Annotated in this window: 54 protein-coding genes (1 of these 54 cut by a window edge); 19 read left to right on the top strand and 35 right to left on the bottom strand. The window is 66.0% G+C overall.

Annotated features, from left to right (window positions below):
• The 12 genes from flgA to motA form a co-directional block, all read right to left on the bottom strand.
• A protein-coding gene (gene flgA / locus GTK09_RS21820) for a flagellar basal body P-ring formation chaperone FlgA (RefSeq protein WP_163465517.1) crosses the window boundary here: on the bottom strand, positions 1-209 show its 5' end (the start). It extends 280 nt beyond the left edge of the window; only the first 209 of its 489 coding nucleotides appear in the window; it begins with the start codon at positions 207-209; the stop codon falls past the left edge of the window.
• A gap of 4 nt (positions 210-213) precedes the next feature.
• Positions 214-1,002 (bottom strand): flagellar basal-body rod protein FlgG, encoded by a 789-nt coding sequence (gene flgG / locus GTK09_RS21815; RefSeq protein WP_163465516.1) that lies wholly within the window; start codon positions 1,000-1,002, stop codon positions 214-216.
• 150 nt (positions 1,003-1,152) lie between these two features.
• Positions 1,153-1,467 (bottom strand): flagellar hook-basal body complex protein FliE, encoded by a 315-nt coding sequence (fliE, locus tag GTK09_RS21810; protein WP_163465515.1) that lies wholly within the window; start codon positions 1,465-1,467, stop codon positions 1,153-1,155.
• Between the two features lie 2 nt (positions 1,468-1,469).
• Positions 1,470-1,886, bottom strand: a complete 417-nt coding sequence (flgC, locus tag GTK09_RS21805) for a flagellar basal body rod protein FlgC (protein ID WP_163465514.1) — start codon at positions 1,884-1,886, stop codon at positions 1,470-1,472.
• Positions 1,887-1,891: 5 nt separating this feature from the next.
• Positions 1,892-2,272, bottom strand: coding sequence for a flagellar basal body protein (locus GTK09_RS21800; RefSeq protein ID WP_163465513.1), 381 nt, complete (start codon positions 2,270-2,272; stop codon positions 1,892-1,894).
• Between the two features lie 564 nt (positions 2,273-2,836).
• Positions 2,837-3,238 carry a BspJ family T4SS effector nucleomodulin gene (locus tag GTK09_RS21795; protein WP_163465512.1) on the bottom strand — a complete coding sequence of 134 codons (402 nt, stop codon included), beginning with the start codon at positions 3,236-3,238 and terminating at the stop codon, positions 2,837-2,839.
• 29 nt (positions 3,239-3,267) lie between these two features.
• Positions 3,268-4,353 (bottom strand): EscU/YscU/HrcU family type III secretion system export apparatus switch protein, encoded by a 1,086-nt coding sequence (locus tag GTK09_RS21790; protein WP_163465511.1) that lies wholly within the window; start codon positions 4,351-4,353, stop codon positions 3,268-3,270.
• A gap of 90 nt (positions 4,354-4,443) precedes the next feature.
• Positions 4,444-5,490 (bottom strand): FliG C-terminal domain-containing protein, encoded by a 1,047-nt coding sequence (locus GTK09_RS21785; RefSeq protein ID WP_163465510.1) that lies wholly within the window; start codon positions 5,488-5,490, stop codon positions 4,444-4,446.
• 6 nt (positions 5,491-5,496) lie between these two features.
• Positions 5,497-5,949 (bottom strand): flagellar motor switch protein FliN, encoded by a 453-nt coding sequence (fliN, locus tag GTK09_RS21780; protein ID WP_246218057.1) that lies wholly within the window; start codon positions 5,947-5,949, stop codon positions 5,497-5,499.
• Between the two features lie 68 nt (positions 5,950-6,017).
• On the bottom strand, positions 6,018-6,377 hold the full coding sequence (locus GTK09_RS21775) for a hypothetical protein (protein ID WP_163465509.1): 360 nt from the start codon (positions 6,375-6,377) through the stop codon (positions 6,018-6,020).
• Entirely contained in the window at positions 6,358-7,296 is a 939-nt protein-coding gene (locus tag GTK09_RS21770) for a FliM/FliN family flagellar motor switch protein (RefSeq protein ID WP_163465508.1), read from the bottom strand. The genes GTK09_RS21775 and GTK09_RS21770 overlap by 20 nt, the downstream gene beginning before the upstream one ends.
• 4 nt (positions 7,297-7,300) lie before the next feature.
• Positions 7,301-8,164 (bottom strand): flagellar motor stator protein MotA, encoded by an 864-nt coding sequence (gene motA / locus GTK09_RS21765; protein WP_163465507.1) that lies wholly within the window; start codon positions 8,162-8,164, stop codon positions 7,301-7,303.
• A 218-nt stretch (positions 8,165-8,382) separates the two neighbouring features.
• Between motA and flgF the strand changes: the two genes are divergently transcribed.
• Positions 8,383-9,117, top strand: coding sequence for a flagellar basal-body rod protein FlgF (gene flgF / locus GTK09_RS21760; RefSeq protein WP_163465506.1), 735 nt, complete (start codon positions 8,383-8,385; stop codon positions 9,115-9,117).
• Entirely contained in the window at positions 9,114-10,454 is a 1,341-nt protein-coding gene (gene fliI / locus GTK09_RS21755; RefSeq protein ID WP_163465505.1) for a flagellar protein export ATPase FliI, read from the top strand. The genes flgF and fliI overlap by 4 nt, the downstream gene beginning before the upstream one ends.
• A 46-nt stretch (positions 10,455-10,500) precedes the next feature.
• Here fliI and GTK09_RS21750 read toward each other — a convergent pair whose 3' ends face one another.
• Positions 10,501-11,568: an SDR family oxidoreductase gene (locus tag GTK09_RS21750; protein WP_163465504.1), complete on the bottom strand. Its 1,068-nt coding sequence runs from the start codon at positions 11,566-11,568 to the stop codon at positions 10,501-10,503.
• Between the two features lie 98 nt (positions 11,569-11,666).
• On the opposite strand from GTK09_RS21750, the gene GTK09_RS21745 reads away from it, so the two are divergent.
• Positions 11,667-12,059, top strand: coding sequence for a winged helix-turn-helix transcriptional regulator (locus GTK09_RS21745; protein ID WP_163465503.1), 393 nt, complete (start codon positions 11,667-11,669; stop codon positions 12,057-12,059).
• Positions 12,060-12,064: 5 nt separating this feature from the next.
• Here the strand turns inward: GTK09_RS21745 and GTK09_RS21740 are convergent, their stop codons facing one another.
• The 3 genes from GTK09_RS21740 to GTK09_RS21730 form a co-directional block, all read right to left on the bottom strand.
• A complete protein-coding gene (locus GTK09_RS21740) occupies positions 12,065-13,387 on the bottom strand; it encodes a TRAP transporter large permease (RefSeq protein ID WP_163465502.1) in 1,323 nt (440 codons plus the stop codon).
• Between the two features lie 20 nt (positions 13,388-13,407).
• A complete protein-coding gene (locus GTK09_RS21735) occupies positions 13,408-13,968 on the bottom strand; it encodes a TRAP transporter small permease (protein ID WP_163465501.1) in 561 nt (186 codons plus the stop codon).
• 159 nt (positions 13,969-14,127) lie between these two features.
• Positions 14,128-15,240: a TRAP transporter substrate-binding protein gene (locus GTK09_RS21730; RefSeq protein WP_163465500.1), complete on the bottom strand. Its 1,113-nt coding sequence runs from the start codon at positions 15,238-15,240 to the stop codon at positions 14,128-14,130.
• A 325-nt stretch (positions 15,241-15,565) separates the two neighbouring features.
• Here GTK09_RS21730 and GTK09_RS21725 point away from each other — a divergent pair, with 325 nt between their 5' ends.
• Positions 15,566-16,675, top strand: a complete 1,110-nt coding sequence (locus GTK09_RS21725; protein ID WP_163465499.1) for a 5-methyltetrahydropteroyltriglutamate--homocysteine S-methyltransferase — start codon at positions 15,566-15,568, stop codon at positions 16,673-16,675.
• A gap of 131 nt (positions 16,676-16,806) precedes the next feature.
• On the opposite strand, the gene GTK09_RS21720 is transcribed toward GTK09_RS21725, so the two are convergent.
• From GTK09_RS21720 to GTK09_RS21700, 5 genes are all read right to left on the bottom strand, one after another.
• Complete coding sequence (locus GTK09_RS21720) at positions 16,807-17,637, bottom strand: CDP-alcohol phosphatidyltransferase family protein (RefSeq protein WP_163465498.1); 831 nt, start codon at positions 17,635-17,637, stop codon at positions 16,807-16,809.
• The gene (locus GTK09_RS21715) at positions 17,637-18,383 is read right to left on the bottom strand and encodes a phosphatidylserine decarboxylase (RefSeq protein WP_312869940.1); all 747 of its coding nucleotides are present in this window, start codon (positions 18,381-18,383) and stop codon (positions 17,637-17,639) included. Before GTK09_RS21715 ends, GTK09_RS21720 begins: the two co-directional genes overlap by 1 nt.
• Positions 18,384-18,562: 179 nt before the next feature.
• Positions 18,563-20,410 (bottom strand): ABCB family ABC transporter ATP-binding protein/permease, encoded by a 1,848-nt coding sequence (locus GTK09_RS21710; protein WP_163465555.1) that lies wholly within the window; start codon positions 20,408-20,410, stop codon positions 18,563-18,565.
• A 258-nt stretch (positions 20,411-20,668) separates the two neighbouring features.
• Positions 20,669-20,893: a hypothetical protein gene (locus GTK09_RS21705; protein WP_163465496.1), complete on the bottom strand. Its 225-nt coding sequence runs from the start codon at positions 20,891-20,893 to the stop codon at positions 20,669-20,671.
• 45 nt (positions 20,894-20,938) lie between these two features.
• The gene (locus GTK09_RS21700; protein WP_163465495.1) at positions 20,939-24,154 is read right to left on the bottom strand and encodes a LysM peptidoglycan-binding domain-containing protein; all 3,216 of its coding nucleotides are present in this window, start codon (positions 24,152-24,154) and stop codon (positions 20,939-20,941) included.
• A gap of 369 nt (positions 24,155-24,523) precedes the next feature.
• On the opposite strand from GTK09_RS21700, the gene rpmH reads away from it, so the two are divergent.
• The 5 genes from rpmH to yihA all read left to right on the top strand — a co-directional run bounded on the left by rpmH (position 24,524) and on the right by yihA (position 28,442).
• The gene (rpmH, locus tag GTK09_RS21695) at positions 24,524-24,658 is read left to right on the top strand and encodes a 50S ribosomal protein L34 (protein ID WP_163465494.1); all 135 of its coding nucleotides are present in this window, start codon (positions 24,524-24,526) and stop codon (positions 24,656-24,658) included.
• A 203-nt stretch (positions 24,659-24,861) separates the two neighbouring features.
• Entirely contained in the window at positions 24,862-25,248 is a 387-nt protein-coding gene (gene rnpA, locus GTK09_RS21690) for a ribonuclease P protein component (RefSeq protein WP_376768040.1), read from the top strand.
• A gap of 3 nt (positions 25,249-25,251) precedes the next feature.
• On the top strand, positions 25,252-27,060 hold the full coding sequence (yidC, locus tag GTK09_RS21685) for a membrane protein insertase YidC (RefSeq protein ID WP_163465492.1): 1,809 nt from the start codon (positions 25,252-25,254) through the stop codon (positions 27,058-27,060).
• A gap of 78 nt (positions 27,061-27,138) precedes the next feature.
• The gene (locus GTK09_RS21680) at positions 27,139-27,777 is read left to right on the top strand and encodes a CatB-related O-acetyltransferase (protein WP_163465491.1); all 639 of its coding nucleotides are present in this window, start codon (positions 27,139-27,141) and stop codon (positions 27,775-27,777) included.
• The gene (yihA, locus tag GTK09_RS21675) at positions 27,774-28,442 is read left to right on the top strand and encodes a ribosome biogenesis GTP-binding protein YihA/YsxC (RefSeq protein ID WP_376768039.1); all 669 of its coding nucleotides are present in this window, start codon (positions 27,774-27,776) and stop codon (positions 28,440-28,442) included. Before GTK09_RS21680 ends, yihA begins: the two co-directional genes overlap by 4 nt.
• Before the next feature lie 76 nt (positions 28,443-28,518).
• Here yihA and GTK09_RS21670 read toward each other — a convergent pair whose 3' ends face one another.
• From GTK09_RS21670 to GTK09_RS21640, 7 genes are all read right to left on the bottom strand, one after another.
• Entirely contained in the window at positions 28,519-29,484 is a 966-nt protein-coding gene (locus GTK09_RS21670) for a Hint domain-containing protein (RefSeq protein ID WP_163465490.1), read from the bottom strand.
• A 508-nt stretch (positions 29,485-29,992) separates the two neighbouring features.
• The gene (locus GTK09_RS21665; protein WP_163465489.1) at positions 29,993-30,952 is read right to left on the bottom strand and encodes a Hint domain-containing protein; all 960 of its coding nucleotides are present in this window, start codon (positions 30,950-30,952) and stop codon (positions 29,993-29,995) included.
• A 589-nt stretch (positions 30,953-31,541) separates the two neighbouring features.
• Positions 31,542-32,483, bottom strand: a complete 942-nt coding sequence (locus tag GTK09_RS21660) for a Hint domain-containing protein (protein ID WP_163465488.1) — start codon at positions 32,481-32,483, stop codon at positions 31,542-31,544.
• Positions 32,484-32,738: 255 nt separating this feature from the next.
• Positions 32,739-33,218 (bottom strand): arsenate-mycothiol transferase ArsC, encoded by a 480-nt coding sequence (locus GTK09_RS21655; RefSeq protein WP_163465487.1) that lies wholly within the window; start codon positions 33,216-33,218, stop codon positions 32,739-32,741.
• 153 nt (positions 33,219-33,371) lie between these two features.
• Positions 33,372-33,857: a UPF0262 family protein gene (locus tag GTK09_RS21650; protein WP_163465486.1), complete on the bottom strand. Its 486-nt coding sequence runs from the start codon at positions 33,855-33,857 to the stop codon at positions 33,372-33,374.
• Between the two features lie 10 nt (positions 33,858-33,867).
• Positions 33,868-35,160, bottom strand: a complete 1,293-nt coding sequence (gene hisD / locus GTK09_RS21645) for a histidinol dehydrogenase (RefSeq protein ID WP_163465485.1) — start codon at positions 35,158-35,160, stop codon at positions 33,868-33,870.
• Positions 35,161-35,285: 125 nt separating this feature from the next.
• Positions 35,286-35,738: a DUF2948 family protein gene (locus tag GTK09_RS21640; protein WP_163465484.1), complete on the bottom strand. Its 453-nt coding sequence runs from the start codon at positions 35,736-35,738 to the stop codon at positions 35,286-35,288.
• A 262-nt stretch (positions 35,739-36,000) separates the two neighbouring features.
• Here GTK09_RS21640 and GTK09_RS21635 point away from each other — a divergent pair, with 262 nt between their 5' ends.
• On the top strand, positions 36,001-37,182 hold the full coding sequence (locus GTK09_RS21635) for an acyltransferase family protein (protein ID WP_163465483.1): 1,182 nt from the start codon (positions 36,001-36,003) through the stop codon (positions 37,180-37,182).
• A 390-nt stretch (positions 37,183-37,572) separates the two neighbouring features.
• Here the strand turns inward: GTK09_RS21635 and GTK09_RS21630 are convergent, their stop codons facing one another.
• On the bottom strand, positions 37,573-38,889 hold the full coding sequence (locus GTK09_RS21630) for an O-antigen ligase family protein (RefSeq protein WP_163465482.1): 1,317 nt from the start codon (positions 38,887-38,889) through the stop codon (positions 37,573-37,575).
• Complete coding sequence (locus tag GTK09_RS21625; RefSeq protein WP_163465481.1) at positions 38,858-39,835, bottom strand: glycosyltransferase family 2 protein; 978 nt, start codon at positions 39,833-39,835, stop codon at positions 38,858-38,860. The genes GTK09_RS21630 and GTK09_RS21625 overlap by 32 nt, the downstream gene beginning before the upstream one ends.
• 217 nt (positions 39,836-40,052) lie before the next feature.
• Here GTK09_RS21625 and GTK09_RS21620 point away from each other — a divergent pair, with 217 nt between their 5' ends.
• The 3 genes from GTK09_RS21620 to GTK09_RS21610 all read left to right on the top strand — a co-directional run bounded on the left by GTK09_RS21620 (position 40,053) and on the right by GTK09_RS21610 (position 43,056).
• On the top strand, positions 40,053-41,300 hold the full coding sequence (locus GTK09_RS21620) for a glycosyltransferase (protein WP_163465480.1): 1,248 nt from the start codon (positions 40,053-40,055) through the stop codon (positions 41,298-41,300).
• The gene (locus GTK09_RS21615) at positions 41,291-42,100 is read left to right on the top strand and encodes a WecB/TagA/CpsF family glycosyltransferase (RefSeq protein ID WP_246218056.1); all 810 of its coding nucleotides are present in this window, start codon (positions 41,291-41,293) and stop codon (positions 42,098-42,100) included. The genes GTK09_RS21620 and GTK09_RS21615 overlap by 10 nt, the downstream gene beginning before the upstream one ends.
• Positions 42,101-42,177: 77 nt before the next feature.
• The gene (locus GTK09_RS21610) at positions 42,178-43,056 is read left to right on the top strand and encodes a DUF6492 family protein (RefSeq protein WP_163465479.1); all 879 of its coding nucleotides are present in this window, start codon (positions 42,178-42,180) and stop codon (positions 43,054-43,056) included.
• On the opposite strand, the gene GTK09_RS21605 is transcribed toward GTK09_RS21610, so the two are convergent.
• Complete coding sequence (locus GTK09_RS21605) at positions 43,028-44,338, bottom strand: lipopolysaccharide biosynthesis protein (protein ID WP_163465478.1); 1,311 nt, start codon at positions 44,336-44,338, stop codon at positions 43,028-43,030. The two genes, GTK09_RS21610 and GTK09_RS21605, sit on opposite strands and share 29 nt — an antisense overlap.
• Before the next feature lie 28 nt (positions 44,339-44,366).
• On the opposite strand from GTK09_RS21605, the gene GTK09_RS21600 reads away from it, so the two are divergent.
• On the top strand, positions 44,367-45,539 hold the full coding sequence (locus GTK09_RS21600; protein WP_246218054.1) for an endo-1,4-beta-xylanase: 1,173 nt from the start codon (positions 44,367-44,369) through the stop codon (positions 45,537-45,539).
• Between the two features lie 239 nt (positions 45,540-45,778).
• Positions 45,779-47,749, top strand: coding sequence for a GumC family protein (locus GTK09_RS21595; RefSeq protein WP_163465477.1), 1,971 nt, complete (start codon positions 45,779-45,781; stop codon positions 47,747-47,749).
• A 27-nt stretch (positions 47,750-47,776) separates the two neighbouring features.
• Here the strand turns inward: GTK09_RS21595 and GTK09_RS21590 are convergent, their stop codons facing one another.
• The 3 genes from GTK09_RS21590 to GTK09_RS21580 form a co-directional block, all read right to left on the bottom strand.
• A complete protein-coding gene (locus GTK09_RS21590) occupies positions 47,777-48,340 on the bottom strand; it encodes a type 1 glutamine amidotransferase domain-containing protein (protein WP_163465476.1) in 564 nt (187 codons plus the stop codon).
• A gap of 154 nt (positions 48,341-48,494) precedes the next feature.
• A complete protein-coding gene (locus tag GTK09_RS21585; protein WP_163465475.1) occupies positions 48,495-49,136 on the bottom strand; it encodes a regulatory protein RecX in 642 nt (213 codons plus the stop codon).
• A 19-nt stretch (positions 49,137-49,155) separates the two neighbouring features.
• Positions 49,156-50,106: a LysR substrate-binding domain-containing protein gene (locus tag GTK09_RS21580; protein ID WP_163465474.1), complete on the bottom strand. Its 951-nt coding sequence runs from the start codon at positions 50,104-50,106 to the stop codon at positions 49,156-49,158.
• A 136-nt stretch (positions 50,107-50,242) separates the two neighbouring features.
• On the opposite strand from GTK09_RS21580, the gene GTK09_RS21575 reads away from it, so the two are divergent.
• The gene (locus tag GTK09_RS21575; RefSeq protein WP_163465473.1) at positions 50,243-50,542 is read left to right on the top strand and encodes a hypothetical protein; all 300 of its coding nucleotides are present in this window, start codon (positions 50,243-50,245) and stop codon (positions 50,540-50,542) included.
• Between the two features lie 285 nt (positions 50,543-50,827).
• Here GTK09_RS21575 and GTK09_RS21570 read toward each other — a convergent pair whose 3' ends face one another.
• Positions 50,828-51,091 (bottom strand): hypothetical protein, encoded by a 264-nt coding sequence (locus GTK09_RS21570; protein ID WP_163465472.1) that lies wholly within the window; start codon positions 51,089-51,091, stop codon positions 50,828-50,830.
• A gap of 345 nt (positions 51,092-51,436) precedes the next feature.
• Between GTK09_RS21570 and GTK09_RS21565 the strand changes: the two genes are divergently transcribed.
• From GTK09_RS21565 to GTK09_RS21555, 3 genes are all read left to right on the top strand, one after another.
• Positions 51,437-52,081, top strand: a complete 645-nt coding sequence (locus tag GTK09_RS21565; protein WP_163465471.1) for a TRAP transporter small permease subunit — start codon at positions 51,437-51,439, stop codon at positions 52,079-52,081.
• Positions 52,078-54,165, top strand: a complete 2,088-nt coding sequence (locus GTK09_RS21560) for a TRAP transporter large permease (protein WP_163465470.1) — start codon at positions 52,078-52,080, stop codon at positions 54,163-54,165. The genes GTK09_RS21565 and GTK09_RS21560 overlap by 4 nt, the downstream gene beginning before the upstream one ends.
• A 162-nt stretch (positions 54,166-54,327) precedes the next feature.
• On the top strand, positions 54,328-55,338 hold the full coding sequence (locus tag GTK09_RS21555) for a DUF4424 domain-containing protein (RefSeq protein ID WP_163465469.1): 1,011 nt from the start codon (positions 54,328-54,330) through the stop codon (positions 55,336-55,338).
• Positions 55,339-55,666: the final 328 nt, after the last annotated feature.

The following is a 55,666-nucleotide window of genomic DNA, read 5'->3' as shown; positions in this document are numbered from 1 at the left end:
AGGCCGACCTTGTCGTCCTTGACGATGAAGTCGCCGGTCGAAAGGCCCCGTTCGACGATGCCTTGGCCGGGATAGATGATCGCGGACGGCACCGGCAGCGTCAGTTCGGCTGCGGCGAGCGGACCGGCGAGGCTGGTCGCTAGGCCGAGGCCCGCGATCCTGCCGAACCGCACGACGAGGCGTGAGAGCGAACGGGAGCCGAGAGCCATGACCTTAACGCATGCCCTTGGAGACGACGCTCGACATTTCGTCGGCGGCGGTGATTACCTTGGAGTTCATCTCGTAGGCGCGCTGGGCGGAGATCAGCTCGGAGATCTCCTTGACCGGGTCGACGTTCGAATCCTCAAGGTAGCCCTGGTTGATCGTGCCGTAACCCTGCTCGCCCGCGACGCCCGCCACCGGCGCGCCGGAGGCGATGGTCTCGCGGAAGAGGTTGCCGCCCTGGGCGGCCAGACCCGCGTCGTTCGGAAAGGTCGAGATGGTCAGCTGGCCGAGCAGCTGCGGGGCGACCTGGCCGTCGATCGTGGCGTAGACCTCGCCGCTGGCATTGACCGTCACCTCGGTGGTGTTGGCCGGAACAGTGATGCCCGGGTCCACGGCGAAACCGTCGAGGGTGACGAGCTGGCCGTTGGCATTGGTGTTGAAGGCGCCGTCACGGGTATAGAGCGTTTCGCCGCCCGGGCCCTGCACCTGGAACCAGCCATTGCCGTTGATGGCAAGATCGAGCCGGTTGCCGGTCTGGTTCAGCGTTCCCTGCAGATGCACGGTGCGGATCGCCGCGAGGCGGACGCCGAGGCCGAGCTGCGCGCCTTCCGGAACGACGCCTTCGCCGCCCCGGTTGGGCACGCCCTGCATCCGCTCGACCTGATAGAGCAGATCCGTGAACTCGGCCCTCGCCCGCTTGAAGCCGGTCGTGTTGATGTTCGCGATGTTGTTCGCGATGACCTCGACATTGGTCTGCTGGGCGTTCATGCCGGTGGCTGCGATCGCTAGGGCGCGCATCGGATACTCCGTTTCTGGTTATTGCCCGCGATGCCGGTGGCGATCGTGGGATCGGCGATGATGGATCCGGCAAAAGCCGGCTTCGCCTCGTCGCAGGCCTTGTCGCCGGGCTTTGCCCGCGGCGCCCCGGTCCGGCACGCCTCGGCGGCGTCAGATCGACATGCGCGAGAGTTCGAGATAGGCGGCGACCGCCTTGTCGCGGACGGCGATCGCCGTCTGCAGGGTCCGTTCGGCGTTCATCACCGCCTCGACGACGGCCTGGGTCGACGATTCGCCGTTGACGCCCTTGATCGAGGTCGCCTCGGCGGTCTTCACCGTCGACACGGCGTCGGAGGCGAGCTGGGTCAGGACGGCGCCAAAGCTCTTGCCGGTCTCCACGCCCCCCGGGGCAACGCCGCCGGTGACGAAACTGGTGCTCGGGGAGAGTTCGACCCTCGGAAGGGCCGATCCAATTGCTGGGATCATGGTCAACTCCTCAGGAGATCAATGGTCATGTTGATGATTTCGCGGGCCTGCTTCACCACCTGGAGGTTGGCCTCGTAGGAGCGGTTGGCCTCGCGCATGTCGGCCATCTCGACCAGCATGTTGACGTTCGGCATCTTGACGTAGCCGTCGGCGTTGGCCGCGGGATTGCCCGGATCGTGTTCGACGATGAAGGGGCTCTGGTCGCGACCGACGTCCGACACCTTGACCAGGTCGGCACCGCTCAGGCGGTCGAGTTCGGCGGCGAAGGTGATCGTCTTGCGCTGGTAGGGATCGGCGCCGGCGACGTCGCCGGTGGTGTTGGCATTGGCGATGTTTTCCGAGACGACGCGCAGGCGCGTCGACTGCGCCGACAACCCGCTCGAAGCGATCTTCAGAGAAGAGACAATGGGATCGATCATCGGCGTCAGCCCTTCACGGTGTTGAGAAGCATCCGATGGAAGGCTTTGACGATCGAAGTATTCAGCGAATAGGAGCGCGAGACCTCGCCGGCCTTGAGCATCTCCTGTTCGATCGTGACGTCCTTGTCGGTCGTCGTCACCACCCAGTCCTGCTGGCCGGTGCGCGCAACGCCCTCGCCGTAGCCGCCGCCCATCGCGATGTGCGCCTCGTTGTCGGCGACCATCTTCATTCCGACCTGGTTCAGCACGTCTTCGAACGGTGCGATGTCCTTGGTCTTGTAATCGGGCGTATCGGCATTCGCGACGTTCTCGGCGACGACCGCCTGACGGGCGGTGAGCCAAGCGTTGCGCTGGGAGGTGATGCCGAAGAGATAGGCGCTGTCCATTGCGAAACTTCCGTTGCTTCGACTGACCCGGTTCTATGCCGAACCACTTGTCCGAAACTTGTAGGGAAGCTGCCGCGGCGTCGTTGCGAAGTACCGACGGCGAGTCTGGCGTGCCGGCTCGCTCCGCATCTCGACGAACGGGCCGGCCGAAACGGTGCCGGCTGGGCGGAGCTTTCGACGACGACCCCTCGCCCGCGCATCATGGGATTCTGGCGGGACAGGATCCCGGCGCCCGCGAGAGGCCGTCCAGTCCGGGGGGCGCCGCCAGGGTATCGCTCAAAGCCGACGGACCTGTCCGTTTCGCGAAGCGCGACGTGACGGCGCCGGGCGGCGAAATTCGCAAGCGGCCGGATGGGCCTTGGTGATCTCGGAGAATTTCCGCGAGCGCGAATCGCTCCAGCGGCGCTCCTCGGCGAAGGAGGGGTCGGCGCTCACGGCACCACGGGGAAGAATCTGGAGCTCGGCGGATGTGGGTATCGCGCCGAGCGAAAAAACGGAACGTGACCGGGATTGGCCGATCACGCTCCGACTGGAGAGGTTCCGTCCGAAGGATCGCTCGTGCGATCAGTCGCGGGCTTTGAGATGCGCGTCCGCGATGGCGTTCATCAGCAGGACGAGTTCCTCGTCCACCGTCGGCGGCCGATCGTCGAAGCTGACATGAATGATCTCGACCGCGGCGGTCGTCGCGCCGAGTTCGAGGTGCAGATGGGCGGTCACACCGGCGTGGCGGAATTCCAGAGCCAGGATGACCACCGGCACTTCGCCCCACTTCAGCCGCACTTCACCACCATCCGCAAAGCGCAGGACGCCGGGCTTCAGATAGAGTTCCGACGAGGACGTGACGATATCGGCGAGATTGCCGTACCGCTCCAGCCGCAGGAAGGCGATATAGTCGACGACCTCGACGAGCCTCAGCTCCGCGGCCACTTCCTTGATGCCGTCCGCGAGCGCCCGCTCCCGCGACATCGTCGATCTTTTTCGAATGTCGAGCATGGTTAAGCCGTGGCAACCCCCATCTTGGTCCCGGACCGGGCGTACAAATAGTAGATGATCTCGGCGACGGCCTTGAAAAACTGAGGCGGTATCATCTGATCGATTTCGACATGGTCGTACATCGACCTTGCCAAGAGCTTGTCTTCGATCACCGGCACGTCGTTGGCTTCGGCGATTTCGCGAATTTTCAGGGCCAGGAGGTCGGTCCCCTTGGCGACGACGATCGGCGCACCGCCCTCTTCGCGGACATAGCGAAGGGCGATGGCGTAGTGGGTCGGGTTGGCGATGACGAGGGTCGCCTTCGGAACCTCGGCCATCATACGACGCTTGGTCCGCTCGCGGGCGATCTGGCGCTGGCGGGCCTTGACCATCGGGTCGCCCTCCATCTGCTTGTTTTCGTCCTTGATGTCCTGCTTGGACATCATCAGGTCGCGGTTCCAGTGAAAGCGCGACAGCCCGATGTCGGCGGCGACGAGAACGATCGTGGCGATCGACACGCCGGACAGGAGCTTCATCGCCATTTCGAGGATGAGCTCCGGCAACAGCACCGGGTCGGCATACATCGCCTTCACCATCGTCGGGAAACCCGAGACGAGAATGGAGCCGACGACGACACCGATGGCAATGAACTTGAACATGGACTTGCCGAACTCCGTCACGCCCTTGAGGCCGAATATTCGGCTGAAACCGGACGACAGAGAAACGTTCGATGCCTTGGGTGCGATCCGCTCGAAATTGATCTGCGGCGGATTTTGAAGAACCGATGCGACGACGCCGGCCCCTGCGAAGAGAAGCACGGCGGGCATGAGGAAGCGCCCCATCTCGACTGCGAGCATTTCGAGCACATGTAACGCATCGGCCCCCGTCTCCAACTCCCATTGGAGCGGATTTTCCATCGTCGACTTCAGGGCGAGGAGCAGATGCGCGGAGCCGTCCTTCACCTGAAAGGTGAAGAAGGCCATCGCCGCCAGGAGAGAGGTCAGGATCGGAGCTTCTCGCGAGACCGGAAGGTTGCCCTTCTCGATCGTGTCGCGGATCTTCTTTTCCGTCGGCTGCTCTGTCTTTGACGACTTATCCTCGTCCGACAACGATCTACTCCCTCAAGCCGTTGACGTTGGATGAATTCGCCGTCGCTTTCCCGGGCTTACGGTTGCGCAATGGTTACGCCGCCCGGGTCGTCAGTCCTCGATCTGCTCGCGCAGCACGAGCTTGCCCTCGCCGGCGAGGCGAAGCGCTTCCTTGGCGATCTGGCGCCTTGCGCCGTCGATCTCGGACTTCTGGATGTTGGACTCCTGCTTGAGTTCGGCTTCGGCCATGCGCCGGGCTCTCGCACCCAGCGAGGAGAGGACCAGCTCGACGATTTCCTCGCCGGCGCCGCGCAGCGCCTTGACCAGGAGATCGGGGGCGACCGCGTCGAACAGCGTGAGACGGGACCTGAGCGGCAGGGCCGGCAGATCGTCGAAGGCGAAGAGGAGCTTTTCCAACGCCTCGGCGTCCTTCGGACGGGTGGCGCGCAGCGATTCCAGCACCTCTTCGGAGGATTCCTTGTCGAGGCGATTGACGATTTCGGCCAGGAAGGCGTGGCTTCCGCCCTCCTCCGTATCGCCACTCGTTGTGACGAAGTTGCGCCGGATCTGGCCTTCGAGAATGGTCTGCACCGTGTATTGCAACGGCTTCAGGGTCAGGATCCGCCGCATCACGTCGTTGCGCATCGCCGGCGGGAATTCGCGCACCATCGCCGAGGCGATCTCGGGGGGAACCTTGGCGAGGATGATCGCCACCAGCTGGGGATGCTCGGGGAGGAGCTTCTGGGCGAAGGCAGCCGGCTCCGTCGCCGCGATCGCCTCCCAGACGTCGCCGTCGCGGTTCATCTCGACGAGGTCGGCCAGCGCCGGATCGCGACTGTCCGGATCGAAGATCGCGACGTACTCTTCCCGCGACAGCGCGTTCTCGAGGAGCTCGGCCATCTCCTTGGCCGGCCCGGTCAGCGCCGCGCCCTTCTTGAAGTAGCTCTGGAACTCGTCGACCACCTCGTCGATATGCTCCGGCCCGACGGTCGGCAGGCTCGCGGCGCTTTCGCGGACGAGGCGTATCTCTTCGGGCGAAAGATGCTTCAGAAGACGCGCCGCCCCCTCCGATCCGAGCGCGAGCAGCAGGATGGCCGCGCGCGACCTACCGTCATCGGGCAGACCAGGCTCATTGGTATAGGCGGCGATGATCGACATGGCTTATCAGGCCGCGCGAGGCTTGCGAGCTTGCAGCTTGGAGCCGGGCTTCGCGACGTCGGTGAGGGTGATGCCGAAGCGCTGCTCCTCCTTGTCGATCACGACGATCTCGCCGCGGGCGACGATGCGGCCGTTGACGACGACGTCGACTGGATCGCCGACCTTGGTGTCGAGCTTGACGACGGCGCCGCGACCGAGCTTCAGGATGTTGGCGACGGTCATGGTGGAAGAGCCGAGAATGACCTCCATGGTCACCGGAACGTCCATGACCAGATCGAGATCGAGATGATCGGCGGCGGGTTCCTCGATCACGTCGTCATCTTCCTCGTCCTGCGCCCCGGCGCCTAGTTGACTCATCGCAGCGGACGGATCGAAGCCTGCGGGCATCTCGAAACCGCCCATACCGGATTCCGCGTCTTCGGAGTCTTCGAGATCAAGGTCGAGTTCGGAGTCGCTCATTGGGCGGCCTTTCGAGGGTAGAGGGGGATGCGGCAGGCGGTCCGGTCCGGTGGTTTGCCGCTACCGGACTAGCGGGCCAGACTGGCGTGAAGCCTGTCTTGCGCTGCGGCAAAGAAATCCCGGTAAGGGTCGGCGTCAGCTTCGCCGGCATGCGCCGGTTCGCCGCGCGCGACGAGCCCGCGCAATTCGGCGGTGACGCGGCGCGCCTCGACCAGCTGGCGCTCGAGCTCGCGAACGGTGTCGACGCCTTCATGGCGCGCCGCGACGATCGCCTCGGCGGCCCGGTTCAGCGACACCTCGGCATCGATCAGCGCCTCGGCGAGGTTGGTCTGCCGCAGCGCACGCAGTTCCTTGTGCATTCGGCCGCAGCGAAGCGCCGTAACGACCAGTGCGACGACGAGGAGCGCATCAATCAGATAGGATGTCATCGATGAACTCCTGAGCCGGATCGATGCGCTCTTCGACGCGCACCACATAGAAATCGCGGGACCGCCCGACCTTCGCCCGGAACATCGGCCGATCCTCGCATTCGAGCGGAATGAGGCTGGTCAGGCCCACATCCAGTTCGACCGTGGCGCCGACCTTGAAGCGCGCGACCTGCGACAGCGGGATCTTCTTCTTGCACAGCACCGCATCGATCCGGAGATCGCTCTGGGCGAAGCTGGCCTCGATGCCCTTCTTCCAGGCTTCGTCCGAGCCGACCTCGGGCTTTTCGGGCGTACCGCTGAGAAACCGCCGGTGCGGTGAGAGGAAGCTCTTCGGCAGCGCCAGGGAGAACGGCGCGGTCAGCCCCGCAAACTCCATTTCGAAGCGGAAGACGAAATAGCGCTCGGGCTCCTCGCCGAGGAGTTCAGCCAGTTCGGCGGGCGAAACGAAGCTGCCGAGCGAGAGATCGAAACTCGCCATCGGCTGAAAGACCTTCGAGGCGGTCTCCATCACTTTCGAGAAGAACAGCCGGACGAAGTGCTGGTCGAAGGCGCTCGGCGTGCGGGATTCGGCGAGTTCGGCCGACGGCTGGCATCCGAGAAAGGCCGATAGCACCACCTCGACGAGCTTGTGATCGGCGAGAACGAAGCTCGGCTTGGCAAAACGGTTGGACAGGAGGGGGGCGATCAGCGTCGTTGCGAAAGCCTGGTCTTCCGGATCGGGAGCGCCCTCGACGTCGCACTGCTGATAGACGATCTCGAACGCACCCGAGGTCAGCTCCTTGAGCCGAGCGGACATTTCCTCGGTCCAGACGCCGCAGAGATGCTCGAGCCGCGGTAACCGCGCCGGATCGAGTTCGCTCGCGCTCTTGAGGCGAGCCCGGATTTCCGCCGGGTCGGATTGGAAGGCGACCTCGCTCATCGGATCAGGCACCCGAGCCGCCGCCGATGGTCTCGTTCTCGACCTGATCGATGGTCGGACGATCCGCCGCGGAGATGACCTTTCGGCCGTATTCGAGAGCGACCTGCGGCATCGCGCCGTTCATGTAGGCGATGAGGGTCGACTTGACGATGACGAAGACGCGGACCTGCTTCTCGCGCACATATTTGATCTTGGCGGCGATCGGACCGAACACGCCATACGAGAAGAAAATGCCGGCGAAGGTACCGACGAGCGCGGCACCGATCAGGTGGCCGAGCACTTCCGGGGGCTGATCGAGGGCGCCCATGGCCTTGATGACGCCGAGAACCGCGGCGACGATGCCGATCGCCGGAAGACCGTCGGTGACGTCCTGGAGAGCGTGCTTCGCCTTGAGCAGATCGTGGTGAATGGTCTGGATCTCCTCCTCCATCAGCGCCTCGATCTCGTGCGGACGGGCATTCCCGATGATGATCAGCCGGGCATAGTCGCAGATGAAGTTCAGCATCGCGGTGTTTTTGATGATGTTCGGATAGGCCTGGAAGATCGTCGACTCCTTCGGGTCGTCGATATGAGCCTCGACCTCGCTGCGCGACTTCGAGCGCATCTCGCGCATCAGATTGTGCAAAAGGCCCAGGACCTCGAGATATTCACTCTGCTTGGGCACCTTGTTCTTGATGGCTTCGCCCATCGCCTTGCCGGTGTCCTTGATCGTCTTGGCCGAGTTGCCGATGATGAAGGTGCCGAGCGACGTACCCAGAATGATGACGTATTCGAATGGCTGGACGAGCACCGCCAGATGGCCGCCCATCGCGGTGAAGCCACCGAGCATCGCGGCGAGCGCCACGACGAGGCCGATCACAATTCCCATTATCCACCTTCACATACCCGTTGCTGCGAAGACTGGCCTACGGCAGAAGCGCTTGTGCGAGCCTTGACCTTGCCGCCTCGCCGATCCCTGAAATCCAAGGGTCCTGCCTTTCAGTCTGGGACAAGCCTGCGACGGCATTGTCCGGCCGACACTCGCCGAGCCCGACCGTCGGCCCATGCCGCTTCGGCACCCGCACTCCTTATGAAAAGAGGATGATCATGGAGGCATCGCTTCCGGTCGCCCTGTCGGCCCAACTCGCCCTCGAGCGCCGCCTCGACACGCTGGCGCACAACCTCGCCAACGTCAGGACGGCCGGTTTCCGCTCCGAGGAAGTGAAGTTCGACGAGATGATCAAGAAGGGCGACGGCTTCGGCGCCGAGCCGATCAGCCTGGCTTCGGAGGGCGCGAGCTTCCTGTCGACCAGGAACGGCGAACTCACCCAGACCGGCAACCCCCTCGACATGGCCGTCTCCGGCGATGCCTGGTTCGGCTTCCAGGGGCCGAACGGCGTGGTCTACACCCGTGACGGCCGGATGCGGATCAACGAGGCCGGGACGATGGAAACCCTGACCGGCTATCCGCTGGTCGATGCCGGTGGGGCGCAGATCCAGCTCGATCCCAATGGCGGCACCGTCACCATCGCCCGCGACGGCATGATCACCCAGGCCGGCCGCCAGCTCGGCGCCGTCGGCCTGTTCACCATCCCGGCGACGGCGAAGCTCAGCCGCTTCGACACCTCCGGCGTCATCCCCGACCAGGCGGCACAGCCGGCCCTCGACTTCTCCCAGGCGGGCGTGATGCAAGGCTTCGTCGAAGGCTCCAACGTCAATCCGATCCTCGAGATGACCCGGCTGATCGAGCTTCAGCGCGCATTCGAGAGCGCCGCCAACATGATCCAGTCGAACGAGCGCAGCCTCGGCGACGCCATCCAGACGCTCGGAGGTGCCAAATGAGCATGACGCGTGAGGGAACGGCCGACTTCTCAGGCTTGGACATGCCGCGTGTGGCGATTTCCGGCCGCATCGTCGACGTCGGGCCGCAGGCCTTCCGCGTCGCCGGCCTGTCGCCATTCGTGCGCCTCGGCGACTGCATCTCCTGCCCGGGCTCAGCCGGCGAGGAGATCGGCGAGGTGGTGCGGATCGAATCCGACAGCCTGACGGTCAAGCCCTTCGGCATCCGCTCGACCCTCGGCGTCAAGAGCCCGGCCCGGCGCATCGGCCCCTATACCGTGGCGCCGAGCGCCGCGTGGAAGGGCCGCGTCGTCAACGCCTTCGGCCAGCCGGTCGACGGCCACGGGCCGCTGGAGAAGGGCGAACAGGAGCGCATCGCCGATGGCTCCCCTCCCCCGGCCCTGAAGCGTGGCCGGGTCGGCAGCCCGGTGCAGACCGGCATCCGCACGATCGACATCTTCACGCCGCTGGTCAAAGGCCAGCGCATCGGCATCTTCGCCGGCTCCGGCGTCGGCAAGTCGACGCTGATGGGCATGCTGTCGCGGGCGCAAGGCTTCGACACGGCGGTCGTCGCGTTGGTCGGCGAGCGCGGCCGCGAGGTGCGCGAATTCCTCGAAGAGACCATGGCCGGCGGACTGGACAAGCTGGTCACCGTCGTCGCCACCGGCGACGAGAGCCCGATGATGCGCCGCCTCGCCCCGAAGACCGCGACCGCCATCGCAGAGTACTTCCGCGACAAGGGCGAGAACGTCCTCCTGATCATCGACAGCGTGACGCGCCTCGCCCATGCCGCCCGCGACGTCGCGCTCGCCGCCGGCGAGCCGCCGGTGGCACGCGGCTATCCGCCGAGCGTCTTTTCCGAACTGCCGCAGCTTCTCGAGCGGGCCGGTCCTGGCCTCGAAGGATCCGGCACGATCACCGGCGTCTTCTCGGTGCTGGTCGACGGCGACGATCACAACGACCCGATCGCCGACGCCATCCGCGGCACGCTCGACGGCCACATCGTGCTCGACCGGGCGATCGCCGAACAGGGCCGCTTCCCGGCCGTGGACGTGCTCAAGTCGATCTCCCGCCTCGCCGACCGCGCCTGGAACCCGCAGGAGCGCGAACTGGTGACGCGGCTGCGAGCGATGATCTCGCGATTCGAGGACACCCGCGATCTTCGCCTCCTCGGCGGCTACCAACGCGGCTCGGACGCCACCCTCGACCAGGCCGTCGACCTCGTGCCGCACATCTACGATTATCTCGTCCAGCACCCGGGCAATCCGGTCACCGACAAGCCGTTCAAGGACCTGTCGAAGAAGCTGAAGGAAGCGTTCGCACCGCCGGCGGGAGCCTGATCGCCGACGGCCGCGACGACGCGGCGGGGACTGCCCGACGCGCCGCTCAGGGCGACGGGATGATCCGGTCGGCGACCAGCTGCTCGAACAGCTCGAAGAAGCAGTCATCGGTCGCCCGGTAGGCCGAAAAGCCCACCTTGCGCGCCTTCGACATGTCGGTGACAACCTCGATCGGCCGGCCGAGATCGGCATCGGTATGCCAGGGAGAGGCGAGCTTCTCGATCTGCGGCACCGCCAGTCCCTCCCGTTCGGCGATCGTCCGCCAGATCGCGGCATCGTCCCGCATCTGGGCTTCGAGAGGGCGGACGGTGGCGTCGAATTCCTCCGCCTCGATGCCGAACCAGGCGGCGATGCGGGGCCACATCCAGCTCCAGCGAAACACGTCGCCATTGACGATGTTGAAGTCCTGGTTCCGGGCTGCCGGCGTCTCGGCGGCCCAGACGAGTTGTGCGGCGAGCTGGCGGGCATCCGTCATGTCGGTCAGACCGTTCCACTGGACGGCCGATCCGGGGAAACGGAAGGGGCGTCCGGTCTCCCGGCAGATGCTGGCATAGACCGCCAGCGTCGTGCCCATGTTCATTGCGTTGCCGACGGCCTTGCCGATCACCGTGTGAGGCCGGTGGACGCTCCATCCGAAGCCGTGCCGCTCGGCCGCGGCAAAGACCTCGTCCTCCTGGGCGTAATAGAAGTTCGGCACGTCGAGCCGGCCCTGATCCTCGCGGAAGGGCGTCTTCGGCAAGTTGCCCTTGGCATAGGCCTCGAACGGGCCGAGATAGTGCTTCAGGCCGGTCACCAGAGCGACGTGCCGCAGCGATTCCTTCGGGCCGAGCGCGTCGAGGAGATGGCGCACCATCGCCGCGTTGACGCGGATGTTCTCGGCTTCGGTCGGCTGCCGGAGCCAGGTCGTGAGGAACAGCACCTCGGGTCGAACGTCCTTCAGCGCCGCCCCGAGCGAAGCGGGATTGAGCAGATCGGCGGCCACCGGCAGGTATCCGGCATCGTCGGACGGATTGCGGGCGAGACCGTAGACCGTCCAGCCGTCCGCGATGAGGCGATCCGCCGTAGCGCTTCCCTGGATACCGGTGACGCCTGCAATGAGTGCCGTCTTGGCCATGTCGTCTCTCCAATCTCGTTCGAGACGAAGCTATGCACGAGACCATGGACCGGCTAGACGGCACCAAAACGGGACATAGCCACCAAAGGGTAACCAGCATGGAGCAAGGCAGCGACGAAGCCGAATGGCGGGAGGATTGCGCGCCGCGCCGGATCCTGGAGATCTTCGCGACGAAATGGACCAGCATGGTCCTTCACACGCTGCATGCCCGGCACGGCGGAAAAGCGCGGACCGGAGTCCTCTTGCGCAGCCTGCCCGGCATTTCCAAGAAGATGCTCACCCAAACCTTGCGTGACATGGAGGCGAGCGGGCTGATCACCCGCCACGTCGCCGGGACCGTTCCGCCTGCGGTCGAGTATCGGCTGACCGATCTCGGCCAGCGCTTCGTCGAACCGGTCGAACTGCTCTACGCCTGGGGTCGGTCGAACGCCGACGCCCTCGACAGCCTCAAGGCCCGCCCGACGTCGCGCAGGGCCGACCGGGACACCTGACGCTGTCAATACAGCCAGCGCACCAGAAACAGCGTGATGATCGGGAAGGTCGCCAGGATCACGGTTCTGACGATGTCCGACGCCACGAAGGGCGCCGCGCCGAGGAAGGTGCGGATCATCGGCGTGTCCTTGGCCATCGAATTGATGACGAAGAGATTGAGCCCGACCGGCGGGGTGATCAGCCCCACCTCGACGACGATCAGGATCAGGATCCCGAACCAGATGGCGAACTCGTCCGGCGACAGGCCGAAGTCGAGGCCGGAGACGATCGGGAAGAAGATCGGCACGGTGAGGAGGATCATCGACAGCGAATCCATCACGCAGCCGAAGGCGAGATAGGTGAGAAGGATCACCGTCAGCACCATCCAGGGCGAGAATCCCTGCTCGACGACCCAGCCCGCCGCCTCCTGCGGCAGCTGGCTGAGGGCGAGGAAGGAGTTGTAGACCCCGGCCCCGAGGATGATCAGGAAGATCATGCCTGTCGCGACCGCCGTCTCCCGGACGCTCTCGCCGAGCGCCCCGCCCTTCAGCCCGCCGTTCAGAAGCGCGATCAGGCCGGTGCCGGCGGCCCCGATGGCGGCGCCCTCGGTCGGCGTGAACCAGCCGAAATAGATGCCGAAGACGACGAGGAAGAAGACCAGAAGCACCGGCCAGACCTCGAAGGTCAGCCGCAGCCGCTCGGCCAGAGGCGCCTTGTCGCGCAGGCCGCTGGAGTCAGGCTTCACCCGCACGTAGATGGCGATCGTCAGCATGTAGCCGAGCATGGCGAGGACGCCGGGAACGACGGCGGCGAGGAACAGCTTGGCGATGTTCTGCTCGGTCAGGATCGCGTAGATGACGAGGATCACCGAGGGCGGGATCAGGATGCCCAGCGTACCGCCGGCAGCGAGGGCGCCGGTGGCAAGGCCGCCGTCATAGCCGAAGCGCTTCAGTTCCGGCAGCGCCACCTTGCCCATGGTCGCGGCGGTGGCGATCGACGAGCCGCAGATCGCCCCGAAGCCGGCGCAGGCGCCGATCGCCGCCATGGCCACGCCACCCTTGCGATGGCCGAGCCAGCCGTTGGCGGCCCGAAACAGCGCCTGGCTCATGCCGCCCTTGGCGGCGAACTGGCCCATCAGCAGGAACAATGGGATGATCGACAGCGAATAGCTCGAAAACGTCGTGACGGGCAGCGTCTTCAGCTGCGCCAGGATCGGCGTGAAGCGGCCGAGCACCAGCCAGTTGCCGAAGAAGCCGCAGATCAGCATCGCCAGCCCGATCGGCATGCGCGCGAAGATCAGGACGAGCAGGACCGGGAATGACAGAAGGGCGATTTCGAGATTGGACATGAGTGACTAGAGACGCCGGTTCAACCGTTATGCTTTGAGGCCGGAGCCTTGGCGGAGGCGACTTCGAAGAAGGAGCGCAGCAGCGTGTAGGCGCTGACGAAGGCGAAGGCGACGGCCCCGACCAGCGACAGGGCATAGCCCCACCACAGCGGCAGAGCGAGAATGAAGGTGGTCTCGCCGCTCCGCAGCTTGTCCTGAAAGCCGAGTTCCAGCCGCCAGAGGATGATGACGGCGGCGGCCGTCATCAGGAGATTGCCCAGGAGATCCGTCACCGCGACGCCGCGCGCCCCCATCAGCCCGGAAAAGATGTCGACGGTCACGTGACCGCGCTTCAACTGGCAGAATGGCAGGAAGAAGAACACGGCGACGCCCGAGGCGATCTCGATCATCTCGACGTCGCCCGGCACGGGACCGCAGCACAGATCGACGGTGAGAAGCGCGCGTCCGACGATCGAGACGCATGTCAGAACGACGATGAACAGCAGGAACAGTCCGCCGACGAAGGCGAGCGCCGAAGCTGCGACGTCGACGAGGCGGCCGATCATCCCCTCCTCCTTGACGATATCCCCAGTCTCGCTCACCCGGTCCCCCTCTTCACGCCCCGCACTCCCGCTCCGATGCGCCCGCGCCTTGCCGAACCCGCGTCCGGACAGGCAGATGACGCTCTGGCGACATCCAGCCAGCCGGGGGGCGGGACCCGACCAAGCCGACCCCGCCCCGCGTTCATCCGAGCGATGCGCCTATTTGTTCTCGGTCTCGGCCGGCATGGCGCTCGTCATGCCGTCGGCGTCCTCGGCCTTGCCGGAGTTCTCTGCGTCCCCGGCGTTTCCGGCGTTCTGCTCGGTGTATTTGGCGATCAGCGCCTTGGCGTCGTCGAGTAGCGCCTGGCGACCTTCGCCCTGGGCGACCCATTCCTCGATAACGCTGTCGCTGGCGTCCTTGAAACGCTGGGTCTCGGCCTCGTCGAGGGTGACGATGTCGTTGCCGGCGTCCTCCGCCTTCTTCTCGCCGACAGCGTCCTGCTTGGCCATCGCCTCGCCGGCCATCCGCGCGAGCTTCATGCCGGAATTGTCGTCGATCACCTTCTTCAGGTCGTCCGGCAGGCTCTCATAGACGTCCTTGTTCATGGCGATGGCGAAGGTCTGGGTGTAGAGCCCGTTGTCGCCGGCAAAGCCGGTGTGATTCGTGACGAGCTCGGAAATGCGCAGCGGCAGGGTCACCTCCCAGGGGATGGTCGTGCCGTCGATCACGCCCTTCGAAAGGGCCTCCGACACCGCCGGGACCGGCAGGCCCACCGGCGTCGCGCCGAGCTTGGTCAGGAGTTCGTTGATCACCCGCGAGCCGCCGCGGATCTTCATGCCCTGCAGATCCTCGAGCTTGGTGATCGGATCCTTAGTGTGGAAGAGGCCGGGCCCGTGGGCGTGGACGGCCAGCAGATGGACGTCGGAAAACTCGTCCATGGCGTTCTTCTCGACGAATTCCTGAAGCGCTTCGGAGGTCGAGACCGCATCGGTCATGATGAAGGGCAGTTCGAACGTCTCGGTCTTCGGGAAGCGACCCGGCGTGTAGCCGAGCACGGTCCAGATGACGTCGACGACGCCGTCGCGGGCCTGGTCGAACAGTTCGGGCGGCGTGCCGCCGAGCTGCATCGACGGATAATGCTGGATGGCGATCCGCCCACCGGACTGCTCCGCGACCGCTTCGCCCCACGGCACCAGCACGTCGTGCGGGATCGTCGCCTGGGGCGGCAGCATCTGATGGATGCGCAGCGTCACGTCCTGCGCCGCCGCATAGCCGGTCGCCGCGGCGACGATGGCGCCAGCGAGCGCTGCCCTGAATGTCGTCTTGAACATGGTTCCTCCCGTTTGGCTGCCGCGCGCCGCGCCTCCTCCGGCGCGAATGCGGTGTTGCCGGCAAGGGTGAGCGAAACGCCGTCGCAAAGCAACGACCTCGCGGCGGGGTTGCCCCTGTACGGCGGCCAGACATCAATGATATGAACAAAGAAGTCGGTAAAATGACTTTGCTGGCAGTTTTCATAACCTCCAGGTCATCAGTCTGGAGAATAATTGGGAGGATCGTGTGGTGTCCTCATCATGGCTGGCGTGGTCTTGGGACCTGCCTGCACCAGTTCCGGAGCCACACGGCCGTCTCGAGCCGGACGTCAGGTAGGAGACAGAGATGACGACACCCCCGTTCAAGGCCGACCACGTCGGCAGCTTCCTTCGCCCCGAGCGCCTGCAGAAGGCCCGGGCCGCCTTTGCCGACGGCAAGCTTCCGGCCGAGGAACTGCGCGCCATCGAGGACGACTGCATCAGCCAGGTGGTCAAGCGCCAGGAGGACGTCGGCCTCGAAGGCATCACCGACGGCGAATTCCGGCGGACCTATTTCCACGTCGACTTCCTGGAGAAGCTCGACGGCGTCGACGTGACCTACGGCGAGTTCAAGACGCATTTCCGCAAGGACAACGGCGAGGAGGTCGGCTTCGCGCCGCCGACCATGCACGTCAACGACAAGATCGCGCATTCTCAGGCGATCCAGGGGGCCGACTTCGACTTCCTGAAATCGGTCGTCACCCGGACGCCGAAGGTCTCGATCCCGGCTCCCTCGATGCTGCATTTCCGCGGCGGGCGGGACGCCATCTCGTCGAGCATCTATCCCGATCTCGAAGGCTTCTACGACGACCTGACCGCCGCCTACAGGGAAGAGATCAAGGATCTCGCCGATCGCGGCTGCCGCTACCTGCAGATGGACGACACCAACCTTGCCTATCTCTGCGATCCGGAGATCCGCGAGCGCACCGCCAAGCGCGGCGACGATCCGGACGATCTGACCCGCCTCTACTGCCGGCTCGTCAACGACGCGATCAAGGACCGCCCGTCCGACATGGTGATCTCGGTCCATCTGTGCCGCGGCAACTTCAAGAGCGCCTGGGTCGCATCCGGCGGCTACGAGCCGGTCGCCGAGATCCTGTTCAACGAGATGGCCATCGACGGCTTCTTCCTCGAATATGACGACGAGCGCTCGGGCGACTTCGCGCCGTTGCGCCACATGCCGAAGGGCAAGACCGTCGTCCTCGGCCTGATGTCGTCGAAGTCGGGCGAGGTCGAGCCGGCCGATCTCGTCAAGAAGCGCATCGACGAGGCGGCGCAATTCGTCGATCTCGACCAGTGCGCCCTCTCCCACCAGTGCGGCTTCTCATCCACCGCCCACGGCAACGACCTCACCGAGGACGACCAGTGGCGCAAGCTGGAGCGCTGCGTCGAGGTGGCGAGGTCCGTCTGGGGCTGAGGCTCCGGGGCGGCTGAAGCTCCGACGCATACACAAATCGAGCGCCGCGCCGAAAGCGCGGCGTTCGCTCGACGCTGACGCTCTACCGGGCGTCTGGCGTTGTCTCCGCCCACAGGTGCCGCCTGGCGACCTTATCCAGTCGGCGGGCCGTACTGGTGCGTTTCCCGCCGCGCGCGCCGTGAGAAGGCCTGCCAGGAAAACGGGATCGAAACGTAATAGACGACGATCGTCAGGGTCAGCGTTTCCCAGAAATAGCTCACCAGCATCGCTACGTAGAGCACCAGCAGCATGATGATCGGGATCGCATAGCTGCGCGGAACCCGGATACCCGCGCCCTTGCCGGACCAAGTCGGAATGCGGCTCGCCATCAGGAGGCCGACGAAGACGAGGTAGACCGAGGCGAAGCCCGCCGTGACCTGCGGCAGGTTCAGATTGAGGCCGGCAAAACTGACATACATCGGCAGCATGGCCAAAGCCGCCCCCGCCGGCGCCGGGACGCCGACGAAGAAGGCCGAATGCCATTTCGGCCGGTGCGGGTCGTCGAGCATGGTGTTGAACCGGGCGAGCCGCAGGGCGCAACCGGTCGTAAAAAGCAGCGCGGCGGTCCAGCCGAAGGCGCCCGCCTCGTTGAGCAGGAAGGCGTAGAGGACGAGACCCGGCGCGAGGCCGAAATTGACGATGTCGGCAAGCGAGTCCATCTCCGCGCCGAAGCGGCTCTGGCCCTTGAGAAGCCGCGCCACCCGTCCGTCGATGCCGTCGAGGACGGCCGCCCCGAGAACCATCAGCACCGCCAGCTCGAACCGCCCCTCAAAGGCGAGACGGACGCCGGTCATCCCCGCGCAGATCGCGAGGATGGTGATCAGGTTCGGCACGATCCGGCGAAACGGGATGCGCCGGCTCGTGCGCTCCTCGTCATCCGGATGACCGGGATCGAAAGGGGGAAACAGCTTGTCGAGCGGCATCAATCGCGCCTCGCGGGCCAGGACTTCAGCATCTCGCCATATTCGGCGATGACGGTCTCGCCGGCGATCGCCGTCTGTCCCTCGGCCACCCGCGCCTTGACGCTGCCGGGCATGTAGACGTCGAGGCGCGAGCCGAAGCGGATGAGACCGAAACGCTCGCCGGCCTCGAGCCGGTCCTCGATCTCGGACCAGCAGATGATCCGCCGGGCGATCAGACCGGCGATCTGGACGACGCCGATTTCGCCCTGAGACGTCTCGATCACCAGAGAGCTGCGTTCGTTGACCGCGCTCGCCTTGTCGAGTTCGGCATTCTTGAACTCGCCCTCGCGATAGAGCTTGCGCATGATGCGGCCGCGCATCGGCGCCCGGTTCACGTGGCAGTCGAAGACGGTCATGAAGACCGAGACGCGCAACATCGGCTCCGTGCCGAGGCCGAGCTCGGCCGGCGGGGCGACCAGGCCGACGAAGGAGACGCGACCGTCCGCCGGACTGACGACGAGGTGATCGGCGACCGGCGTCACCCGCTCGGGATCGCGGAAGAAATAGGCGCACCAGGCCGTCAGGATCATTCCCAGCCAGAACAGCGGCTGCCAGAAGAAACCGAGGACGACGGACACGCCGAAGAAGGCGGCGATGAAGGGATAGCCGGCCCGGTGGATGGGAGTCAGAACGTTGCGGATCGAGGTGAGGATATGCACGTTTGTCGTCTTCTTCCTGTTCTTTTCGCCCGGTTGCGCCCCGCGGATTTAGCCCATGCGGCCTTTCCGCGATACCTCTTGCGGTCATCATCGCCGCCGGCCCGGATCACGATCGGGTCACGGCAGGCGGGCCACGAGATGTCGGCCACGACGCAGAACCAACGTTGCGTCAGGCCGGCCGTTCCGTTCCCGCGTTGGCGCACACTCGGCTGCGTGCCCTGCAGCCATCAGACCGGCGGCGTCCGCCGCCGCTCGATGACGCCGAATTCGTCGCTCTCGCGCGCCCGGCGCAGCGCTTCCTCGGCCTCGGTCGCCTCGCGCTGCATCGCCCACATTTCCGCGTAAAGACCGCTCATCGCAAGGAGCTCGCGGTGGGAACCGCGCTCGACGATCTCGCCGGCCTTGAGGACGAGGATCTCGTCGCAATTGATGATCGTCGACAGGCGATGGGCGATGGTCAGCGTCGTGCGGTTCTTCGAGACGAGATCGAGCGCCGACTGGATCTCCTGCTCGGTATGGGTGTCGAGGGCGGAGGTCGCCTCGTCGAGGACGAGGATCGGCGGGGCCTTGAGGATCGTCCGGGCGATGGCGACGCGCTGCTTCTCCCCGCCCGAGAGTTTGAGGCCGCGCTCGCCGACCATCGCGCCGAAGCCGCCCGGCAGCTGCTCGATGAAGCCGGCGATCTGGGCGAGTTCGGCGGCGCGCACCACCTCCTCCTCGCCGGCATCGGTGCGGCCGTAGCGGATGTTGTAGGCGATGGTGTCGTTGAAGAGGACGGTGTCCTGCGGCACGATGCCGATCGCCGCGCGCACGCTTTCCTGCGTCACCGCGGAGATGTCCTGGCCGTCGATGGTGATCCGGCCGCCCTTCACGTCGTAGAAGCGGAAGAGGAGGCGGGAGATCGTCGACTTGCCCGCCCCCGACGGGCCGACGATCGCCACCGACTTGCCCGGCGGCACCTCGAAGGAGACCCCCTTGAGGATCTCGCGGGCGGGATCGTAGCCGAAGCGGACGTTCTCGAAGCGGATCGCTCCGTCGCTGACGACGAGCGGCTTGGCGCCCGGCTTGTCTACCACCTCGGCGTTGATGCCGAGCAGCGCGAACATCTCCTCGATGTCGGTGAGGCCCTGGCGGATTTCGCGATAGACGAAGCCGATGAAGTTGAGCGGGATCGACAGCTGCATCAGCATGGCGTTGACGAAGACGAAGTCGCCGAGGGTCTGAGTGCCGTCGCGCACCGCCAGGGCGGACATCACCATCACCGCCGCCATGCCGACGCCGAAGATCACACCCTGGCCGAAGTTCAGCCAGCCGAGCGAGGTCCAGATGCGGGTTGCGGCCACCTCGTATCTCGCCATGGAGCGATCGAAGCGCTCTGCCTCCATCGTCTCGTTGCCGAAATACTTGACCGTCTCGAAGTTCAGCAGCGAATCGATCGCCTTGGTGTTGGCGTCGGTGTCGCTCTCGTTCATGTCGCGGCGGATGTTGATCCGCCAGTCGCTGGCCTTGATGGTGAACCAGCCATAGAGCCAGATCGTCACGGCGATGACCGCAACGTAGCTGAGCCCATACGAAAAGCCGAAGATGATCGCGACGAGGGCGAATTCGAGGATCGTCGGGATGGTGTTGAGGATGGTGAAGCGGACGATCGCCTCGATGCCCTTGGTGCCACGCTCGATGATCCGCGACAGCCCGCCGGTGCGTCGCTCCAGATGAAAGCGCAGCGACAGGCGGTGCATGTGGACGAAGGTGCGATAGGCGAGCCGGCGCACCGCATGCTGGCCGACGCGGGCGAACAGCGCGTCGCGCAGCTGGTTCAGCCCGACCGAGATGACCCGGGCGACGTTGTAGGAAATGACGAGGGTGATCGCGCCGGCGAGGAAGATCGGCAGCCAGCCGGGCGTCGCACCTGCTGAGGCCGCCGCATTGCTGGCACCGCCGCTCGAACCGTCGAGAGCATCCGTCGCCCATTTGTAGAAATACGGAACGCCGACGGTCAGAAGCTTGGCGAGAACGAGGAAGAAGGAGGCCCAGACCACCCGCATCTTCAGGTCCGGCCGGTCGCTCGGCCACATGTAGGGCCAGAGATTCCTCAGCGTCGAAAACGTCTTGTCGCCGGAAACGCGCGGGGTGCTGCTGTCGGACAAGCTGATCCTTCACGGGCCGCAGGCCGGCCGCGTCCTGAAATGGGCATCGCAGTTTGGACCCGATCTAATCCTTGTCCGCGGAAAGATCGACCACCCGCCGCGGAATTTACGCTGGATCGACGGGCATCAGTCCTGCGCCGAAGCGATCAATGGCCGCGCGAGAAAGGGAACAGACGGGGCGGCCGATCAGTGGCGGCTGAAGGCGAGGTTCAGGCCGAGCGCAACGAGGATCGTGCCGCCCAGGCGCTGCACCAGATGGCTGGCCGAGCGCGATCGTCGCATGAAGGTCGCCACCCGGTCCGCGAGCAGTACGCATAGGAGGTCGGCGCAGGAGAGAGCCGAATTGACGATGCTCGGCCGCGGATCGCGGCTTTCGAGGTCGAGCCCCGGCGTTGCGCCGAAAACCGCCATGTGTCCGGAGAGCGGACGCGTCAGCGTCGCGGCCCGGCGATTTGACTATTCGACTGCGCGCGAAGAGGCATTTTCGCCGGCCGCCTCGCTGCGTTGCTCTTCCGGCATGCGGAAGACCTGCCCTGGATAGATGAGATTCGGATCGCGGATCTGATCGCCATTGGCAAGATAGATCACCGTGTAGCGATGCCCGGCGCCATAGCTGTCCCGCGAGATGCGCCACAGCGTGTCCCCCTTGCGGATGATCACCCTGCTGGACTTGGCCGCGGCGAGCGCCGGCTGGCGAAGAAGCGGAACACGCCCGGACTTGTCGGCCGATGCGACATCGCCCTGGCGATCTTCTTCCGCCAAAGGCGTGACGGAGCCCGCGGCGTCGGGACCTGGTGCCGATGTATCGGCCTCCGCCGTCGCCTCGCCACCCGATGCGGAAGCGGTCGCGCCGCCGGCATTGGCGGGTTCGCCAGCACCTTCGCCGTCACTGCTCGCCGTCCTGTCGGACAGCTCCCCTTGCGTATCCTCGGCTTGCTCGGTGGTACCGGCTTCCTCGCGGCCATCGGCATCCCGGCGCTGGGCGACGACACGTCCTCCGCGTGTCGTCTCGCCGTCCGCTTCAGCGAGCCCGTCGGTCACGCCGCCCGCGGCACCCGGCGCGAGAGCACCAAGCGGATCGAGAGACGGCGCGCCATCCGTGGCGATACGCGAGCCGGAATTGGCATTGGCATTGGCATTGGCAGGCGACGGAGTAACGCTCTGCGCGCCGGAGGCGGCGGCTTCGTCATTGCTCTCGCCAGCGGCGGCAGCGGCGGCGCGATCGAAGGTCGGTGCATCCGCCGTTGCTCCAGGGCCCGAAGAGGCGGCCGGCTCGGGCGCGCTGGACCCGCCGGATAGCCGGGCAGCAAGCTGGGTGTCCTCGTCCTGTCGCTGGCCGTCACTGGCCGGCGGCGCGCCGGGCGCCGTCGTGGGATCGTCATCCGTTGCGGTGGAAGCCGGTTGCGGCTCGCCGCCGGACGTTGCTTCCCCGCGCGGCGACTGGCGCTCCGCAATCTCGGGCTCTGCCACCTCGGTCGACGCCGGGCCGATCGGCTCCTCCCGGCCTTGCGGGGCAGCCTCCGCCTGCTCGACGGGTGCTGCAGCCGCGGTCGACGTAGTCTGCGGTTCCGAAGCCGCCTGCGGCACGTCCGCGGCAGCCAGCTCCGGCATCCGGTCGGGACCAGCTTCGTTCTCGGCGACGGCAGCTAGGGAATTGCCTTCCGGCCGGAAGAACGGCACCTCGACGCGGGCGGTGACGTCGCTCGCCCCGGACAATTGATCGACCCGGATGAGGTGATCGCCGACCGAAAGCTGCTGATCGCTCGAAACGACGAAGCGGCCATTGCGATCGGCCGTTCCAGCCGCAAAGGGTTGGTTGTCGACATAGACGCGGAAGCGCGTGCCGGGCTCGGCCGAGCCTGCGATGAAGATCTTGCCGTCGTCGATCTCTACGGCCTCGACCCGCAGCGGCGCCTCGGCCGCCGCAGGGCCGGTCGTTTCGGCAAGGGCCGAAGCGGACGGGGCAACCGACGCCTGCCGTTGCCCGGCAGGACTTTCCGTTCCGGCCGCCTCGCCGGCAGACCCGCTTGAATCGGCGACGACGCTCTCGCCGTCGGCAGGCGGTGTAGCGGCCTCTCCCTGCGATGACGTGAGGCCCGCGACATCACTGCCGTTCGCCCCCGCGCCGTCCGCCGGCTCGGCGGCGGCATCGACAGGTGCTTCCAGTCGGGCAACCGAGGCGGCATCGACGCCCGTCGCCGAACCGCCGGGCGCGCCGTCTTTCGAAGCTGCGGACGCACGCTCGTCGACCGGTTCCCCGGCCTGCGTGCCGGTGGCGGGAGCGCGAGCGGCGGGCGTGTCGATCAGGCGGGAGGGCGCACCGGGCTCTTCGATCATCGCGAGGAGATCCTCAGCCCTGCCGTCCTGCGGTACGGAGACCACCGCCGTCTCGCGGGACGTCCTGGCGCTGCCGCTTTCGTCTTCGGAATGGATCTGGATCGAGTGATCGCCGGGTTGAAGCGGCCGGTCGAGAACGATGACGAAATCGCCGTCCCGACCCGCCTTGTCGCTGCCGAGGGTCTCGTCGCCGTCGCGCAAGGTCACGGTGCTGTTCGGCGCCGAGCGGCCGGCGACCAGCGTCGAGCCGTCCGGTTCGACGCGCAGAATGTCGAAGCGCGGCTCGTCGGCGTCCGCCACCCTCGGCCCACCTGCCCCAACCGCTTCGGACGGCGCACCGGCGGCGGCCGGCGCCGCGTCTTCGCTTGCCTCGGCTGCCACAACCGCGCCATCGCCAGCGGACCGACCGCCCTCATGACCCGCCTCCGCCACATCCCCATCGTGCCCTGCCGACGCTGATGCGGTGTCCGTCGTCTCCTGCAGCGCCCCAGGCGCCATCGCGGTGCTTTCCCCCGGCCGGGACGCCGAAGCCCCCGACGCCTCTGCCGGCTGCTCGAGCCCCGCGGCTGCCTGCCGCCTGTTCGTCTCGGTCATGGAGGTCCCGGCCGTTTCCGGCGCCCCGTCGCTCGCGGCGCCCGGCTGGCCTGGCTGGGCCTCGCCGCCTGCAACCCTGTCGCTTGCGGCCTCGTTACCGGCAGTAGCGCCGGCTTTGGCAGGGTCTGCATCCGGCTCCGTGGAAGGCTGCGTCCCCGCATTCGCTGCGGCAAGTCCATCGCCGCCAGAAGGCACGGAAGTCGCCGCCTGCGATCGGCCGCCCGATGGCATGACCGTGCCCTCGCCCCCCGAGCGGCGGTCGCTCTTTCCCGCAGCGAGGCGGTCGGCACCCGGCGAATCAGGAGCGGCCACCGCGTCCGAGGGCGTGTTGGCGCCGTTCACGCCGCCAGAACCTCCCGCCTGCGGCGATGCGGCCTCCGACGTCTCGGCTTCGTCCTCCGCCGCGATGCCGGACGGAGTGGCCGCTTCACGACCGGTGACGCGAGACGCAATCTCCTTACCGGCGTCTTCGTCCTCCCTCGCAGCGTCTTCGCCGCGATCGATCGCCGCCCGCCCCTCGGCTGGAGCCTCGCCTTGCGAGCCGGCGGCGGCCGTCTCCGAAGGTTCGCTCGCTGCCGAAAATCCCGTCGGATCGATCGTGCCCTCCCGCACGGGCGGGCTGACCTCGCCGCGATCGGCGATCCGCAATTTCTCCGATTCCAGCATGTCCCAGTAGCCGGCGATGATCGCGACCAGGAGGACGAGACAAAAGAGAAGGATGCCAAGGGCTCTGCGCTGCATGTGACCGCTCGATCGGGCGGCAGGACTCGTGCCGCGGACTTTTCCCAAAAGGTGCCTTGACGTTTATCGAACCACTGCAACGCTCACAAGCATTTGCGTCGCCAGCACCGCCCTCGCGCACCGATCGCCGTCCCCCGGGCGTGCCGACCGCGGCCAGATGTGGCGGCCTCGTTCGTGCCCCACGGCTCGACCTCCGCCCGGCTGATCGCCAACTCGGGAATTGACTTTTCCCGCCACGTCTTCCAATAAGCGGCTTAGCGAGCGGGCGGCGTTCCGCGCGACGGGTGTTTGCGCTCGGATGGCCGCACCGGTTTCCCGGATTGAACACGACTGAAGGGCCCGCGTTCTAAGCCCACGCGGGATTTGACGATGAAGCGTACCTACCAGCCTTCGCGGCTCGTCCGCAAACGCCGCCACGGCTTCCGCGCCCGCATGGCGACGAAGGGTGGCCGCAAGGTCATCACCGCACGTCGCGCTCGCGGCCGCAAGCGGCTGTCGGCCTGAGGCCGAGCGACCGAGCGGTTGTCGCGATCCCCTTCTGTCCGGCCTTCGCCGCGCGAGCATCTCGGGCTGCAGGCAAGGGCCGAAGAGGGACGGATCACGGGCGGCCGATCGGGTCGGCTGGGGCTCGGCAACTCGACATTTGACTCGGCGCAAGACGCATGAGGGCCGCAAATGTCGAATCGTCTCCGCTCGGATCGCCAATAGTGGCCGCCGAGAGGCTCAAGAAGCGCGCGGAGTTCCTCGCCGCGCGGCGAGGGCGTCGGTTGAACGGCCCGTTTTTCTTCGTCGAGGCGTTGAAGCGCAGCGACGACGGGCCTCCGCGCTATGGCTTGACGGCAACGCGGAAGATCGGCAACGCCGTCGAGCGCAATCGCATCCGCCGACGACTTCGTGAGGCGATCCGCATCTCAGCCGAGGCTGACATGGTGTCAGGCATCGACTATGTGATCGTTGCGCGCCGCGAGGTTCTCACGGCTCCGTTCGAGGTCCTGTCCGACGAATTGCGACGTCGCTTTTCCCGGATGGCCGGGCCGACTGAAAAGACGACTCCAAGCGGCAATGCCGGCACCGAGCGCCGATCGAGGTCTTAAGTGATGGAAAACAATCGCAACTTCCTGATCGCCATGGCGCTTTCCATCGCCGTCCTGGTCGGCTGGCAGTATTTCGTCGTCAGCCCGCGGATGGATGCCCAGCGCCAGCAGGCGGAGACGACGCAGGGCCAGCAGGGCTCGCTGCAGACGCCGCAGACGCCCGCCGGCACGGACCAGGCCCAGACCGCCGCGCCCTCGGGCCGCGAGAGCGTCATCACCAGCCCGCAGCTGCCCCTTTCGCAGGACCGCGAGGCGGTGCTTTCGAGTGGCTCGCGCATCCCGATCGACACCCCGCAGCTCACCGGCTCGATCAACCTCGCCGGGGCGCGCATCGACGATCTCAGGCTGAAAGATTATCACGAGACCGTCGACGATTCTTCGCCGACGATCGTTCTGCTGTCCCCCGAGCAACTGCCGAACGCCTATTTCGTGGAAACCGGGATGATCGTCCCGGGCAAGGGCCCCATCGTCGGCGCCACCACGGAGTGGCAGGCCGAGCCGGGTGCGCGGCTCACCCCCTCCTCGCCGGTGACGCTGACCGCCACCGCAGACGGCCTGACGGTCAATCGCACCATCTCGGTTGACGAGAACTTCATGTTCACGATCGAGGATCGGGTCGACAACGCCGGCGCCACGCCTGTCACCGTCAAGCCTTACGGGCGGGTCGTCCGCTACTCCAAGCCCGAGGTCGCGTCGGCCTACGTCCTGTTCGAGGGTCTTCTCGGGGTGTTTGGCGAGGAAGGGCTGAAAGAGGTCAAATATTCCTCGATCGAGGACGACAAGAAGGAGGGGCAGCCCTCCTCCATCGGTGGCTGGCTGGGCATCACCGACAAATACTGGGCGACCACGCTGATCCCCGAGGGGTCGCGGCGCTTCGACAGCCAGTTCCTCTATCTCGCCGGAGAGCGGCCGCACTACCAGACCGAATTCGTCTCCGACCCGATCGACGTCGCGGCCGGCCAGAGCGCGACGGCAACGACGCGCACCTTCGCCGGCGCCAAGGTCGTCGACATCATCGACGGCTACGAGGAGACGCTGAACATTCGGCAGTTCGGCCAGCTGATCGACTGGGGCTGGTTCTATTTCATCACCCGGCCGATGTTCCACGCGCTCGACTACATCTACAAGCTGGTCGGCAATTTCGGCGTGGCGATCCTCGTCGTCACGGTGGTCCTGAAGCTGTTCTTCTTCCCGCTGGCGAACAAGTCCTACAAGTCGATGGCGCGGATGAAGACCGTCCAGCCGAAGATCATGGAGATGCGCGAGCGCTTCAAGGACGACAAGCAGAAGCAGCAGCAGGAGATGATGCGCCTCTACAAGGAGGAGAAGATCAATCCGGCCGCGGGCTGCTGGCCGATCCTCATCCAGATCCCGGTGTTCTTCGCGCTCTACAAGGTGCTCTACGTCACCATCGAGATGCGCCATGCGCCGTTCTTCGGCTGGATCCAGGATCTGGCGGCGCCGGATCCGACTTCGATCTTCAACCTCTTCGGCGTCATTCCGATTACCCTGCCGCATCTCCTGATGGTCGGCGTCTGGCCGATCCTGATGGGCATCACGATGTTCATCCAGATGCGACTCAACCCGACCCCGCCCGATCCGACCCAGCAGATGATCTTCACCTGGATGCCGGTGATCTTCACCTTCATGCTGGCGGCCTTCCCGGCAGGGCTGGTCATCTACTGGACCTGGAACAACTTCCTGTCGATCATCCAGCAGAGCGTCATCATGAAGCGCAACGGCGCCAAGATCGAGCTGTTCGACAATCTGCGGGGAGCCTTCAAGCGACGAGAAAAGCCCTCGGAGAGCTGATCAAGCGGGGCGAAACGGCCGCGCATGAAACTCGGGGCCGGCCCTGCGCCGGCCCCGCTTTCGCGAAAGGAGCCGGGCATGCATGGGCCATCCCCCGAGACGCTGTATCCGCTTCCCGGTTTTCCACGCGCGGTCTTCCTGAAGAACGTCGTCACCCGGCCGAACATCGTCGTCGGCGACTACAGCTACTATGACGATCCGGACGGCGCCGAGCGCTTCGAAGAGCGCAACGTCCTTCATCATTTCGATTTCTACGGCGACCGCCTGATCATTGGACGGTTCGTGGCGATTGCCGCCGGCACCCGCTTCGTGATGAACGGCGCCAACCACGCGATGGGCGGCTTTTCCACCTATCCGTTCAACATCTTCCAAAATGGCTGGGAGGCAGGATTCGACGTCTCGTCCTGGACGGGCCAGAGCCGCGGCGACACGGTCGTCGGAAACGACGTCTGGCTCGGCATGGAGAGCCTCGTCATGCCGGGCGTGACCATCGGCGACGGCGCGATCGTCGGGGCCCGGTCGACGGTCGTTTCGGACGTTCCGCCCTATGCCATCGTCGGCGGCAACCCGGCGCGAGTGGTGAAAAGCCGCTTCGACGAAACGACCATCGCCCGCCTCCTCACCGTTGGCTGGTGGGATTGGCCGGCAGACAAGATTACCCGCAATCTCGACGCCATTCGCGGCGCCGACATCGAGACACTGGAAGCGGCACGATGAGCATGGGCGAGACCGCAGACGATCGATCGGGCGAGGCCGACCGGCGTTTCTTCGCAAAACCCTGGGTGTTCGTGCGCGGCGTCCCGGCACTGAAGTTCCTGCCGCCGGAGGGCCCGCCCGAGATCGCCTTCGCGGGGCGCTCCAACGTCGGCAAGTCGTCGCTGATCAACGCCCTGCTCGGCCAGAAGGGCCTTGCCCGCACCTCGAACACGCCGGGCCGGACGCAGGAGTTGAACTTCTTCGTGCCGGATGGCTACGGTGCCGTCGAGGCCGGCCTTCCGCCGATCGTACTGGTCGACATGCCGGGCTATGGCTATGCCAAGGCCCCTAAAGATCACGTCGACGCCTGGACGGCGCTGGTCTTCGACTATCTGCGCGGCCGCACCAGCCTCAAGCGGGTGTTCCTGCTGATCGACGCGCGCCATGGAATCAAGCCGAACGACGAGGAGGTGATGACCCTGCTCGACAAGGCAGCGATGTCCTACCAGATCGTTCTCACCAAGACCGACAAGATCAAGCCGCCGGCGGTCGACAGGCTCGTCGCCGAGACACTGGAGCGGACGAAAAAGCGGCCGGCCGCCTTTCCGAGCCTGATCGCCACCTCTTCGGAAAAGGGCGGCGGCATCGACGATCTGAGGACAGTGATCCTGTCGCTGGCGGAATAGCTCGGCAGGCGAACGCGAGAGCCCGGCCGCCGTTGGCGGACCGGGCTCTTTTCATGGCAATCGTGATCGAGCGTCCTCAGGCGGCGGCGTATGCCCCCGCACTCGGCCAGGCGCATTGCGCCGACAGATTCGCATAGAACAGATCGGCGAGACGCTTCCTCTCGGCCTCGACCAGCGGGCCGTCGATCGCGACCTCCCGGCAACGGCCGTGCAGGCCGGCGGGGACGAGGTCGGGATTGGCAAGAGCGTCGTCGAGGTCATGGTCGAACCAGCCGCGCGAGCCCATGTCGAAGAAGCTCTCGGCCGGCAGTCCGTCGGCGAGCAGGACGTCGTGCTGATCGAGCTCGACGTGCCAGTAGGTGATACGGCTCATGGTCGTACGCTCGATGGTCGTGCCATTGATCAGATTCATGATCGGGACCAGCACTTCCTCTCCGCCCTGCTTCACCAGCACCGGATGGCCCGGCGACAGGAAGACGTCGCGCTCGGGGACGCCGTCGCCGAAGGCATTGGTCCGCACCCTTACCGGCGCCATGTGCGCGTAGTCGCCGGTGCATGCGATCGTCCGCCGGCCAATCCAGACGACCGTCCGGCCGGTACCCGAAGATGTCACCACCTCGTCTCCGATCGCGAGGTCGTCGATGGCGATGGCGCCGCGCCGAAGCTGAATGCGTGTCCCGCTGGTGAAACACAAAGCAAATGACGCCGACACCGGCGTAATCGTATCACCGACCTCGTAAATCTGAGATCCGAACGAGAACAAATAGTAGAAATACGTATTAGTCTTGCCGATGAAACCGAGGTCGCCGTCAGGTTTCGAGATGTAGACCAACTGATGCGTTATAGGGCCGGATTCCGCAACGAACCCATCTTGGGCGATATCTCCGAGTATGGAAAGATCGTCTTCTACGGAACTAAATTGGTCGGAAATCGTGTAGCGGTAGTAGGTCCCCTCATTGGTGAGTTGCAGCGGGCGAGTGATCGTGAAACCGGAATCCGTCTGCGTCAGTCCAAACGCGTACAATCCTGCAATACTCGTCATTCAAGATTGCTCCATCGAGAGCTGTCGGCCCAGGCCGGCTGAACGTCATGTGCCGATATGTCCTCCGGCGCCCTGAGACTGGGTGAGGAAACGCTCGGCAATCCTTCGCGCCGCCCGGCCCGCCTGGATCGGGCATGCGCGAGCAGCGTTGCGTCCACGCCACCGCGATGGGACGCCTCGAGAGCCTGGCGAACAGTCCCGGCACCCGGCTTCGACCGAGCGCGGGTCGCACACATCGCGCGGCGGCGAATCGGCTCCCGGCACTCCATCTGGAGTACGTAGGTCAACTCAGTAACGTAACGTAACCATTTTGCAATGAATTTTTCGCTGCCCATCCTTGCGGAGGGCGCCGCCTTTGCGAAGCAGAACCGCCGTTGTCACCGATCCGCGACGGCCGACATCGATACGCGCTTCATGCCCTCTCGATGTCGTAGCCGGATTTCGACGCGTGCGCCCGCTGGACAAGTTGCGATTGCGGCACTTGACCAAGGGCCCGAGCCCATCGGTGTCAGTTGACCGTGTAAGCCCCCGCGTCTGGCCAGGCGCACTGGGCCGACAGATCGGCATAGAACAGATCCGCCAGGCGCCTGCGCTCGGCCTCGACCAGCGGCCCGTCGATCGCCACTTCGCGGCAACGGCCATGCTGGCCGGCCGGAACCAGATCCGGATTGGCGAGAATGTCATCATCGAGATCGTGGTCGAACCAGCCGCGCGAACCCATGTCGAAGAAGCTCTCGGCGGGCAGTCCGTTGGCGAGCAGCACGTCGTGCTGGTCCAGCTCGATGTGCCAGTAGGTTACGGACGGCATCGACGTGCGCTCGATGGTCGTGCCGTTGATCAGGTTCATGATCGGCACGAGAACCTCGACGCCGTTCTGGTGCACGAGGACGGGGTGGCCTGGCGACAGCAGCACGTCGCGCTCAGGGACGCCGCCGCCAAAGGCATTGGCACGCACCCTGACCGGCGCCATGTGGGCGTTCTCGCCGGAGCAATCGATCATCCGGCTGCCGATCCAATTGATCGATCGCCTCGTTCCGAAAGCAGTCACGGCAGTATTTCCAACGCAGAGATCCTCGATCGCCACCGGTCCGAGTGTCGTCGAGATCTGCGTCCCCGCCGTGAAGCACTGAACGGCAAACGGTGTATCGATCGTCGTGAAGGTATCCTCAGTGCTGTACGTATTACTGTAACTCAGAACAAAATAATCGCCCGTGTCATAATAAACCGCGACAAATCCACTGTTCAAAGGCAGCGCCGAGCGATAGACGAAATCAAGATCAGCGTTATTGACCGTTCCATTCGTCAGAAGGAAATGGTCGTCACCGATATCGCCAAGCCGAAGTTCGTCATCGCCTGGCCCACCGTTCTCCACGGCGTTATAAGTATAAACGCCAGAGTCTATGACCCTATAGTTTCCCTGCGAGATTCTCTGGAGATTATGGAGATATAATGTTTGCGTCGTTGCCATGGTGCCTCTTTGCCATACTCCGCCCGAACTGCGGTGTTTTCACTGATTCCAGAGCCGATGGCGAGCTTTGGCTGAGTCGGGACCGTCGAGTGTCCAGAGACCGAATCTTCACCGGCACGTTATTCGCAATTTGTGGATTCGAGCAAGACGCACGATACCCTCTTTGCGTCTAATATTTCGCCATCTTTCCCGCTGGTTAGCTCGCGTCCGGGTGCGGTTTGCATGTGCTGCAGAGGGTGAGATCGAATGGACTCCCCTCCGCGATGGGGACGAACTGAGCTCCTGCGCATACGTCGGATCGACTGGCGAGTCGTGGCAGATTGCCTTGGACCCGGGGGCTTCACTCGCCGAAGCGCTTGGCAATCCGAGCCTCGATGCGCTTTAGGACGTCGCGATAGGCATCGAGGATCTGCTCGCGCGAGCCGGTGACGGCGGAGGGGGTCGGACATCGGCCAGAACTCGACCTCGACCGAGGACGTGCCTGTGGCGTCGAGGGCGACGTGGTGGACTTCCGGCGCCATGGTACCGATGGAGGCCGGCCGCCATAGGCAGACCGGGCTCCGTCAATAGCAGACGAGATCGAGCGTTCTCAGGCGGAGGCGTATGCCCCCGCGCTCGGCCAGGCGCACTGGGCGGACAGATCCGCATAAAACAGATCGGCGAGGCGCCTGCGCTCGGCCTCGACCAGCGGCCCGTCGATCGCCACTTCGCGGCAACGGCCATGCTGGCCGGCCGGAACCAGATCCGGATTGGCGAGAATGTCATCGAGATCGTGGTCGAACCAGCCGCGCGAGCCCATGTCGAAGAAGCTCTCCGCCGGCAGGCCGTCGACGAGCAGCACGTCGTGCTGGTCGAGTTCGATATGCCAGTAGGTGACGGACGGCATCGATGTGCGCTCGATGGTCGTGCCATTGATCAGGTTCATGATCGGAACCAGCACTTCCACGCCGTTCTGACGAACGAGGACGGGGTGGCCGGGCGACAGCAGCACGTCGCGCTCGGGGACGCCGGCGCCGAATGCCCCTGCCTTAACCCGGACCGGCGCCATGTGGGCGTTGTCGCCGGAGCAGTCGAGCGTGCGGCAGCCGACCCAGACGATTGGGCGCTCTGCACCGGAGGCCGTCACCGCGACATCGCCGGCGACGAGTGCTTCGACGGCGACCTGCCCGTGGAGCGTTTCGATTCGCGTCCCGGCGCCAAAGCAGATCGCATAGGGCTGATCCAAGGCCACGATCGTCTCGGAGCCGGTATACTGGACGGTCGAATAGACGTAGTGCAGTCCATAGCGCTCGAAAATGAAACCGTTCTGCGTGGCTGCGATATAAGTTCCTTCGTAAACGTTGTTGTCGTCGAACGAGGCCATCGTGTCGCCCGTCGAAACGTCGCCGAGGATCGTCAAGTCATCGCCATTGCCATCATCGACATCCGTGACAGGAAGCGCGGCAACCGACGGCTTGCTGGCATAAATATAATATGTCCCATCTCCGTTCGGAAGGATGTAATTCGAATAGGGGATGTTGATTGTTGCCATCGGTTTTCCATGCGCATTTTCGTTGGTTGCTTGCTTTTCCACCGATCGGTGGTGAAGCCACCCGACTTGCAGAAGAGAAACGGTTTCACCGAATTTTCTCCTCTGTAACGGGTTGGCTCCTCACGCGGGTCTGATCGCGGCTTTGGTATTCTCAAGCGGCCGTCAATGTCAGTGCGGCATTTTCACTTTGCAATGCAAGCGCATGACCTGCGCTCGGCGACGGGCAGCGGGCCATCCCCGCGCACAATGGCTCCATCACCGCCCGAACCGCCCGGCGATCCGCGCCTCGATCCGCCGCAGCACGTCGCGATAGGCGTCGAGGATCTGCTCGCGCGAGCCGGTGACGACGGAGGGGTCCGGCATCGGCCAGAACTCGACCTCCACCGAGGACGTCCCGGTGGCGTCTAGGGCGACGTGGTGGGCTTCCGGGGCCATGGTGACGATCAGGTCGAAATAGCCGTCCTCCATGTCCTCGTAGCGCTGCGGCTGGCGCTCGCCGAGGGACAGCCCCCGCTCGGCGAGGACCGTGTCGACGAAGGGGTCGCGCTGGCCCAGACGGACGCCGGCGGAGGCGATGTAGACCGTGGAGGGTAGGAACTCCTTCGCCAAGGCCTCGGCCATCGGCGAGCGGATGGAATTCATGCCGCAAAGGAACAGGACGGAAGAGATCTTTGGTCGGGCGTGGCTGGCCGAAGCATCCGCTTCGGCCCGTTCGTCGTCCGGCCCACCGCTCATAGGCAGGCCCCGCGCAAGGCGCCCGCGGCATCTCCGCACCGCCGGCCCGACGCGACAGCAAGCGCCGCGCCCGCGGCGGTCGGACGCCCTGGCGCCGAGGCCCCGAGGCTGCGGGTCGACCGTGCTGGAAGCGCCTGCGCCGTCATGGCCGCCTCAGTTCCGCCAGTTGAGGACGCAGATCAAAGTGAACAGCCGGCGCGCGGTGTCGAGATCGACTGCGATCTTGCCTTTCAGCCGCTCCATCAGCGTCTGCGAGCCGTCGTTGTGGATGCCGCGCCGTCCCATGTCGATCGCCTCGATCTGCTGCGGCGTCGCCGACCGGATCGCCTCGTAGTAGCTGTCGCAGATCATGAAATAGTCGCGGATGACCTTTCGGAAGGGGGTCAGCGACAGGATATGGACGACCAGCGTCTCGCCGGCCTCGTTGCGGATGTCGAAGACGAGACGCTTGTCGGCGAGAGACAGCTTCAGCTTGAACTTCTGCCCCTCTGGCGCGCCGACGGGATCGAAGACGTTCTCCTCGACCAGATCGAAGATGGCGACGTTGCGCTCGTGCTCGACGTCGGGGGTCGCGCGGCCGATCGTCTCGTCGAGTTCGACGTCGATCAGGCGGCCCGTTCTGCTGTTCTCCTCAGCCATCGCCCGGCCCTCAGAGGTTGAGCCGAACGGCCACCGATCGGCCGTGGGCGTCGAGCCCCTCGACCCTCGCAAGCTCGATTGCCGCCGGGCCGAGTTCGCGCAGCTGTTCGGCGCCGAGCTTCAGGATCGAGGTGCGCTTGACGAAGTCGAGCACCGAGAGGCCGGAGGAAAACCGCGCCGAGCGGGCGGTGGGCAGAACGTGGTTGGAGCCGCCGACGTAATCGCCGATGACTTCCGGCGTATGCCGGCCGAGGAAGACGGCGCCGGCGTTGCGCAGCCTGGCGAACAGCGCCTCGGGATCGGCGACGGCAAGCTCCAGATGCTCGGGCGCGATGCGGTCCGACAAGGGCACGGCATCGTCGAGGCTCGGCACGACGATGATCGCGCCGTGCGTCGCCCAGCTGGCAGCCGCCGTCTCGGCGCGCGACAGCGTCTTCAACTGGCGCTCGACGGCGGCCTCCACTGCATCGGCGAAGGCCGCATCGTCGGTGATCAGGATCGACTGGGCCGCCGCGTCGTGCTCGGCCTGGGCGAGAAGGTCCGCGGCGATCCAGGCCGGATCGTTGTCGCCGTCGGCGATGACCAGGACTTCGGACGGGCCGGCGATCATGTCGATGCCGACATGGCCGAAGACCTGGCGCTTGGCCGCGGCGACAAAGGCGTTGCCGGGGCCGACGATCTTGGCAACCGGGGCGATGGTCTCGGTCCCGTAAGCGAGCGCGGCGATCGCCTGGGCTCCGCCGATGCGGTAGATCTCCGAGACGCCAGCGATCCTGGCAGCTGCCAAGACCAGCGGATTGAGCGCTCCGCGCATCGCCGGAACGACCATGGCGATGCGCTCCACCCCCGCGACTTTGGCGGGGACGGCGTTCATCAGCACCGAGGAGGGATAGCTCGCCGTGCCGCCCGGCACGTAGAGGCCGGCCGATTCGATCGCCGTCCAGCGACTGCCGAGCTCGACGCCGATCGCATCGGTGTAGCGGTCGTCCTTGGGCAATTGCCGGCGATGATGGGCGGCGATGCGGTCGTGGGCGAGACGGAGCGCCGCGAGGGTCTCGGGCGCGGTCGCCTCGAACGCCGCGTCGATCTCGGCTTCGCTCACTCGCATCGTCGCCGGGGTGAGGTCCAGCTGGTCGAACTGCCGGGTCAGGGCGATCAGCGCCGCGTCGCCCTCACTGCGCACCCGCGCGACGATGCTACGCACCGCCACATCGACGTCGGACGCCTGTTCCCGCTTGGCGCCGAGAAGCGCGGCAAACCGCTCGTCGAAATCCGCATCCGTGGAAACGAGGCGCCAGGGCAATGTGAGTGTCCTCTCCGTCTTGCCCGTTGCGGGCACATCCAGCGTCGTGAGCCGGGACGGCCTCGCGCTTCTGCGGCAGCCCGCCGACCGTTCGCCCCTCCCGGCCGAGGCCTCGGCGCCCTCCTTCAGGCGCGGTGGTTCGGCCGTGCCGTGGTTCCCCAGGCGCCGCCGACGTCGGCCAGCTGCGCCTCGATCACTTCGACGTCCAGCCTTATCGCGGAGCCGCCGGCAAAGACAAGTTCGACCGACCCCGAAGGGGCGTCACCTTCCTCGAACCTTATGGCGAGGAGAACGAGCACGTCGTCCGGCGCGAGATTGTCGAAGCCGAGGCGGGCCGCGGCGATGACCCGGTCGAAATGCAGGATCGCCCGGCGGCGCTCGTAGGCCGGGCGGGAAAACAGGCTGAACTTCTTCGGCGGGACGAGCTTTTCCCAGACGAAGCGGTTCATCTCCATCACGAACTTCCGTTCGGCCGGGGAAAACTGCAATTCCTCGACCCGCATCACGGCGTCCTGACAATGCGCCGAGACGATCGCAAGGTCCTCCGCATCGACGGCAAGCAGGCGCAATTGGTCCATACTGACTGGTAACCTCGTTTCCGGGAGCATCTGTCGCGGCGTGTCACTTAGGCTGCGACCGCCGCCATGCAAGGAAGACTGGCGACGCGGCGACGACACGGCTGCATGTTTCCGCCCCGGCAATACTGACGATCCGGTTCGCCGGCCGGGGGCTTCGTTAGCACTTCCTTATCCGCCCATCGGCGAGGATGGCGGCGATTGCGCCCGGCCGGGCTGCTTCGGCCGGCTGTTGATGGCGCATCCCGATTCGGAGCCAGGCGAGATGATCGAGGGCCGCGCGGCAGTCAGGAACGACGGCGCCCGCTTCCAGACGCTCGACGGGTGGCGCGGCGTCTGCGCCCTCCTCGTCGTCTGCTTCCATGCGCCGGTCACCGGTTTCGCCGAGACCAGCGGCCTTATCCGCAACGCCTTCCTGTTCGTCGACTTCTTCTTCGTCCTGTCCGGCTTCGTCATCGCCCACGCCTTCTACGAGACGCTGCGCGAAAGCCGCGACTTCGGCAGGTTCTTCCTGTTGCGGCTCGCTCGGGTCTATCCCCTGCATCTCGCCATGCTGCTTTTGCCCTTGGCGTTCGAATGCGCCAGGCTGGCCCTCAAGGGACCCGGCGAGACGTTCCAGGGCGGCACGTCGCTGGAGGGCTTGCTCGCCAGCCTGATGATGGTGCAGTCCTTCGGCTTCCTCGACACCTTGACGTGGAACTATCCGAGCTGGTCGATCTCGGCTGAACTCGTCGCCTATGCGGCCTTCGCGGGCGTCGTGGTGACGGCGCCGCGCCTCCTCGTTCCGCTCTCGGTCCTCTCCATCGTCGTCGGCCTTCCCGTCATCGCCATGGTGATCGGCACCATGGACGCCTCGTCCAATCTCGGCTGGCTGCGTTGCCTCGCCGGATTTTCGGTGGGCGTCATCCTGCGCCGGGTCGTCTGGCGCGATGGGGCGGCGGCGGAGGCCAAACGCCATCCGACGAGCTGGAGCCTCGCCGAACTGGCGGCCGTCCTTCTCGTCGGCGTCTTCGTCTCGCGGCAGGGCGGCACCGATCTCGCCTATGCCGCCCCCTTCGTCTTCGGCCTCGCCCTCTACGTCTTCGCCCATGAGGGCGGCATCCTGAGCCGCGCCCTGAAGACGCGGCCCTTCGCCTTTCTCGGGCTGATCTCCTATTCCCTTTACATGACCCATGCCTTCGTCATCGACCGCGTCCACAACGCCGTGACGGTGCTGGGCAAGCTCGCGGGCGAGGAGCTCTTCGTCCAATCCGCCACCCGGAACGAGCTGATCGGGCCAGAGGCCTGGCAGGGAACGCTGGCACTCGTCGTCATCGTGGCGGTGACGATCGTCTTCAGCGCCCTCACCTATCGCTTCGTCGAAAAGCCGGGCATGGCGCTCGGCCGTCGGCTGGTGGGGCGTTCGGAACGGTCCGGCACGCCGGCCAAGTCGCCCGCCGCCGCCTGAACTCCGCAAGACTTCACGAATTTCCTTTCGGACACGAACGGCCACCTTCCCTGTTCTTCGCATCGACGTTGCAGAACCGGCGGAAGCATCAAGGCTTCGTCATCCCGGGCTTGACCCGGGATCCATTCCTCTCCCTTGCAACCAGCCAAATCGCGCAGATGATTCGCCGACTTCGGATTGATCTGTCGATGCAGCGTCAATGATTTGGAATGGGTCCCGGCTCGGGGGCCGGGATGACGAAGCTTCAATCTCAGCGAGCATCCTTCCACGCCGATGCCGCCTCGCACGAGACTGCCGATGAAGCGGACAGGATGTGTGAATGCCACCACCCGATCTCGGCGAGAAACGCCTCCCCTCGCACGGCACTGACTGGCCAATCTGCCGGCGAGGTCACTCCCCCGGCTGCTCCACCCTGTGGCGGGCCAGCAGCCTCAGGCCCACCACCGCGAACCACACCATCATCCACACCGGATTGGCGCGCTCGAAGAGGAAGCTCTCGAGGAACGAATTCAAGAGCAGATAAAAGAGGATCATCAGGAGCGAATCGCCGAGCTGCGTGCTCTCGGGATCGCGGCTGATCCGCGCATAGTCGACGAGCGGCAGGATCACCAGCATGATGACGGCGAGGACGAGGCCGGGAATGCCCATCGAAATGGCGATGTCGAGATAGCCGTTATGGGCGTTGGGGCTGCCGCGCGGATCCCAGGAGAGCTCGAAGTTCCTCTCCGTGCCGGCGACGACGAGGGTCTGCCAGAAGGCGTTGAGGCCGAAGCCCGTCCATTCGTGCCCACGCCAGACCTCGACGGCGAAGCGCCACAGGTCCATGCGGCCGGTATAGGTCGTGCCGGGCACCGCCCATTGGACGATGGCGTCGAGGGTCGGCGAAAAAATCGTGCCGAGTGTCAGCAGCGCCATCACCACGACGGCGGCAAAGACGCAGAAGGACAGAACGATGCGCCCGCCGATCAGCCGGCCGAAGATGACGATCAGCGTGACGAGTGGGAGGAGGCCAGTCGCGGTCTTGGAACCCGTATGCAGCACGAAATTCGCGGACAGGCCGGCGATCGTGAGACCCCACCAGACCATGCGGGCGCGCATCAGATAGATGCCGAAGAAGAACAGCGAGCCGATCACCGAGCCGGCGACGTTCTTGTGGGAATAGATGCCGCGCCACAGGCCGGCATGCTGGGCTTCCGGTCCCGAGCCGTCGTGGATGGCGAGTTGCGGCCAGACGAGGATGCCGAAATAGGACATCACGAGAACCGCCATCGCCGCGACGACGAGCACGAAGCGGAATGCCCGACCATCCTTCGGAAAGGTGTAGACGCCGGTCACCGCCGTCATGGCGAGCAGCGTGAACAGGGCCGAGCGGACGGCATTTTCGGGACTCGGCGCCCACAAGGCGCTGGCGAACAGCCAGGCCGCCATGAGGATCCATGTCGGGCGCAGCAGCGAGATGACGACATGGCGGTCCGACAGCATCAGATGGCCGGCCAGAACCATGGCTGCGAGGCCGGAATAGCCGAGCTGGTTGGCGAGATCGCCGGAATTCTGGTTGCCGTCGAAGGTAACGACGAAGGGCGTGAAGGTGACGAGGACGGCCGTCAGCACCGCGGCCGAAACGAGAAAGCCGGCGAAGCCGATCCAGTCGACGGCCGCAGCCGCCGGCCCGGCGTCAGTTCCGTTCAGCCTGGCGGTATTGCTCATTGACCCGTCCGAACTCGGCCATCAGCCGCCCGACGGCGACCTGGCAGTGATAAAGGCCGATCGTCGCCGAGCCCGTGCCGAGGCCGAGCCGCAGCGAGCGCCAGGGCGAGGCGGCGAGAAGCCCGAGGCTCTTGGCGATGCGTTTGGGCGCCCCGTGCCGGCCGCCGCGGCGCCGCTCGATGATCGCCGAGATCGCCCCGTTGCGCAGGCCGCGGGCGTTGAGCCAGGAAAACTCCGTCCGGCGCGACGGCACGGTCTCGAAAACCGGCGCTTCGGCGCACCAGCCGAAGCGGAAGCCGCGCTCGCGGCAGCGCGAGTAGAAGTCGGCGTCGCCGCCGCCGATAAAGTTGAAGGCGGTGTCGAGGAAGGGCGCGCCCATCGCTTCGAGCACCTCGCGGCGGATCAGGACGTTGCCGGAGGAAAACAGGATCGGGACGGTGCCCGTCGCCCGGTAGTGCGGGGTGAAGACGGGATGGTTCTCGTATTGCGTGCGCGCGCCCGCCTCGAACTTCGGCACCTGCGGCCCGCCGACGATGTCGACGCCGAGATCGTCTGCAACCGCGATCATCCGGGCGATCCAGTCCTCCGCCGCCACCTCGTCGTCGTCGATGACGAGGAGATTGCGCATCGCCGGAAAGCGTTCGAGCGCCGTCGACCAGCCGGCATTGTAGGCCGAGCAGTTGCCGCGCTCGTGGGCGACGAGGACGAGACCTTCGATCGCCCCGGCGTCGAACAAAGGCCGCGCGGCATCGAGCCCCGCCCGCCCTTCGGCGTCGTTCTCCATGACGATCACGGCGAACCGCGGCGCGCCACGCTGGGCCGAAAGGCTCGCCAGGGTAAGGAGCAGATGCTCCGGCCGGCGGAAGGTCGGCAGGGTCACGACCGTGTCGATCGCCGTGCCGTCAAGCTGCGGGGAAACGCATTCAACGGTGATCGTCTGCGACATGGGCGATTTCCGAGTGGTTCGGGGCTTTGCCGCACGATAAACGAGGCTTGGTGAAGAAAGTCTGGCCTCTTCGGCGCAAATTGCGGCCGGCCTGCCGCCCCACCCCTCCCGAATTCGCGACAAACTGCCGAAAGGCCGAATTCCGTCACGGAAGTTAGGCCGATCGAAACATGTCTCGCTTACATTCGTGCGATCGACCGGTATTCGGGCTGAGCGAATGCATCTCCTTTTTCTATCCTCGCTGCTTCCCGATGGCGTCGCCACGACCGGCTTCGAAATCGCCAATGCGGCCATCATCTCCGCCTATCGGCGGCAGGGCGTCCGCCTGACCGTCGCAGGCTTTCGGCGCGACAGCGCTCGGCCGGCGGAAGACGGCGAGATCGACCTCGGCACCATCGTTCTCGAGAACGCCGCCGCGACCGCGCGGCAGAAGGCGCTCTGGCTTTTCGGCGCCTTGTCCTCCGGGCGGACCGTCTCGGCCGAGAAACTCGCCCGTCATTCGCGCTCCGGCCTGATGCGGCGGCTGGCGGAGGCAGGCCCCGTCGACGGTTACGTGCTCAATTCGGTGCAGATGCCGATCGCCTATCCCTTCCTTGCCACCGACAAACCCGCGATCTTCGTCGCCCACAACGTCGAACATCGCTCGGCCGAGGAGAATGCGGCGAATGCCGCCGATCCCCTCAACCGATTGCTCTACGGCCGCGAGGCGCGGATCCTGCGGCGGGAAGAGACGCGGATCTGCCGGCAGGCGGCGGTCATCCACACGCTGAGCGGCGACGACCGCGCCGGCCTCGGGCTCGCGGGGGACCACCGTGCGGTGCCGCTGGCGCTGTCGATCGGCCGGGACGGCAAGATCGCGGACGACGGCAAGCGCCATCAGGACGTCGGGCTGATCGGCACCTGGAGCTGGGCGCCGAACCGCGTCGGTCTCGACTGGTTTCTCGAAAAGGTGGTGCCGCTTCTGCCGGCCGGCGTCACGGTCGCCATCGCCGGCCGGATGGACGGTCCGCCGCCGCAGGTCCCGGCGAACGTCCGCTTCGTCGGCCGGGTGCCGGACGCGCAGGGCTTCGTGCGGGCTTCCCGCGTCGTCGCGCTGGCGACGAAGGGGGGCACAGGCGTGCAGTTGAAGACGATCGAGACCTTCGAGGAAGGGCTCCCCGCCGTCGCGACGCGGGCGGCGCTCCGCGGCATCGATGCCGTGCCGGAAAACGTGCGCGTGGCGGATGAGCCTCGGGCCTTTGCCGACGGGATCGCCGAGCTCGTCGCAGCCGAGCGCGCCGGCGGCGCTCTTCGCCTCGACGGGGCGAGATTTGCGGACCGCCAGCGCGCCGCGCTCGACGCCGGGATCACCCGTGGGCTGGCCATCTTCGCTGCGGCGGCCGGCACGTCGTCAGTAACCATGTTGCCGGATTCTGCCCGCACGCCCGCGCCATCCGAAGTCGCGGAACGTATCTCATGCTCATGAAAGCCCTCGACACTGCACGCCAATCTGCCGCGACCGCAACCCGTCGATCACCACATATGGCGATCGGCGGCGTGGCGATCGCGGACATTTCGGGCAGAGAGGCGATCGAACGCATCGAGACCGCGCTGTCGGCGCGCCGGCTCACCAGGGTTGGCTTCGTCAACGCCCATTGCGTCAACGTCGCGCGGCGCAACGCGACCTATCGGGCGGCGATCGCGGATTTTCTTCTTTTGCCCGACGGCGTCGGCGTCGACATCGGCGCGAAGCTCCTCTACGGCCGCGCCTTCGCAGAAAACCTCAACGGCACGGACTTCATCCCGCGGCTGGTCATGACGCTCTCGCGCCCCACCAGGATCGCGCTCGTGGGCGCGGCGCCGGGCATTGCCGAGCAGGCAGCGGAAAACCTCGCGAGAGTGGTGCCACAGCATGAGATCGTCGCCGTTTCCGACGGCTATTTCGGCACCGCGGGGCGGCCGGCGGTGCTCGAACGCCTGGAGGCGCTGCGCCCCGACATCGTCCTCGTCGCCATGGGCGTGCCCGCCCAGGAGATCTTCATCGCCGATCATCTCGACGAGCGCCACGGCACCGTCTTCGTCGCCGTCGGGGCGCTGTTCGACTTCATTGCCGGCAACGTCCCACGCGCACCGCGGCTCGCGCGCAAGCTGCGGGCCGAATGGATCTGGCGCCTGGTGCTGGAACCGAAGCGGCTGTTCCGGCGCTACGTCGTCGGCAATCCGGTGTTTCTGCGGGACCTTGTCCTCGACAGGCTGCGCGGCGCTGGGCGGCGGCGGCCAAATTGATGTTGCGACAATTCGATACACCGCAACCGGCTCCGAGCGGTTATGCTGCAGGGCAGCAACCCCGGAGAGAGACCGACGTGCCCACGGCCATCGCCACCGCCAGCTATCGCGGCGACTTCGAACGCTGCCGCCTGCTTTGCGAGAGCATGGATGCCCGCGTTGAGGGGCACACGCGGCATCTGATCCTCGTCGAGGCCGCGGACGTGCCTTTGTTCAAACAGCTGGCCGGGCCGAAGCGCGAGATCGTCGACGAGCGGGACCTTCTGCCGGGCTGGCTGCGCCCCTTCCCCGACCCGACGAATTTCGGCCGGCGGCGGATCTGGCTGTCGCCCTTCGGATGGCCGCTGCGCGGCTGGCACGTGCAGCAGCTGCGCCGGATCGCACTTGCGGCGAGCCTCGACGAAGAGGTGATGGTCTCGATCGATTCCGACGTGGTTTTCCTCAAAGACTTCGACGCCGAGGTCTTCTCGCCCGCCGGGAAGACGTTGTTCTTCCGCCGGCCGGAGGCGATTTTGGACGTCACGCCGGAACACCGGGACGAGCATCTCGCCTGGTCGAAGAAGGCCGGCGAATTTCTCGGCATAAAGGAGCCCGAGACCACCGACACCGGCTATGTCGCGACGCTCATTCCCTGGCGGACGAAGGCCGTGAAAGCCATGGTCGAGCGGATCGAGGCGGTTTCCGGCCGAAGCTGGCTGGCAACGCTCGCCGGCAGCCGCATCCTGTCGGAATGCACGATCTACGGGCGCTTCGTCGACGAGGTCGAGGGCCGGATCGATCAGTACCTTCCGACGTCCGATTCGTTCTGCCGGATGTACTGGTCCGGCGCGCCGATGGACGAGGAGAGCCTCGGACGGTTCGTCGCGGATCTCAAACCGGGTCAGGTCGCCGCCGGCATCCAGTCCTTCACCGCAACCGATCCCGGCCTCATTCGCCGGGCTGCGGGGCTGCGCTGAATTTCAGGAGCCGGCGGGGCGATCGGGCGTCCCAGTCGAGCGCCGTATAGCTCGCCGCGGCCGAAATCATCCACAGCACCAGGAAGACCGCGTTTAGGCCGGCGATCCAGGCCGTGTCGTCCGGGAAATGCCGCAGGAGGGCGATCAGGAGCCCGGCCTTGATCAGCCCGACCAGCGCCAGCACCATGGCGCGCGTCGCGGTCCTGCCGCGCGCATAGAGAAGCTCGCTCTCGTATTCGACGAGGTTGCGGAAGGCCGGCACGAGAAGCGCGACGAGGACGAAGGGTGCGGCGTCGGCGACATTGTTGCCGAGCGCCCGCGGAAAGAAATGCAGGACGCCGCCGAGAAAGCCGAGGCCGGCGATCGAAACCGCGGCGATTCCCGCCTCGAGGCCCCAGCGGATCCGCCAGGTCGAGAGAAGACCGGGGGTCTTCATCAGCTTCTGGACGATCATCGTGTTGAAGGAACGGATCGGCAGGGCAGTCAGATCGATGAGCCGCATCAAGATCGCGTAGATGCCGGCGGTGTGGGGCCCGCCGAAGGACAGGACCAGCAGCTTGTCGAGCTCGGACTGGAGGTAGAAGACGATTTCGGCGCCGGCGACCGAGAGGCTGTCGCGCATCCGGGCGAAGTAAAGGCGCGGCGTCCATCTGAGCCGCTGGCGGGGATAACAGACGATCACCGTGCCGAGCATCGCGACAAGATTGGCGCCGAGATAGTAGAGCGACCAGGTAACGAGGCTGCCGTCGCCGAGGCCGACGAAGGCGAGCGCCGCCAACGCCCGAAGCCCGGAGCCGACGATCACGATCACGGCACCGGTGAAGAACCGGCCCATGCCGTTGTTGACGATCACCACGACTTCCAGGAGACGCCAGCAGAGGACTTCGGCGAGGACGACGGCGATGAAGGCCGCGGGCGCCATTTCGCCATCGAAGAAGACCAGGAAGAAGCCGATCGCGGCGATCGCCACCAGCGGCAGCGACAGGCAAAGTGCGGCGAGAAAGCCCGCCGTATAGGCACCGATCAGTTGTGGGCGGCGGGTCGCGGTGCGGTAGAGCGGCGAGACGAAGCCGAAGCCGGCGATCCGCGACAGGACGATCCCGGTCGCGGAGGCCGTGGCGAACAGGCCGAAATCCCCGACGGAAAGACCGTTCGCCACCGAAACGAAATAGGCGAGGGACAGCACCAGTCGTCCGCCGGAACCGGCGAGCAGCGACGCGTAGTCTCTGAGTAGATCTAAGTTATCCTTAAATCTTTCGATCCAGAATGATCGCCGTGACATGAAGATTTCCCACGAAAGGCGTCGCCCGATGAGGAATGTCGACGACATCGAAGACCGCCGGCTTTCCGGAAAGATGGAAAGCCGGTCGACCGCCCCGTCGACCACAGGCCTCCCCGATCGGACTAGCACGGCGACCTTAACGCGTCGTTCACTTCTGGCCGGCGGCGTCGCGGCGGGCATCGTCTCGGCCCTGCCCGGCGGCGCGGCAGGGCCGGCCCGTGCGGCCGGGCGGCGCGTCCCCTTCGGCGCGGCGATCCAGAGCGAACTGATGAATGGCGGCCCGGCCTATCGCCAGCTCTTCGTCGAGCACTGCGATCTCGTGATGCCGATGAACGCCCTGAAGTTCAACCTGATGCGCCCGACACGGGACATCTGGGACTTCGAGCCGGCGGACAAGGTGGTCGACTTCGCCCTTTCCAACGGCAAGACCAGCCGCGGGACGTGCCATGTCTGGTGGGGCGCGACGCCGGGCTGGGTGGAGGCGATCGAAAGCCCCTCGGAGGCCGAGCGCGTGCTGGTCGAGCACATCGAACGGGTCGGCGACCGCTACAAGGGCAAGCTTCTCGGCTGGGACGTCGTCAACGAGGTGGTCGCCAACGATCCGATCTACGAGAACCGTTCGCTGCGCGACACCTATTGGCTGCGCACCCTCGGCCCCCGCCATATTCCCATCGCCTTCAAGGCCGCGGCGAATGCCGACCCGACGGCCGAACTCGCGCTCAACGAGTACGACCTCGAATACAAGGGGCCGCATTACGACGAGCGCCGCACCATCGTCCTGTCGATCGTCCGGCAATTGCAGGACGCCAACGTCAAGATCGACGCCGTCGGAATGCAGGGCCACCTCTATGCCGACAAGGTCATCGACGTCGACGCCATCGACCGGTTCCACCGCGATCTCGACGCGCTGGGCGTGAAGCTCCTGGTGACCGAACTTGACGTCATCGACTGGAAGTCGGCGCCCGACCCGCAAGCTCAGGACAAGACCGCAGCCGCTCTGGTCACCCGGTTCCTCGACGCCCTCTTCGCCCACAAGCCGCCGGAACTGGTGATCGCCTGGGGGCTGACCGACCGCTACAGCTGGATCAACGACGTCATGCCCCGCCCGGACGGCGCCGAAAGCCGCCCCCTGCCCTTCGATCGCGACCTCCGGCCCAAGCCGTGGCTCGACGTCATCCGGAAGCGGCTGGCGGTCGCCTGACCGCGGGCGACTCCTCGCGCCGGCCAGGGCGTTGCCGGCGCGGAGAAATCCGCAAATGCTCCGGATGTTAAGGGTTTGTTTAGCATAAGCGCCGATTTTGCGAGCGATGATGTCGATTCTCTCACGCTGCGGTGGCGCGGATGTTTGCTAGAGCCGGTTCCAGGACCAGCCCGAACCGAAAGGTCGCGCCTGCAGCGCCGGTCCGCGCTTCGTCTTCGGCAGAGGCGCAAACCGGCCCGTTGTTCGATCCGTTCGAGATCTTCGCCCAGGTCTGGTCGCTGCGCTGGCTCGTCATCCTCCTGACGCTGCTCGGGCTCGTCGTCGGCGTCCTGATGGCGCTCGCCACGCCGCACAAATACACCGCCGTGACCGAGATCCTCATCGACCCGCGCGACATCAAGGTGGTGCAGAACGAGGTGACGCCGAACGGCCTGCCCAGCGACGCGACGCTGGCGCTGATCGAGAGCCAGATCTCCGTCGTCTACTCGAACGACGTCATGCAACGGGTCATCGACAAGGCCGATCTCGCCGAGGATTCCGAGTTCAACGGCAAGGCGGAGAGCTTCTTCCCGAGCCTGTCGCTGTTCTCCAGCCCGGATGATCCGGAGACCGAGCGCCGCCGCGAACTGATGACCCTCGCCGGCCTGCGCGACGCGCTGCATGTCAGCCGCGATCCGAAGAGCTTCGTCATCAATCTGGCCGTCACCACCCGCAACCCGGAGAAGTCGGCGAAACTCGCCAATCTCGTCGCCGATTCCTTCATCGAGCAACTGGGCAAGGTCCAGTCGGACACCGCCCGGCGGGCGAGCGACGCGCTCTCCTCGCGGCTGGCAGAGCTTCGCCAGCGCGTCGTCGAGGCCGAGCGCGCCGCCGAGGCCTACAAGAGCGAGAACCGGCTCGTCGGCGTCGGCGGGCGGCTCGTCGACGACGACTACATCGTGCGCATCAACGACCAGCTCGCCAAGGCCCGCGGCGAGATGACGGCACTGCGCGTGCGGGCCGACCAGATGCGGAACGCCAGCGTCGACGACGTCGTCAAGGGCACGCTGCCGGAAGAGCTGACATCCGACAGCCTGTCGCGGCTGCGCAGCACCTATTCCGATCTTGCCCAGCAGAACGCCACCCTTGCCGCGACCCTCGGGCCCCGCCATCCGCGCCGCATCGCCTCCGAGGACGCGCTGCGCTCGATCCGAGACGCGATCCGCCAGGAACTCGAGCGCATCGTCTCCGGCGCCCAGACCGAACTCGCCCGGGCCGAACAGACGGACCGGGAACTTTCGGCCCAGGTCAACGATCTGAAGGACAAGCAACTCGAGACCAGCTCGTCCTTCGTCCGGCTCCGGGAGCTCGAGCGCGAGGTCGACGCCTCCCGCGCGGTCTACGAGGCCTTCCTGTTGCGGGCCCGGGAAACCGGCGAGCAGGAAAGCCTGAACACGGCGAACGTGCGGGTCATCTCCTCCGCCAATCCGCCGCTCGATCCCTCGAGCACCAGCCGCAAGATTACCGTCGTGGCGGCGACGATGGGTGGCTTCGTGCTGGGACTGGGCCTTGCCGGCCTGATCGCCTGCGTCAGGGTGTTGCGGCGCGCATTGCGGTTTTCACGAAACAATGCGCGGACCACCGCCGATCGCGGGTCGTGGTTGATCGCCGGCCCCGCTCCGGATCGCTCCGAGCCCATCACGGACCGCGCCGACGCCGATTTCACGGCGGAGAAGAAGCCGAGCGAGGAGCCCAGCCTGGCCTCGCAGGTGCGGCCGACGGTTCACGTCCCGCCCGAACGGGTGCGGCGGTCGGCGCGGCCGGATGTCGTCCGCGCCGAAAGCGGCATGGCGGAGAGGGTCTCACGGGCGGAGGCGGCCCTGGCCGAAACGCTCCCGGTCCCGGCACACGCGCCGCGCGCCCCCGTCCTGGAGCCGGCGAAGGCTTCCGGCCCGGAACAGATCATGCCGGCAGAAGCGACGGAAGCGCAGGTCGAAATCGCGAGCCCGCTCGCCCGGTCGGTCCGCTCGAAGCCGGAACGCGAGGCACTGCGGGAAAGGCTGCGGACGATTGCCGAGCAGGCACGGCTCGAAGCGTCCTCCGGCGATCGCGAGCAGACGATCTACAACCAGGACATCGCCCGGCTCCAGCAGGACATCCTCGCCGTCAAGCGCAATCTCGCCGACGCAAGAAGCCGGCGGCATCCGCAGGGGACGCCGCCGGCCGAATAGGCTTTCTTCGAAATTCCGTCGTGAGGATCAGGCGACCTTGCGGTCCTCGTGGCGGCCCTCTTCGACCTCCTCGATGATCTTCGCGATGAAGGCCGGCAGGTCGCCCGGATTGCGCGACGTGATCAGCGCCTGGTGAACCACCACCTCGGCGTCCTGCCAGTTGCCGCCGGCGTTGACGACGTCGGTCTTGATCGACTTGTAGGACGTCACGTCACGGCCGCGCACGACGTCCGCCTCGATCAGCAACCAAGGCGCATGGCAGATCGCGGCGAGCGGCTTCTTGGAGTTGAAGAACTCGCGCACGAAGCTGACGACCTTGGGGTCGGCGCGCAACACGTCCGGGTTGATCTGGCCGCCCGGCAGAACCAGCGCGTCGTAATCGGTGGTCTTGACCTGCGACAGCTCCTTGTCGACGGGGATCTTCTTGTCCCAGTGATCCTGGTCCCAACCGGTGATCTCGCCGCCCTTGGGCGAGATGACGTGGACCGTGGCACCGGCCTTGCGCAGCTTGTCCAGAGGCTCGGTGAGTTCGGCCTGCTCGAAGCCGTCGGTGGCAAGAATGGCGATTGTCGCTTCGGTAATCTTCGGCATCGTGATTGTCCCTGTATCTGGGCGCGGCACCTCCCAAGGGCGACGTCTGGTCGCCCCTGGGAGCCGCAAGCCTGTTCGTGTCGTTCGTGGGGAGAACGGCAGCAACGGCGCGAGGTTCCGTGGCAAGAATCGGGCAAATCACTGGTGGGATTATTCAATCGGGCCGCGCCACGCTTTCGTCGGGTTCGATCGTGCCGTCGATGGCGGCGATCGCAAGCCTCGCCGAAAAGCCAGCCCGGACCATGGCGGCGATTTCCTTGTCGCGGCGATCCTCACGCCCGGGGTTTCGATGCGGACCGAAACGGCGGCGGCGCGCATAGGCGGCCGCAGCCTCCGCTTCGCCGGTCTGGTCACCTTCGAGTGCCGTTTCGACCACCTCGCGCGGCAACCCCTTCTCTTGCAGCTTCGCCGTCGCCATCCTGCGCGACGTGCCCTTGCGGCGAAGGCTCGAGAGCCGGGCCGAAGCATAGGCGCGATCGTCGAGCAGGCCGAGTTCGGCGAAGCGCGCCAGTGTCGTCTCGATCAGCGGCTCGTATTGGCCGGCGTCCTCGCCTGCCTCCCCTGCCCGTCGCTTCACCTTGCGCCGAAGCACCCGGCGCAGGTTCTCCGCCGATGTGGCGTATCGCTCGAGATAGTAGCTGGCGGCCCGCATCAGCCAATCGGCGCTGACGGGCTTCACCCGTGGCGAGCGTTTCGTCGATCGTGCGGTGTCCGGCGAAGCCTCCGCCGCGACCTCGGCGCCGGGCGGCGCCGGCCGCCCGGCGCGGTTTTCCGTCTCGAAGTCGTCTTCCGACATGCGCTCTGCCTCGGGCCGCTCAGGCCGCATCGACGAAGTCGGCGAGGCTGTCGCATGTGCCGCGCAGCAATCCCCGCAGCTGGGCGTGGGCGAAATCGATGAACACCCGCACGGCGGGCAACATGGCGCGGCGGGAGGTGAAGGCGATATGCAGCGTCTCGCCCTCGCCCGCCCAAGCGGGCAGCACCCGGACGAGCTCTCCCGAACGGATCATGCCGGCCGTGAACGGCTCCGGCAACAAGGCGATGCCGCCGCCTCGCTTGACCGCCTGGGCATGCACCGCCAGGGATTGCGCGACGATCCGCGGCTCGATCCGAACGGTGCGCGCCTCGCCGCTGCGATGCACCAGCCGCCAGACTTCCGTTTCGCCGGCCTCGCCCGCATCGCGCGCGATCGTCGCAAAGCGCGAGATCTCCTCCGGAGTGGAGGGAGAGCCGGCGCGCGCGAGATATTGCGGGCTGGCAACCAGTCGGGAGGCGATGTCGGCGATCCGCTTGATGACCAGATCGCCATCCCCCGGCTGGTCCAGCCGGCTGCCGCGGATTGCCACGTCGATGTGTTCTTCGGCCAGGTCGAATCGCCGCTGGCCAATCACCATGCGGATCTTCACCTTGGGATATCGATCGAGGAAGTCGGGCAGTCCGGCCCCAAGGGTCGCGGCGCAGGCCCCTGGCAGGCAGGCGACGGTCACGAGGCCGCGCGGCTCGGCGCTCATCGCCGTCGCCAGCATCTCCGCCGATTCCAGTTCCGTCACCGCGACGCGGCATTTTTCGTAGAATTCGTTGCCGACCGCCGTCACGGAGAAACTGTGGGTGGTCCGCTCGATCAGGCGGACGCCGAGATCCTGTTCGAGCGCGAGGATCCGGCGCGACAGCGTCGACTTGCTGACCCCGAGGTCCCGCGAGGCGGCGTTGAAACCAGCGTTACGCACGACGGCCTCGAAATAGCGGAAGTCGTTCAGGTCGCGCATCTCATGTCCCACAAATGGGACAGGATGTCCCGCTCATGGCTCTACAGCAGTTCGTGTTGCAAGGATAGACCAGCGACAGGACCGGCTGCGACATTTTGTCGTCGCCCTGGTGTCCAGTCGAAACAGGAAAACGACGATGAAGACATATCTCACCATCGCGGTCGCAATGGGCGGGCTGCTCGCCGCCCCGGCGACGTCCTTCGCCGCAGGTCTCGTGCCGGGCTCGGGCGCAGACTTCTACGAGGCGCCCCAGGTCCAGCCCGCTCCGAAGGTCCGGTCCGACGATGCCGTCACGACAGGCTCGACCCGCACCTATAATGCGCCCGCATCCGCGCTGCGTCGCAACGTCGACGACCAGACATCGGCGGAGACGGACTCCTCGCACGTCCGTCCGAGCGTCCTCGTACCCGGTTCGGGCGCCACGTTCGGCAAGTGAGCGTGGGCTGGCGTCACGATCGCGACCTTCGCCGCGACGCCTGAGCCAGATCGGCGAGTTCCGATCCCGCCAGGCACATGATGGCAAATCGATTTGTGCCGCTTTCGGACCCCGAGCTTTGAGTTCGGAGACATCGACGACCTTCCGGCGTCCCGCCCTTCGGTGGGGCGCCCACCGCAGCAGAAGCCTGTTGCAGAAGCGCGATTCGCCGCACACCGGCGTCTTCGCCCGGCCAGCGCAGCATCAGGCCATTCGGTCGTTCGGCAGTCCGTTACGGCGCCCTGCTCAAGCCTTGGGCTTTTCACTCGACGGCAGATACCGGCTGTTCGGCCGCGGCGGCCGTTCTGCAATTCCCGCCACCCAGTCGAAGAACCGCGCGACGGCCGCCGAATCGGTCTTCCCCGCCACCACGTCCTTCTGGGGAAATTCCTTCAAATCGCGATAGCGCTTGAGCGCCCGCTCGGAGAGGCCGAAATAGGCCCTCAACTCCTTGTCGGTCATGAAGCGCGGCCAATGCGGGGCGGGTTCTTCGCTCATCGCCGACGACATGGCCCGATTGCTCCCGCCTGTCCATACGCTCTCGGCGCAGCGCGCAATTTCACCGCGCCTGTCCTCGCCCCGGCACGGGCTGCCGCGCCGCGGCGAAAGTCCCCTGCCCGTCGGCCGCACGATCTCCCGAGTGGTAACTTGCGCTTACCATGACACGATGATCGCCACTCTTGCGCAATGGCGTGATTTTGCTTAACGCAACCGGACTTTCACGCGGCGACATTGTCGCCTCGTCTCCTGACAACCGGCGGCTCCGCCGGATCGACAAAGATGAAGCGGTGGACGACGAGCCGGCAAGGGCCGGCCCTGAAACGTCGATCCCCGACGGTTTTGGGGGGATGCCGCATGTCGGCTCTCATGGCCTTTGCGCGCGGCATCGACAGGGTCACGACCTTCGTCGGGCGGGGGGTGTCGTGGCTGGTCCTCGTCGTGGTGCTGGTCAGCGCCGGCAATGCGGTGATCCGCAAGCTCTTCGACATTTCCTCGAATGCCTGGCTCGAGCTGCAGTGGTATCTGTTCGGCGCGATCTTCATGCTCGCCGCCGCCTGGACATTGCAGCGCAACGAGCACATCCGCGTCGACATCGTCTCGAATTCGCTGTCGAAGCGCGTGCGCGACTGGATCGACTTCGTCGGCCACATCGTCATCCTGTTGCCCTTCGCAGCGTTGATGATCTGGCTGCTCTGGCCCTATGTCCTGCAGTCCTTCACCAGCGGCGAACGGTCGGGCAATGCGGGCGGCCTGATCATCTGGCCGGCCAAGGCGCTGCTTCTGGGCGGCTTCCTCTTGCTTTTGCTGCAGGGGATCTCCGAGCTGATCAAGCGCGGCGCCGTGCTCTTCGCCGGCTATCCGGACGAGACGCCGCAGGGCGCCAGCCACGCCGCGGAAGCGATGGAGCTTTCGGTGCTCGCCCCGGACGCGCCGCTGGGCGGCACGGAGAAACCCACCGGCGCGCCGGGAACCCTTACCAGCGGGGAGCCACGCCGGTGATCGAGTTCATCGCCCACAACCTCGCCCCGATCATGTTCGCCACCCTCGTGGTGGTGCTGCTCCTCGGCTATCCGGTCGCCTTCTCGCTGTCGGCAATCGGCCTCGCCTTCTTCGTCATCGGCGTCGAGCTGGCGCCGCTGTCCAACGACATCAACCTGTTCTGGCCGCTGCTCGGCGCCCTGCCGGACCGCTTCTTCGGCGGGGTGATGTCGAACGACACGCTGCTGGCGATCCCGTTCTTCACCTTCATGGGGCTGATCCTCGAACGCTCCGGCATGGCCGAGGACCTGCTGGAGACCGTCGGGCAGCTGTTCGGCCCGCTGCGCGGCGGCCTCGCCTATGCGGTGATTTTCGTGGGGGCGCTGCTCGCCGCGACGACGGGCGTCGTCGCCGCCTCGGTGATCGCCATGGGGCTGATCTCGCTGCCGATCATGCTGCGCTACGGCTACGACCGCAGGCTCGCTTCGGGCGTGATCGTGGCGTCCGGCACACTCGCCCAGATCGTCCCGCCGTCGCTGGTCCTGATCGTCCTCGCCGACCAGCTCGGCCGTTCGGTCGGCGACATGTATTCCGGCGCGCTGGTGCCGGCACTCGTGCTGACCGGCCTCTACGTCTTCTACATCTTCGCCATGACGATGTTCCGCGCCGGCTCGGCTCCGGCCCTGCCGCCGGAAGCGCGCACCCTCGGCGGCGGCATCACCTCGCTCATTCTCAGCCTGATCGCGGCAGGCGCCCTTTCCTACCTCGCGACCCTCTATCTCGAAGGCCATGTGCTGCAGGGAGCGGGAATCTGGGGCGCCGTCGTCGGCGTCGTGGCGATCTACACCGTCGCCGTCCTCAACAAGGCGCTGAAGCTGAAGCTTCTCTCCTACCTCACCCAGCAGGTGATCATCGTGATGATCCCGCCGCTGGCACTGATCTTCCTCGTCCTCGGCACCATCTTTCTCGGCGTCGCAACGCCGACCGAGGGCGGCGCCATGGGCGCCGTCGGCGCGCTGATCCTCGCCTTCGGCAAGCGCAAGCTGAACACCGCCCTGATGGTCCAGGCGATGGAAGCGACGACCAAGCTGTCGGCCTTCGTCCTGTTCATCCTGATCGGCGCGCGGGTGTTCTCGCTGACCTTCTACGGCGTCAACGGCCATATCTGGGTCGAGGAGCTGTTGACCTCGGTGCCCGGCGGCGAGACCGGCTTCCTCATCGTCGTCAACGTGCTGGTCTTCTTCCTCGCCTTCTTCCTCGACTTCTTCGAGCTCGCCTTCATCATCGTGCCGCTGCTCGCGCCGGCGGCCGACAAGCTCGGCATCGACCTGATCTGGTTCGGCGTCCTCCTCGGCATCAACATGCAGACGTCGTTCATGCATCCGCCCTTCGGCTTCGCGCTGTTCTATCTGCGCTCGGTGGCGGCGAAGGTGCCCTATCTCGACCGCATCACCGGCAAGAAGATGGCGCCGGTGACGACCGGGCAGATCTATTGGGGCGCCGTGCCCTTCGTCTGCATCCAGGTGGTCATGGTCGGCCTCACCATCGCCTTCCCGGGCATGGTGATGCGCTACAAGAGCGAGGCGCCGCCGCCCAGTTCCCAGGACTTCAAGGTGCCGGGTTTCGGCAGCGGCAACGACGGCAATGGCGGGGCGCCGAATTTCGGCCTGCCGCCGCTCGGCGGCAGCAGCGGCGCCGGTGGGGGCGGTGCATCCGGCGGAGCCGGAAACAACGGCGGCTTCGGCCTGCCGCCGGTGAGTTTCCCCGGCAGCCAGCCGGCGCCGCAGACGGGCGGAGCGACCGGTCAGACTGGTTCGGCGCCAGGGGCTGCCGGCCAGGGCGGTGCAGGGCAGACCGGCCAGGCACCGGCCTTCGGGCTGCCGCCGCTGCAACTCGGCAACCCGCCGGCAGCAAGCGGCGCGCCCGCGCCGGCGGCCGGGTCGGGCAAAGCCGCACCATCCGGAGCCGGCGAAGCCGACCGCAACGGCGCCGGTATCGTCGAGCCGTCGCAGCCCGGCGGATCGCAGACGCCGGCGAACGGAACCGCAACGGGCAATGGGGCGCCGGCCGGCATGGACCTCTCGCAGCCGCCATCCTTCAACTGACAGCGGCACCGCGACGCCTGCGGCTTTCAAAGCCGGACGCAGCGGTCTTCGAAGCCGCTGGCTTTTGCCGTTCGAGGAGGACTTGCGGCCGGCCCGATGCCGGAGCAATGTCGCCGCGACTGACGCTGCGTCGTTGTCGACGCGGCCGCTTGGGGGTGCAGCTTGCCGTTTCGTGGATTCGTCTCCGCCATCCTCCTTTTCGTTGCGGCGGGTCCGGCGCTCGCCAATGATTCCACCGCCAATTTCGCCGCTGGCGGACTGGTCCTCACCAAGACCGATGCGATCGAGATGCGCCGCGAAGATCTGTCGATCTCGCTCGATCGGATCACCGTCGACTACGAATTCGTCAATGTCAGCGACGCGCCGGTGACGACGACGGTCGCCTTTCCGCTTCCTGACCTCGCCATCGATCCCTATGGCGGCAATGTCCACCTGCCGTCAGACGATCCGGACGACCCGTTCCTGTTCGAGACGAGGGTGGACGGCAAGCCGGTGGAAATGACCATCGACCGGGCAGCCTTGCACGACGGCAAGATCATCACCGAGAGGCTGGAAAAGCTCGGCATTCCCCTGGCCCCCTTCGGCGGCACCGTCGTCGCGGCTCTCGACGCACTGCCGGAGGCAGAGCAGCAGGCGCTGGTGAAGGACGGGATCGCCACCGTCGAGGAATACGACGCCGGCAAGGGCTGGGAGCGGCACCTGGCACCGCTCTGGTCGATCCGCCTCGCCTATCACTGGGAGCAGACCTTCCCGCCGGGCGCGACGGTGAAGGTCGCCCACAGCTACAAGCCCTCGGTGGCGAGTTTCGTCGCGACCGACGTCGGCGCGTCTTATTTCTCGCCGGAGGAGACGCGGGAATTCAACGCCCGCTACTGCATCGAAGACGACATCGTGCGCGCGGTAAAGAAGGCGGAGGCGGCGCTGGGCCCCGATGGCGGCGTCACCTATCAGGACAGCAAGATCGACTATGTGCTGACCACCGGTTCCAATTGGGCCAAGCCCATCGGCACCTTCCGGCTCGTCGTCGACAAGGGCGCGCCGAAGAACCTCGTCAGCTTCTGCGCCAGCGGCGTGAAGAAGATCGCGCCGACGAAGTTCGAGGTGGTCTATCGCGATTTCCTCCCGAAGGAGGATCTGCACGTGCTGATCCTGGTCGCGCCGACGGAGGAATAGGCGGGCGGCTGCGTCGTACACGTTTCACGCATCGCATCGGAGCTTCGTGGGCATGACATTCCCAAAGGCATCCGAGCGTAGAAGTACGTGGGCGACATAAGACGCCTCGTCATTCTCGGGCCCCGTCCCGAGAATCCAGAGATCATCGAGCGCTCTTGGCTTCAGCCACAACAGGTGGAAGCGGCCGATGTTGCGGCGGGCGCCCCTGGCAACTGTGTTCATGCGAACGCCTTTTGGTCGCGTTGCATGGCATTGAGGACGACGAGCAGCTTGTGCGCGACGGCTACGAGAGCGAGCTTTTTCGAGCCGGAGCGGTTGGCGAGAGCCT

Source organism: Jiella pacifica, assembly GCF_010500815.1.
GTDB classification, from domain to species: Bacteria; Pseudomonadota; Alphaproteobacteria; order Rhizobiales; family Rhizobiaceae; genus Jiella; species Jiella pacifica.
The sequence above is the reverse complement of the archived record's forward strand: the minus strand, read 5'-3'. Positions and strand labels throughout refer to the sequence as shown.

Bases quoted from the DNA above. Each gene is read 5' to 3' on its own strand.
- flgG (WP_163465516.1), bottom strand. From the start codon at position 1,002: ATGCGCGCCCTAGCGATCGCAGCCACCGGCATGAACGCCCAGCAGACC.
- fliE (WP_163465515.1), bottom strand. From the start codon at position 1,467: ATGATCCCAGCAATTGGATCGGCCCTTCCGAGGGTCGAACTCTCCCCG.
- flgC (WP_163465514.1), bottom strand. From the start codon at position 1,886: ATGATCGATCCCATTGTCTCTTCTCTGAAGATCGCTTCGAGCGGGTTG.
- GTK09_RS21800 (WP_163465513.1), bottom strand. From the start codon at position 2,272: ATGGACAGCGCCTATCTCTTCGGCATCACCTCCCAGCGCAACGCTTGG.
- GTK09_RS21795 (WP_163465512.1), bottom strand. From the start codon at position 3,238: ATGTCGCGGGAGCGGGCGCTCGCGGACGGCATCAAGGAAGTGGCCGCG.
- GTK09_RS21785 (WP_163465510.1), bottom strand. From the start codon at position 5,490: ATGTCGATCATCGCCGCCTATACCAATGAGCCTGGTCTGCCCGATGAC.
- fliN (WP_246218057.1), bottom strand. From the start codon at position 5,949: ATGAGCGACTCCGAACTCGACCTTGATCTCGAAGACTCCGAAGACGCG.
- GTK09_RS21775 (WP_163465509.1), bottom strand. From the start codon at position 6,377: ATGACATCCTATCTGATTGATGCGCTCCTCGTCGTCGCACTGGTCGTT.
- GTK09_RS21770 (WP_163465508.1), bottom strand. From the start codon at position 7,296: ATGAGCGAGGTCGCCTTCCAATCCGACCCGGCGGAAATCCGGGCTCGC.
- motA (WP_163465507.1), bottom strand. From the start codon at position 8,164: ATGGGAATTGTGATCGGCCTCGTCGTGGCGCTCGCCGCGATGCTCGGT.
- flgF (WP_163465506.1), top strand. From the start codon at position 8,383: ATGGAGGCATCGCTTCCGGTCGCCCTGTCGGCCCAACTCGCCCTCGAG.
- fliI (WP_163465505.1), top strand. From the start codon at position 9,114: ATGAGCATGACGCGTGAGGGAACGGCCGACTTCTCAGGCTTGGACATG.
- GTK09_RS21750 (WP_163465504.1), bottom strand. From the start codon at position 11,568: ATGGCCAAGACGGCACTCATTGCAGGCGTCACCGGTATCCAGGGAAGC.
- GTK09_RS21745 (WP_163465503.1), top strand. From the start codon at position 11,667: ATGGAGCAAGGCAGCGACGAAGCCGAATGGCGGGAGGATTGCGCGCCG.
- GTK09_RS21740 (WP_163465502.1), bottom strand. From the start codon at position 13,387: ATGTCCAATCTCGAAATCGCCCTTCTGTCATTCCCGGTCCTGCTCGTC.
- GTK09_RS21730 (WP_163465500.1), bottom strand. From the start codon at position 15,240: ATGTTCAAGACGACATTCAGGGCAGCGCTCGCTGGCGCCATCGTCGCC.
- GTK09_RS21725 (WP_163465499.1), top strand. From the start codon at position 15,566: ATGACGACACCCCCGTTCAAGGCCGACCACGTCGGCAGCTTCCTTCGC.
- GTK09_RS21720 (WP_163465498.1), bottom strand. From the start codon at position 17,637: ATGCCGCTCGACAAGCTGTTTCCCCCTTTCGATCCCGGTCATCCGGAT.
- GTK09_RS21710 (WP_163465555.1), bottom strand. From the start codon at position 20,410: ATGTGGCCGAGCGACCGGCCGGACCTGAAGATGCGGGTGGTCTGGGCC.
- GTK09_RS21705 (WP_163465496.1), bottom strand. From the start codon at position 20,893: ATGGCGGTTTTCGGCGCAACGCCGGGGCTCGACCTCGAAAGCCGCGAT.
- GTK09_RS21700 (WP_163465495.1), bottom strand. From the start codon at position 24,154: ATGCAGCGCAGAGCCCTTGGCATCCTTCTCTTTTGTCTCGTCCTCCTG.
- rpmH (WP_163465494.1), top strand. From the start codon at position 24,524: ATGAAGCGTACCTACCAGCCTTCGCGGCTCGTCCGCAAACGCCGCCAC.
- yidC (WP_163465492.1), top strand. From the start codon at position 25,252: ATGGAAAACAATCGCAACTTCCTGATCGCCATGGCGCTTTCCATCGCC.
- GTK09_RS21680 (WP_163465491.1), top strand. From the start codon at position 27,139: ATGCATGGGCCATCCCCCGAGACGCTGTATCCGCTTCCCGGTTTTCCA.
- yihA (WP_376768039.1), top strand. From the start codon at position 27,774: ATGAGCATGGGCGAGACCGCAGACGATCGATCGGGCGAGGCCGACCGG.
- GTK09_RS21670 (WP_163465490.1), bottom strand. From the start codon at position 29,484: ATGACGAGTATTGCAGGATTGTACGCGTTTGGACTGACGCAGACGGAT.
- GTK09_RS21665 (WP_163465489.1), bottom strand. From the start codon at position 30,952: ATGGCAACGACGCAAACATTATATCTCCATAATCTCCAGAGAATCTCG.
- GTK09_RS21660 (WP_163465488.1), bottom strand. From the start codon at position 32,483: ATGGCAACAATCAACATCCCCTATTCGAATTACATCCTTCCGAACGGA.
- GTK09_RS21655 (WP_163465487.1), bottom strand. From the start codon at position 33,218: ATGAGCGGTGGGCCGGACGACGAACGGGCCGAAGCGGATGCTTCGGCC.
- GTK09_RS21650 (WP_163465486.1), bottom strand. From the start codon at position 33,857: ATGGCTGAGGAGAACAGCAGAACGGGCCGCCTGATCGACGTCGAACTC.
- GTK09_RS21640 (WP_163465484.1), bottom strand. From the start codon at position 35,738: ATGGACCAATTGCGCCTGCTTGCCGTCGATGCGGAGGACCTTGCGATC.
- GTK09_RS21635 (WP_163465483.1), top strand. From the start codon at position 36,001: ATGATCGAGGGCCGCGCGGCAGTCAGGAACGACGGCGCCCGCTTCCAG.
- GTK09_RS21630 (WP_163465482.1), bottom strand. From the start codon at position 38,889: ATGAGCAATACCGCCAGGCTGAACGGAACTGACGCCGGGCCGGCGGCT.
- GTK09_RS21625 (WP_163465481.1), bottom strand. From the start codon at position 39,835: ATGTCGCAGACGATCACCGTTGAATGCGTTTCCCCGCAGCTTGACGGC.
- GTK09_RS21620 (WP_163465480.1), top strand. From the start codon at position 40,053: ATGCATCTCCTTTTTCTATCCTCGCTGCTTCCCGATGGCGTCGCCACG.
- GTK09_RS21615 (WP_246218056.1), top strand. From the start codon at position 41,291: ATGCTCATGAAAGCCCTCGACACTGCACGCCAATCTGCCGCGACCGCA.
- GTK09_RS21605 (WP_163465478.1), bottom strand. From the start codon at position 44,338: ATGTCACGGCGATCATTCTGGATCGAAAGATTTAAGGATAACTTAGAT.
- GTK09_RS21600 (WP_246218054.1), top strand. From the start codon at position 44,367: ATGAGGAATGTCGACGACATCGAAGACCGCCGGCTTTCCGGAAAGATG.
- GTK09_RS21590 (WP_163465476.1), bottom strand. From the start codon at position 48,340: ATGCCGAAGATTACCGAAGCGACAATCGCCATTCTTGCCACCGACGGC.
- GTK09_RS21585 (WP_163465475.1), bottom strand. From the start codon at position 49,136: ATGTCGGAAGACGACTTCGAGACGGAAAACCGCGCCGGGCGGCCGGCG.
- GTK09_RS21580 (WP_163465474.1), bottom strand. From the start codon at position 50,106: ATGCGCGACCTGAACGACTTCCGCTATTTCGAGGCCGTCGTGCGTAAC.
- GTK09_RS21575 (WP_163465473.1), top strand. From the start codon at position 50,243: ATGAAGACATATCTCACCATCGCGGTCGCAATGGGCGGGCTGCTCGCC.
- GTK09_RS21570 (WP_163465472.1), bottom strand. From the start codon at position 51,091: ATGTCGTCGGCGATGAGCGAAGAACCCGCCCCGCATTGGCCGCGCTTC.
- GTK09_RS21565 (WP_163465471.1), top strand. From the start codon at position 51,437: ATGTCGGCTCTCATGGCCTTTGCGCGCGGCATCGACAGGGTCACGACC.